The organism is Polaromonas sp., assembly GCF_039930745.1.
Taxonomy (GTDB): Bacteria; Pseudomonadota; Gammaproteobacteria; order Burkholderiales; family Burkholderiaceae_C; genus Polaromonas.
Window position 1 is genome coordinate 1 of the sequence record NZ_JBDTTH010000016.1, and the last position, 55,321, is coordinate 55,321.

At 63.4% G+C, this 55,321-nt stretch carries 54 protein-coding genes and 1 riboswitch (1 of these 55 cut by a window edge); of the genes, 23 read left to right on the plus strand and 31 right to left on the minus strand.

Translation table 11 applies throughout. From position 1 onward, the window contains the following. From ABI660_RS07740 to ABI660_RS07765, 6 genes are all read right to left on the minus strand, one after another. On the minus strand, nt 1-1,294 hold a 1,294-nt coding region (locus tag ABI660_RS07740), incomplete at its 3' end, for a sugar ABC transporter ATP-binding protein (protein ID WP_348066568.1). A 55-nt stretch (nt 1,295-1,349) separates the two neighbouring features. Continuing rightward, nucleotides 1,350-2,567 (minus strand): multiple monosaccharide ABC transporter permease, encoded by a 1,218-nt coding sequence (mmsB, locus tag ABI660_RS07745; protein ID WP_348066570.1) that lies wholly within the window; start codon nt 2,565-2,567, stop codon nt 1,350-1,352. A 4-nt stretch (nt 2,568-2,571) separates the two neighbouring features. Then, nucleotides 2,572-4,077, minus strand: a complete 1,506-nt coding sequence (gene mmsA, locus ABI660_RS07750; RefSeq protein WP_348066672.1) for a multiple monosaccharide ABC transporter ATP-binding protein — start codon at nt 4,075-4,077, stop codon at nt 2,572-2,574. A 207-nt stretch (nt 4,078-4,284) separates the two neighbouring features. Next, nucleotides 4,285-5,355, minus strand: a complete 1,071-nt coding sequence (chvE, locus tag ABI660_RS07755) for a multiple monosaccharide ABC transporter substrate-binding protein (RefSeq protein WP_348066572.1) — start codon at nt 5,353-5,355, stop codon at nt 4,285-4,287. Between the two features lie 65 nt (nt 5,356-5,420). Further along, nucleotides 5,421-6,386, minus strand: coding sequence for an ABC transporter substrate-binding protein (locus tag ABI660_RS07760; RefSeq protein WP_348066574.1), 966 nt, complete (start codon nt 6,384-6,386; stop codon nt 5,421-5,423). Nucleotides 6,387-6,439: 53 nt separating this feature from the next. Continuing rightward, complete coding sequence (locus ABI660_RS07765) at nt 6,440-7,891, minus strand: aldehyde dehydrogenase family protein (RefSeq protein WP_348066576.1); 1,452 nt, start codon at nt 7,889-7,891, stop codon at nt 6,440-6,442. Between the two features lie 106 nt (nt 7,892-7,997). On the opposite strand from ABI660_RS07765, the gene ABI660_RS07770 reads away from it, so the two are divergent. Further along, nucleotides 7,998-8,957 (plus strand): LysR family transcriptional regulator, encoded by a 960-nt coding sequence (locus ABI660_RS07770; protein ID WP_348066578.1) that lies wholly within the window; start codon nt 7,998-8,000, stop codon nt 8,955-8,957. Nucleotides 8,958-8,967: 10 nt separating this feature from the next. Here ABI660_RS07770 and ABI660_RS07775 read toward each other — a convergent pair whose 3' ends face one another. Then, nucleotides 8,968-9,780, minus strand: a complete 813-nt coding sequence (locus ABI660_RS07775; RefSeq protein WP_348066580.1) for an SDR family oxidoreductase — start codon at nt 9,778-9,780, stop codon at nt 8,968-8,970. Nucleotides 9,781-9,905: 125 nt separating this feature from the next. On the opposite strand from ABI660_RS07775, the gene ABI660_RS07780 reads away from it, so the two are divergent. Next, nucleotides 9,906-10,847: an SMP-30/gluconolactonase/LRE family protein gene (locus tag ABI660_RS07780; protein ID WP_348066582.1), complete on the plus strand. Its 942-nt coding sequence runs from the start codon at nt 9,906-9,908 to the stop codon at nt 10,845-10,847. A 51-nt stretch (nt 10,848-10,898) separates the two neighbouring features. Further along, nucleotides 10,899-11,825, plus strand: a complete 927-nt coding sequence (locus tag ABI660_RS07785; RefSeq protein WP_348066584.1) for an aldose 1-epimerase — start codon at nt 10,899-10,901, stop codon at nt 11,823-11,825. A gap of 35 nt (nt 11,826-11,860) precedes the next feature. Here the strand turns inward: ABI660_RS07785 and ABI660_RS07790 are convergent, their stop codons facing one another. After that, on the minus strand, nt 11,861-12,589 hold the full coding sequence (locus ABI660_RS07790; protein WP_348066586.1) for an IclR family transcriptional regulator: 729 nt from the start codon (nt 12,587-12,589) through the stop codon (nt 11,861-11,863). 91 nt (nt 12,590-12,680) lie between these two features. Here ABI660_RS07790 and ABI660_RS07795 point away from each other — a divergent pair, with 91 nt between their 5' ends. The 4 genes from ABI660_RS07795 to ABI660_RS07810 are packed head-to-tail and all read left to right on the plus strand — an operon-like array spanning nt 12,681 to nt 16,328. Beyond that, nucleotides 12,681-13,631, plus strand: coding sequence for a hydroxymethylglutaryl-CoA lyase (locus tag ABI660_RS07795; RefSeq protein ID WP_348066588.1), 951 nt, complete (start codon nt 12,681-12,683; stop codon nt 13,629-13,631). Then, nucleotides 13,624-14,835: a CaiB/BaiF CoA-transferase family protein gene (locus ABI660_RS07800; protein WP_348066590.1), complete on the plus strand. Its 1,212-nt coding sequence runs from the start codon at nt 13,624-13,626 to the stop codon at nt 14,833-14,835. The genes ABI660_RS07795 and ABI660_RS07800 overlap by 8 nt, the downstream gene beginning before the upstream one ends. A 49-nt stretch (nt 14,836-14,884) precedes the next feature. Further along, entirely contained in the window at nt 14,885-15,868 is a 984-nt protein-coding gene (locus ABI660_RS07805; protein ID WP_348066592.1) for a LysR family transcriptional regulator, read from the plus strand. A gap of 13 nt (nt 15,869-15,881) precedes the next feature. Then, complete coding sequence (locus ABI660_RS07810; RefSeq protein WP_348066594.1) at nt 15,882-16,328, plus strand: DUF2214 family protein; 447 nt, start codon at nt 15,882-15,884, stop codon at nt 16,326-16,328. A gap of 34 nt (nt 16,329-16,362) precedes the next feature. Here the strand turns inward: ABI660_RS07810 and ABI660_RS07815 are convergent, their stop codons facing one another. Next, nucleotides 16,363-17,670, minus strand: a complete 1,308-nt coding sequence (locus tag ABI660_RS07815; protein ID WP_348066596.1) for a D-amino acid dehydrogenase — start codon at nt 17,668-17,670, stop codon at nt 16,363-16,365. A gap of 216 nt (nt 17,671-17,886) precedes the next feature. After that, nucleotides 17,887-17,982: riboswitch (glycine riboswitch) on the minus strand. A 60-nt stretch (nt 17,983-18,042) separates the two neighbouring features. Between ABI660_RS07815 and argS the strand changes: the two genes are divergently transcribed. From argS to ABI660_RS07855, 8 genes are all read left to right on the plus strand, one after another. Then, on the plus strand, nt 18,043-19,719 hold the full coding sequence (gene argS, locus ABI660_RS07820; RefSeq protein ID WP_348066598.1) for an arginine--tRNA ligase: 1,677 nt from the start codon (nt 18,043-18,045) through the stop codon (nt 19,717-19,719). 14 nt (nt 19,720-19,733) lie between these two features. Next, a complete protein-coding gene (locus ABI660_RS07825; RefSeq protein WP_348066600.1) occupies nt 19,734-20,396 on the plus strand; it encodes an SPOR domain-containing protein in 663 nt (220 codons plus the stop codon). A gap of 63 nt (nt 20,397-20,459) precedes the next feature. Beyond that, nucleotides 20,460-21,113, plus strand: a complete 654-nt coding sequence (locus tag ABI660_RS07830) for a thiol:disulfide interchange protein DsbA/DsbL (protein WP_348066602.1) — start codon at nt 20,460-20,462, stop codon at nt 21,111-21,113. A 232-nt stretch (nt 21,114-21,345) separates the two neighbouring features. Continuing rightward, nucleotides 21,346-21,972, plus strand: coding sequence for a lipopolysaccharide transport periplasmic protein LptA (gene lptA / locus ABI660_RS07835; RefSeq protein ID WP_348066604.1), 627 nt, complete (start codon nt 21,346-21,348; stop codon nt 21,970-21,972). Nucleotides 21,973-21,982: 10 nt separating this feature from the next. Further along, the gene (gene lptB / locus ABI660_RS07840; protein ID WP_348066606.1) at nt 21,983-22,750 is read left to right on the plus strand and encodes an LPS export ABC transporter ATP-binding protein; all 768 of its coding nucleotides are present in this window, start codon (nt 21,983-21,985) and stop codon (nt 22,748-22,750) included. Between the two features lie 230 nt (nt 22,751-22,980). After that, entirely contained in the window at nt 22,981-24,516 is a 1,536-nt protein-coding gene (locus ABI660_RS07845; RefSeq protein WP_348066608.1) for an RNA polymerase factor sigma-54, read from the plus strand. 70 nt (nt 24,517-24,586) lie between these two features. After that, complete coding sequence (locus ABI660_RS07850; protein ID WP_348066610.1) at nt 24,587-25,963, plus strand: THUMP domain-containing protein; 1,377 nt, start codon at nt 24,587-24,589, stop codon at nt 25,961-25,963. Beyond that, a complete protein-coding gene (locus ABI660_RS07855) occupies nt 25,964-26,410 on the plus strand; it encodes a PIN domain-containing protein (RefSeq protein WP_348066612.1) in 447 nt (148 codons plus the stop codon). It begins immediately after the preceding gene. Between the two features lie 10 nt (nt 26,411-26,420). On the opposite strand, the gene ABI660_RS07860 is transcribed toward ABI660_RS07855, so the two are convergent. Beyond that, nucleotides 26,421-28,088: an FMN-binding glutamate synthase family protein gene (locus ABI660_RS07860; protein WP_348066614.1), complete on the minus strand. Its 1,668-nt coding sequence runs from the start codon at nt 28,086-28,088 to the stop codon at nt 26,421-26,423. A 107-nt stretch (nt 28,089-28,195) separates the two neighbouring features. Here ABI660_RS07860 and ABI660_RS07865 point away from each other — a divergent pair, with 107 nt between their 5' ends. Continuing rightward, nucleotides 28,196-29,023 carry a UPF0149 family protein gene (locus ABI660_RS07865; RefSeq protein WP_348066616.1) on the plus strand — a complete coding sequence of 276 codons (828 nt, stop codon included), beginning with the start codon at nt 28,196-28,198 and terminating at the stop codon, nt 29,021-29,023. Between the two features lie 41 nt (nt 29,024-29,064). Here ABI660_RS07865 and ABI660_RS07870 read toward each other — a convergent pair whose 3' ends face one another. The 7 genes from ABI660_RS07870 to ABI660_RS07900 form a co-directional block, all read right to left on the minus strand. Beyond that, nucleotides 29,065-29,586, minus strand: coding sequence for a hypothetical protein (locus tag ABI660_RS07870; protein WP_348066618.1), 522 nt, complete (start codon nt 29,584-29,586; stop codon nt 29,065-29,067). 1,056 nt (nt 29,587-30,642) lie between these two features. Beyond that, nucleotides 30,643-31,047 (minus strand): GFA family protein, encoded by a 405-nt coding sequence (locus ABI660_RS07875; protein ID WP_348066620.1) that lies wholly within the window; start codon nt 31,045-31,047, stop codon nt 30,643-30,645. A 192-nt stretch (nt 31,048-31,239) separates the two neighbouring features. After that, nucleotides 31,240-31,701, minus strand: a complete 462-nt coding sequence (locus ABI660_RS07880; protein ID WP_348066622.1) for a GNAT family N-acetyltransferase — start codon at nt 31,699-31,701, stop codon at nt 31,240-31,242. A 78-nt stretch (nt 31,702-31,779) separates the two neighbouring features. Further along, nucleotides 31,780-32,505, minus strand: a complete 726-nt coding sequence (locus ABI660_RS07885) for a penicillin-insensitive murein endopeptidase (protein ID WP_348066624.1) — start codon at nt 32,503-32,505, stop codon at nt 31,780-31,782. Next, entirely contained in the window at nt 32,502-32,978 is a 477-nt protein-coding gene (locus tag ABI660_RS07890; RefSeq protein ID WP_348066626.1) for an OsmC family protein, read from the minus strand. The genes ABI660_RS07885 and ABI660_RS07890 overlap by 4 nt, the downstream gene beginning before the upstream one ends. Further along, nucleotides 32,975-33,892: an alpha/beta hydrolase gene (locus ABI660_RS07895; RefSeq protein ID WP_348066628.1), complete on the minus strand. Its 918-nt coding sequence runs from the start codon at nt 33,890-33,892 to the stop codon at nt 32,975-32,977. Before ABI660_RS07895 ends, ABI660_RS07890 begins: the two co-directional genes overlap by 4 nt. A gap of 2 nt (nt 33,893-33,894) precedes the next feature. Then, nucleotides 33,895-34,395 carry a nuclear transport factor 2 family protein gene (locus ABI660_RS07900; RefSeq protein WP_348066630.1) on the minus strand — a complete coding sequence of 167 codons (501 nt, stop codon included), beginning with the start codon at nt 34,393-34,395 and terminating at the stop codon, nt 33,895-33,897. A gap of 197 nt (nt 34,396-34,592) precedes the next feature. Between ABI660_RS07900 and ABI660_RS07905 the strand changes: the two genes are divergently transcribed. Next, complete coding sequence (locus tag ABI660_RS07905; RefSeq protein ID WP_348066632.1) at nt 34,593-35,576, plus strand: LLM class flavin-dependent oxidoreductase; 984 nt, start codon at nt 34,593-34,595, stop codon at nt 35,574-35,576. 143 nt (nt 35,577-35,719) lie between these two features. On the opposite strand, the gene ABI660_RS07910 is transcribed toward ABI660_RS07905, so the two are convergent. From ABI660_RS07910 to ABI660_RS07925, 4 genes are all read right to left on the minus strand, one after another. Then, a complete protein-coding gene (locus ABI660_RS07910) occupies nt 35,720-36,145 on the minus strand; it encodes an FKBP-type peptidyl-prolyl cis-trans isomerase (protein WP_348066674.1) in 426 nt (141 codons plus the stop codon). A gap of 212 nt (nt 36,146-36,357) precedes the next feature. After that, nucleotides 36,358-37,176, minus strand: a complete 819-nt coding sequence (locus tag ABI660_RS07915; RefSeq protein WP_348066634.1) for a hypothetical protein — start codon at nt 37,174-37,176, stop codon at nt 36,358-36,360. Nucleotides 37,177-37,308: 132 nt separating this feature from the next. Further along, entirely contained in the window at nt 37,309-37,875 is a 567-nt protein-coding gene (locus ABI660_RS07920; RefSeq protein WP_348066636.1) for a hypothetical protein, read from the minus strand. Between the two features lie 96 nt (nt 37,876-37,971). Then, a complete protein-coding gene (locus ABI660_RS07925) occupies nt 37,972-38,856 on the minus strand; it encodes a LysR family transcriptional regulator (RefSeq protein WP_348066638.1) in 885 nt (294 codons plus the stop codon). Nucleotides 38,857-38,950: 94 nt separating this feature from the next. Between ABI660_RS07925 and ABI660_RS07930 the strand changes: the two genes are divergently transcribed. Continuing rightward, nucleotides 38,951-39,991, plus strand: coding sequence for an NAD-dependent epimerase/dehydratase family protein (locus tag ABI660_RS07930; RefSeq protein WP_348066640.1), 1,041 nt, complete (start codon nt 38,951-38,953; stop codon nt 39,989-39,991). Further along, nucleotides 39,988-41,154 carry a twin-arginine translocation pathway signal protein gene (locus ABI660_RS07935; RefSeq protein WP_348066642.1) on the plus strand — a complete coding sequence of 389 codons (1,167 nt, stop codon included), beginning with the start codon at nt 39,988-39,990 and terminating at the stop codon, nt 41,152-41,154. Before ABI660_RS07930 ends, ABI660_RS07935 begins: the two co-directional genes overlap by 4 nt. Before the next feature lie 140 nt (nt 41,155-41,294). On the opposite strand, the gene ABI660_RS07940 is transcribed toward ABI660_RS07935, so the two are convergent. The 3 genes from ABI660_RS07940 to ABI660_RS07950 all read right to left on the minus strand — a co-directional run bounded on the left by ABI660_RS07940 (nt 41,295) and on the right by ABI660_RS07950 (nt 43,482). After that, nucleotides 41,295-41,840: a CinA family protein gene (locus ABI660_RS07940; RefSeq protein WP_348066644.1), complete on the minus strand. Its 546-nt coding sequence runs from the start codon at nt 41,838-41,840 to the stop codon at nt 41,295-41,297. Next, nucleotides 41,837-42,382 (minus strand): phosphatidylglycerophosphatase A, encoded by a 546-nt coding sequence (locus tag ABI660_RS07945; protein WP_348066646.1) that lies wholly within the window; start codon nt 42,380-42,382, stop codon nt 41,837-41,839. Before ABI660_RS07945 ends, ABI660_RS07940 begins: the two co-directional genes overlap by 4 nt. Before the next feature lie 176 nt (nt 42,383-42,558). Continuing rightward, entirely contained in the window at nt 42,559-43,482 is a 924-nt protein-coding gene (locus ABI660_RS07950) for a LysR family transcriptional regulator (protein WP_348066648.1), read from the minus strand. A gap of 164 nt (nt 43,483-43,646) precedes the next feature. Between ABI660_RS07950 and ABI660_RS07955 the strand changes: the two genes are divergently transcribed. After that, nucleotides 43,647-43,826, plus strand: coding sequence for a hypothetical protein (locus ABI660_RS07955; protein ID WP_348066650.1), 180 nt, complete (start codon nt 43,647-43,649; stop codon nt 43,824-43,826). 1 nt (nt 43,827) lies between these two features. Continuing rightward, on the plus strand, nt 43,828-44,235 hold the full coding sequence (locus ABI660_RS07960) for a tautomerase family protein (protein WP_348066652.1): 408 nt from the start codon (nt 43,828-43,830) through the stop codon (nt 44,233-44,235). 40 nt (nt 44,236-44,275) lie between these two features. Here ABI660_RS07960 and ABI660_RS07965 read toward each other — a convergent pair whose 3' ends face one another. Next, nucleotides 44,276-45,952, minus strand: a complete 1,677-nt coding sequence (locus ABI660_RS07965; RefSeq protein ID WP_348066654.1) for an FAD-dependent oxidoreductase — start codon at nt 45,950-45,952, stop codon at nt 44,276-44,278. A 2-nt stretch (nt 45,953-45,954) separates the two neighbouring features. After that, a complete protein-coding gene (locus ABI660_RS07970; RefSeq protein ID WP_348066656.1) occupies nt 45,955-46,935 on the minus strand; it encodes a tripartite tricarboxylate transporter substrate binding protein in 981 nt (326 codons plus the stop codon). Nucleotides 46,936-47,058: 123 nt separating this feature from the next. On the opposite strand from ABI660_RS07970, the gene ABI660_RS07975 reads away from it, so the two are divergent. Then, on the plus strand, nt 47,059-47,988 hold the full coding sequence (locus ABI660_RS07975; protein WP_348066657.1) for a LysR family transcriptional regulator: 930 nt from the start codon (nt 47,059-47,061) through the stop codon (nt 47,986-47,988). Here the strand turns inward: ABI660_RS07975 and thiL are convergent. From thiL to apaG, 5 genes are all read right to left on the minus strand, one after another. Beyond that, nucleotides 47,976-48,962 carry a thiamine-phosphate kinase gene (thiL, locus tag ABI660_RS07980; RefSeq protein WP_348066659.1) on the minus strand — a complete coding sequence of 329 codons (987 nt, stop codon included), beginning with the start codon at nt 48,960-48,962 and terminating at the stop codon, nt 47,976-47,978. The two genes, ABI660_RS07975 and thiL, sit on opposite strands and share 13 nt — an antisense overlap. A gap of 649 nt (nt 48,963-49,611) precedes the next feature. Further along, a complete protein-coding gene (locus ABI660_RS07985) occupies nt 49,612-50,745 on the minus strand; it encodes a YbdK family carboxylate-amine ligase (protein ID WP_348066676.1) in 1,134 nt (377 codons plus the stop codon). A 16-nt stretch (nt 50,746-50,761) separates the two neighbouring features. Then, complete coding sequence (locus ABI660_RS07990) at nt 50,762-52,021, minus strand: cation:proton antiporter (protein ID WP_348066660.1); 1,260 nt, start codon at nt 52,019-52,021, stop codon at nt 50,762-50,764. Between the two features lie 207 nt (nt 52,022-52,228). Continuing rightward, on the minus strand, nt 52,229-54,229 hold the full coding sequence (locus ABI660_RS07995) for a recombinase (RefSeq protein WP_348066661.1): 2,001 nt from the start codon (nt 54,227-54,229) through the stop codon (nt 52,229-52,231). Nucleotides 54,230-54,241: 12 nt separating this feature from the next. Continuing rightward, complete coding sequence (gene apaG, locus ABI660_RS08000) at nt 54,242-54,652, minus strand: Co2+/Mg2+ efflux protein ApaG (protein ID WP_348066678.1); 411 nt, start codon at nt 54,650-54,652, stop codon at nt 54,242-54,244. A 98-nt stretch (nt 54,653-54,750) separates the two neighbouring features. Here apaG and rpe point away from each other — a divergent pair, with 98 nt between their 5' ends. Then, nucleotides 54,751-55,321, plus strand: the 5' portion of a protein-coding gene (rpe, locus tag ABI660_RS08005) for a ribulose-phosphate 3-epimerase (RefSeq protein ID WP_348066662.1). It continues 125 nt past the right edge of the window; only the first 571 of its 696 coding nucleotides appear in the window; it begins with the start codon at nt 54,751-54,753; its stop codon lies beyond the right edge, outside the window.

The following is a 55,321-nucleotide window of genomic DNA, read 5'->3' on the forward strand; positions in this document are numbered from 1 at the left end:
GGATCAGCAGGCGCGGTTCGGTCGCAAGCCAGCGCGCAATCATGGCTTTTTGCTGATTGCCGCCTGACAGCAAGCCGATCGGCGTGTCCACACTCGGGGTCTTGATGTCCAGTGCCTGAACAAAACGTTCGGCCAATGTGGTCTGTTCGGCTCGCGACAAAAAGCGGCGCACACCCATGCGGGCCTGTAGCGCGAGCGCGATATTTTCGCGCAGCGACAGCTCGGCCACGATGCCATCGGTCTTGCGCTCCTCCGGACACAGCGCCAGGCCGTGCCGGATGGCGTCGGCAGGGCTGGAAAACGTGACCGTCTGGCCATCGATCCTGAGTACGCCGCGATCAGGCGTTTCCAGGCCGAACAACAGCCGCGCCAGTTCGGTGCGACCCGCGCCCAGCAACCCGGCCAGGCCCACCACTTCGCCGGCACGTACACGCAGGTCCACGGGTTGCAGTTGGCCGGCCTGTCCCAGGCCTTCGGCCTGCAGGAGGGCTGTCGCGGTTTCATCAAAGGCCGGAGAAACCGCAACCCCGGCGGACTGCGCCGCCAGTTCCCGGCCTAGCATGGCCGCGATCAGGGCCTGAGGGCCCAATTCGCTGGCTGGCCATTCGCCCACCCAGGAGCCGTTGCGCAGCACGGTGATGCGATCCGACACCGCATAGACCTGGTTCAGGAAATGGGTCACAAAAACAATGGCGAGGCCGTCAGCACGCAGGCGGCGCAGCACCTCGAAGAGTTTTTGCACTTCCTCGTCGTCCAGGCTGGAGGTCGGCTCGTCGAGAATCAGCACTTTCGATTCGATGTTGATGGCGCGCGCTATGGCCACCAGCTGCTGTACGGCAACCGGGTAGCTGGACAGCAGGCGCGTGACATCAATGTCCAGGCCGATGCGCGCGACCAGCTCGTGCGCGCGGCGGTTCAGCGTGGCCCAGTCGATGCGGTAGCCTTGCGTCATGCCGCGGCGCGGATAACGGCCCGCAAAGATGTTTTCCGCCACCGAGAGGTTGGGGCAGAGGTTGACTTCCTGGTAGACCGTGCTGATGCCCAGCCGCTGCGCGGCCAGGGGCGAGCCGGGCCACACAGGCTGGCCGGCCAGCAACATGTGCCCGCCGCTGGCCTCCAGCACGCCGGTGAGCACCTTGATCAGCGTGGACTTGCCCGCGCCATTCTGGCCCATCAACGCATGAATTTCACCGGGGTACAGGCGCAAGCGCACATCGTGCAGTGCCGGGATGCCGGCGAACTGCTTGTGGATGCCCGTGAGTTCGAGAACGGGCTGGACACCGGCCTGGTTCATAGGGCAATCTCCGCGCCATGCGCTGCGGTATTTGCCTTCGGAGCGGCCGGGCAGCTCATGCCTTGTTCTTGTTGTAGACGTCGACAAACACCGCAGCCAGCAGCACCACACCCTTGATGACTTGCTGGTAATCGATGCCGACGCCCAGGATGGACATGCCGTTGTTCATCACACCCATCACAAAGGCGCCAATCACCGCCCCCATGACCTTGCCCACACCGCCCGAGGCCGAAGCCCCGCCGATGAAACACGCGGCGATCACGTCCAGCTCGAAGCCCAGGCCGGCTTTGGGCGTGGCCGTGTTCAGGCGTGCCGCGAACACCAGGCCCGCCAGCGCCGCCAGCATGCCCATGTTGATGAAGGTGTAGAAGGCCAGGCGCTCGGTCTTGATGCCCGAGAGTTTGGCAGCCTTTTCGTTGCCGCCCAGGGCATAGACCCGCCGGCCTATGGTCGTGCGGCTGGTGACGAAGTTGAACAGGAAAATCAGCAGTGCCATCACGATCAGCACGTTGGGCAGGCCTTTGTACGAAGCCAGCAGGTAACTGAAGTAAACCAGCAAGGCGGCAAACACGGCCGTCCTGGTGAAGAAGATGACTGCAGGCTCGGCCTGGATGCCGTGTTTGAGCTGATTGGCCCGCGTGCGCAGGCCAGCCACCGCCAGCAGGGCCGCCACCCCCACGCCCAGCAACAGGGACGTCATGCGCAGCCCCTCGACGTTCAGCAGGTCAGGCATGAAGCCGGAGCTAAGCATCTGGAAGGCGTCGGGGAAAGGGCCCACCGACTGTCCCTGCAGCAGCGCCAGCGCCAGCCCCTTGAACACCAGCATGCCTGCGAGCGTGACAATGAAGGAGGGAATGCGGAAGAAAGCGATGAACCAGCCCTGGGTCCCACCTATCAGCGCGCCGCAGGCCAGGCACAGCAGCGAGGCAGGCACAAAATGCCACTCGTACTGCACCATCAGCACGGCTGCCAGAGCGCCTATGAAGCCGCACACCGAGCCTACCGACAGGTCGATGTGCCCCGCCACGATGACCATCAGCATGCCCAGCGCCATGATGACGATGTAGCTGTTTTGCAGCACGAGATTGGTGAGGTTGAGGGGCTGCATCAGCGTGCCCTCGGTCATGTACTGGAAGAAGGCCATGATGGCCACCAGCGTGATCAGCATGCCGTATTCACGAAAATTGTGCTTCAGGTAGTCGAGCGCTGATTTGTCGCCGCTGGAGGCTGGCTCGGCAGCCTTGGGGGTGGTGTTGGGGTGTTCGTTTTGCATCTTCTCAGCTCGCTTTAACGATCGCTCGCATGATTTTTTCCTGGGAGGCTTCCGCGGTCGGCATCTCGGCGATGAACCGGCCTTCGTTCATCACGTAGATGCGATCCGACATGCCCAGCAATTCGGGCATTTCCGAGGAAATGAAGATCACGCATTTCCCCTCCGCCGCAAGCTGGGCGATGAGGGTGTAGATCTCGTACTTGGCGCCTACATCGATGCCGCGTGTGGGCTCATCCAGGATGAGGACTTCAGGGTTGGTGAAAAGCCATTTGCTGAGCACCACTTTCTGCTGGTTACCTCCGGAAAGGTTGACGGTTTTCTGGCCGATGCCCGAGCAGCGGATGCGAAGTTTTTCCCGGTAGCGCTGCGCGACCCCGTATTCACGGCCGCTGTCGATCACGGCTGCGGTTGACACACCGTCGAGATTGGCCAGCGACACATTGAACTGGATGTCTTCGTTCAGCACCAGGCCGTTGCCCTTGCGGTCTTCGGTGACATAGGCCAGACCATGGCGAACAGCTTTTCCAACCGTGCTCACGTCGATGGCTTGGCCATAGAGCAGCACCTGGCCGCTGATGCGGCGGCCCCACGAGCGGCCAAAAATACTCATCGCCAGTTCGGTGCGGCCGGCACCCATGAGCCCGGCGATGCCCACAATCTCGCCGCGGCGCACTTGGAGGTTGACGTCCTTGATGAATAGCCTGTTGGTATGCAGCGGGTGGTAGACGTTCCAGTCGCGCACTTCAAACACGGTCTCGCCAATTTGCGGCTGGCGGGGGGGGTAGCGGTCGGCCATTTCCCGGCCCACCATGCCGCGGATCACGCGGTCTTCGGTGACGGAGTCGGCGCGGCAATCGAGTGTTTCCACCGTGCTGCCGTCGCGCAGGATGGTGATGGCGTCGGCCACACGCGAGATTTCGTTGAGTTTGTGCGAGATCAGGATGCAGGTGATGCCCTGGCCTTTGAGCTCCAGCAACAGGTCGAGCAGCGCCTGGCTGTCGATTTCGTTGAGGCTGGCCGTCGGTTCGTCGAGGATGAGCAGCTTCACTTGCCGCGACAGCGCCTTGGCAATTTCCACCAGCTGCTGCTTGCCCACACCGATGTCGGTGATCAGCGTGGCGGGCGACTCCTTGAGCCCCACTTTTTTCAGCAAGGCCTGCGTCTTGCTGTGTGCAGCCATCCAGTCGATCACGCCGTGTTTTGCGGTTTCCTTGCCCAGGAAGATGTTCTCCGCAATTGACAGCAGGGGTACCAGTGCCAGTTCCTGATGGATGATGATGACGCCCAGCTGCTCGCTGTCATGGATACCCAGGAAACGGCGTTCCTGCCCTTCGTAGACGATCTCGCCGCTGTAGGAGCCATGCGGATAGACCCCCGAAAGCACTTTCATCAAGGTTGATTTGCCGGCCCCGTTTTCGCCGACGAGAGCGTGAATTTCACCGGCGCGCACGCGCAGGTTGACTTTGTCCAGCGCGACCACCCCCGGAAAGGTTTTGCGGATGTCGCGCATCTCGAGAATCGTTTCCAATGCCTGTCCTTTGGCGCAAAGTGATTCACCCCTTTGAGCGCAGACAGCCCCGTGCCTTGCGGCGCGAGACGTCTGCTTCAATGGGTTACTCCTTTTCTACATCATTCGTGAACGCGAAGGCGAAGCGACGACAGTACAGACGTACGGCTAGCGAAGCCGACAAAGTGCACGGATGATTTAGAACTGGAATTACTTGACCTGTGCCTCCTTGTAGTACCCGCTGCCTATCAACACCGCGTTCCAGTTGGAGGCATCCACTGCCACCGGCTTGAGCAGGTAGGAGGGCACCACCTTCACGCCGTTGTTGTAGGTCTTGGTGTCATTGATTTCGGGTTGTTTGCCGGAGAGTGTGGCGTCCACCATGTTGGCGGTCACCTTGGCCAGCTCGCGCGTGTCCTTGAACACGGTGGAGTACTGCTCGCCTTTCAAAATGGATTTGACGGAGGGGATTTCTGCGTCCTGGCCGCTGACCACCGGGCAAGGTTGCTGCGCGGTGCAGTAACCCACGCCTTTGAGGGACGACAGGATGCCGATGGACAGGCCATCGTAGGGCGACAGCACCGCGTGGATCTTGTCCTTGCCGTAATAGGCCGACAGCAGGTTGTCCATGCGCGCCTGCGCCACCGAGCCGTCCCAGCGCAGAGTGCCCACCTTGTTCATGCCCATCTGCTTGCTGCGCACCACCAGCTTTCCGCTGTCCAGGTAGGGTTTGAGAACGCTCATGGCGCCGTCATAGAAGAAAAAGGCGTTGTTGTCGTCTGGCGATCCGCCGAAGAGCTCGATGTTGAAGGGCCCCTTGCCCTGCTTCAGCCCCAGCTTGTCGACAATGGACGTGGCCTGCAGCACACCGACCTGGAAGTTGTCGAATGTGGCGTAGTAGTCCACGTTTTTCGAACCCTTGATCAGCCGGTCGTAGGCGATGACCTTGACACCCTTGTCGGCCGCGTTCTGCAATGCCTTGGACAGCGTGGTGCCGTCGATGGAGGCGATCACCAGAACTTTCACACCCTTGGTGATCATGTTCTCGATCTGGGCCAGCTGGTTCGGGATGTCGTCGTCAGCGTACTGCAGGTCCGTCTTGTAGCCGCGCTCCTTGAGCACCTTGACCATGTTGTCGCCATCGGCGATCCAGCGGGCCGAGGACTTGGTCGGCATCGAAATGCCGATGCTGCCCTTGTCTTGTGCCCAGGCCGATGGCGCGACGCCAAGAGTGCCCAGGACGAGCCCGGCTAGTACGGCCTGAAGAAATGTACGTTTCATGAAGTTGTCTCCTTGGAATATGAGGGGGTGCGCTCGAGTATCGGGCGCACCGCTGCGAATGCGGATCAGTACTTACGCTTGGGGAATTCCTTGGCGGCTACTTCCATAGGAAAAATACCTTCTTCGGTAACGATACGTTTCTGAAGCGGCTTGCCGGCCTTGATGTCTTTCACGGCCGACATCAGCTGCGGACCAAGCAGCGGGCTGCACTCCACCGAGACATTGAGCTTGCCGGCCATCATGGCCTCGAAGGCGCCTTTAACCGCATCGATCGAAATGATGACGATGTCCTTGGCCGGTTTCATACCCGCTTCCTCGATGGCCTGGATCGCGCCGATGGCCATGTCGTCGTTGTGCGCGTAGAGCACGTTGATTTTCTTGCCTTCGGCCTTGAGGAAGGCTTCCATCACTTCTTTGCCCTTGGCGCGGGTGAAGTCGCCGGTCTGCGAACGGATGATCTTGAACTTGGGGTCGGCCTTGATGATTTCCTCAAAACCCTTCTTGCGGTCGATGGCCGGCGCTGAGCCCACTGTGCCCTGCAATTCGACGATGTTCACGTCGCCTTTCTGGTCCTTCATTTTCTCGACCAGCCAGCGGCCTGCCTTGCGGCCTTCCTCCACGAAGTCAGAGCCCATGAAGGAGACGTACAGCGAGGTGTCCTTGGTGTTCACCGCACGGTCGGTCAGCACGACGGGGATCTTGGCTGCCTTGGCTTCACGTAGCACGGTTTCCCAGCCCGATTCGACCACGGGGGAAAACGCGATCACGTCCACTTTTTGCGCGATGAAGGAGCGGATCGCCTTGATCTGGTTTTCCTGCTTCTGCTGTGCATCCGAGAACTTGAGTTCGATACCGGCCTCCTTGGCGGCCGATTTGATTGACTCGGTGTTGGCGGTACGCCATTCGCTTTCGGCTCCGACCTGGCTGAAGCCCAGCACAATGGGTTTCTGGGCCAGGACCGAGGCCGGCAGCAGGCCGGCAAGGGGCGCACAGGCAAGTGCGGCAGCGAGGGTGCGACGATTCAGCTTCATATTGTCTCCTTGGTTGAAATAAAACTAACAGCTTTCTGGTGATCTTCAGTAGCTCAGGCTAGCACGTAGCCGGTCTTTACAGTGGTATAAAACTCCGCGGCGTAGCGGCCTTGCTCACGCGAGCCATAACTCGACCCTTTTCGGCCGCCAAATGGCACGTGGAAGTCGACGCCGGCGGTGGGCAGGTTGACCATGGTCATGCCGACCTCGGCGTGGCGCTTGAAATGAGTGGCGTGTTTGAGCGAGGTGGTGCAGATGCCCGCACACAGGCCGAAAGGCGTGTCGTTGGCCAGGGCCAGGGCCTGTTCATAGTCGTCGGCGCGCAGCACGCAGGCAATGGGTCCGAAAATTTCCTCGCGCGCGACGCGGTGTTCCGGCCGGGCCAGGAACAGTGCCGGGCTCATGTAGTGCCCCGGTGTCGGGCGCTCCAGCAACTCACCGCCCCAGACATGCTCGGCACCTTCGTTGCGCGCAATGTCCAGGTAAGACAGATTCTGTTCAAGCTGGCCGCGGTCAACCACAGGCCCCATGTCGATACCGCGTTCCAGCGCGTGGCCGACCTTGAGCCCTGCCAGGCGGTTCCGCAGCCGGGCCACAAAAGCATCATGCACCGGCGCTTCAACAATCAGGCGGCTCGATGCCGTGCAGCGCTGGCCGGTCGAGAAGTAAGAGCCTTGCACGGCGCATTCGACCGCCTGGTCGAGATCGGCGTCAGCCAGAACCACCAATGGATTTTTGCCGCCCATTTCCAGTTGCACCTTGGCACGGCGCGCCGCGGCGGACTGGAGAATGCGTTCACCGGTCGCCACTGAGCCGGTGAAGCTCAAGGCGTTGACCAGCGGATGGTCCACCAGCGTTTGCCCGACTTCGCGGCCGCTGCCCATGACCAGGTTGAAGACACCGGCCGGGAGCCCGCAGCGGCTGATGATTTCTGCCAGCGCCCAACCGCAGGTGGGTACCAGCTCGGCTGGCTTGAATACCACGGTATTGCCGTAGGCCAGTGCCGGCGCGATTTTCCAGGCCGGTATGGCAAAAGGAAAATTCCACGGTGCAATGATTCCCACCACGCCAACGGGTTCCCGGGTGACGTCCACCTGGATGCCCGGCCGGACCGAGGCCATGGTTTCACCGGGAATGCGCAGCGCCTCGCCCGCGAAGAATTTGAAGATCTGCCCGGCGCGCGCCACCTCGCCGATGCCTTCCGGCAGCGTTTTTCCCTCTTCCCGCGCCAGCAGCATGCCCAGCTCGTCCTTGCGCGCCAGGATTTCACTGCCTATCTGGTCGAGCACGTCGGCGCGGCGCTGCGGCGTGCTGTGGCTCCAGTGCGGCAGGGCCTCGGAAGCGGCCCGGATCGCCAGTTCGGTCTGGTTGCGGTCGGCCCGTGCGTACTCGGCCACCACCTCCCGGGTATTCGAAGGGTTCTCGCTGATCCCGGTAGTGGTGCCGGTTTCCCAGCGGCCATTGATGTAGTGCCGGGCATTTTGCTGCATCTCGCCAAACTTCATGAAAGCCTCTTTTTCATATCGGCCTGAAGTCTAGGATTGATTTTGATATCAATCCAATCATTTTTTTGACAAAATGCATATCAATCCATGCATTCTGGAAAACCCGATGAGCACTTACAACCACTGGTTCATACGCGCACGGCTCAAAACCCGGCAACTGTTGCTGCTGGTGGCTCTGGCCGAAGAGGGCAATATCCATCGTGCCGCGCAGGTGCTCAGCATGACGCAGCCGGCGGCTTCCAAGCTGCTCAAGGATCTGGAAGATGTTCTGGAAGTGCCGCTGTTCGAGCGCTTGCCCAGGGGCATGCGGCCGACGTGGTATGGCGAAACCATGATCCGGCACGCACGCATGGCGCTGGCCAGCCTGAACCAGGCGCATGACGAACTCACCGCGCTCAAAACCGGCCACTTCGGGCAGGTCGGCATAGGCGCAATCACCTCGCCCGGGCTGGCTTTGCTGCCGCCCGCGGTGGCCCTTGTCAAGCAGCAGCACCCGAGCCTGCGCATTTCACTGGACATCGAAACCAGCCCGGTGCTGCTGGAGCGGCTGGAGCAGGGCAAGCTCGACATCCTCGTGGCGCGCCTCTTTGCAGAGCACGACAAGACGAACCTGCGCTACGAGCCCTTGACCGAGGAGCCGGTGTGCGCCGTGGCGCGGCCGGGGCACCCCTTGCTGGGCATGACGGCCCTGACCCTGCGCGATGTGGTGGCGGCCGGCTGGATTGTGCCACCTGGGGGCAGTGTCCTGAGGCACCGCTTCGAACTGATGTTCCGGGAAGACGGGCTCGCGCCGCCGATCAACGTGATCGAGTCCTCGGCACTGCTGTTCATCACGCGCATGCTGCAGCAAAGCGACATAGTGGCCGTGCTGGCGGCCGATGTGGCGCGGTATTACGCGGCGCACGGCATTGTTTCCGTGTTGCCGCTGGCCATGCCTTGTCACATGGACGCCTTCGGCATCATCACCCGCACCGACCGGCTGCCTTCCCCCGCGGCCAAGGTCATGATGAAGGCACTGAAGGCGGCGAGCCTGACGCTTTACGGGCGCAAGCTGGAAGTGGATTAGGGCCTGAAGATCACACCCAGCCGGCGTCCACCTTGAACTCCTGCGCGGTACACATGGCGGCGTCGTCAGAGGCCAGGAACAGCACCATGCGCGCGATGTCATGGGGCAGCAGCTTGTCGGGCAGACACTGGTTGCGCTGGATTTCCTTTTCGCCCTCGGCATCCAGCCAGAGCTTGATCTGCCGCTCAGTCATGACCCAGCCCGGCGACACGGTGTTGACGCGGATGCGGTCCTGGCCCAGCGTTTTCGCGAGCCCGCGGGTCAGGCCGTTCACTGACGATTTGGCTACGGCATAACAGGGGTAGCCGGCGCCCTTGCCTTGCCAGCCGGTCGAGCCCAGATTGATGATGGAGCCGGCGCCCAGCCGCTGCATGCCCGGCACCACCGACTGGATGGCGAAAAAGGCGGGCCGTTCATTGATCGCCATGCGTTCGTCGTAATAAGCCGGCGTCACCGACTCCAGGCTGTGCCGGTCGTCGCTGGCAACGTTGTTCACCAGTACGGAGAAGTCGCCAAGCTCGCTCGCCGCGTCGCTGATGGCCGCCTGCAGCGCCGCCACATCCCGGACATCGCAGGCACGCCACCATGGCCGATCATGCCCCGCTTGCGCGAGCTGTTCTGCCAGCGCCTCGCTGGCCTCCTTCGCGACGTCGATAAAAGCCACGCGCGCGCCCTGCTGCGCAAATGCCGTCACGATGGCGGCGCCTATGCCGCTTCCGCCCCCAGTGACAAAAACAGACCGCTTGTTCAGGCTGGGAAAGTGGGACAAGGTGCCGCTTGCAGGGGCTGTGCGCACGCGGGAAGGGCTTGAATTGTTTGACATTGCAATTTGTGTATCAATAAATATAAAAAGAATAAGTTTCCAACATCACTATGCATTGATATGATGCATCGCGTCAAGAGGACCTCTTGAACGGCCCATCCCATACCAGCAACCTGGAGACATGAATGAGCCCGATTTCGGACACTTCCGCAGGCACAGATCGACAGCCCCTCACCGCGCCGGTGCTGGGGGCTGTCGAATGTGTCAACCCAGCCGGGGCGCGGTTGGGCGAAGGTGCCTTGTGGTCGCAGCGAGAGCAGGCCTTGTACTGGGTGGACATTCTTGCGCGCCGCCTGCATCGCTATCACCCGACCAGTGTCACACGCACCACCTGGTCTTTCTCCGAGGAAATTTCCGCGCTGGCCGAACGGGCCGGCGCGCCCGGACTGATCGTGACCATGCGGCGCGGCTTCGCGCTGTTTGACCCTGCGGCCGACAGTGAACCCCGTTATCTGCACCAGCCCGAGCCGGCATTGCCGGGCAACCGCTTCAACGATGGCAAGTGTGATGCGCAAGGCCGCTTCTGGGGCGGAACCATGGACTTCGACTGCCTGGCGCCCACCGGTGCGCTTTACCGGTATGACCCGGACGGCAGCTGCACTCGTCACGACGATGGCTTCGCGGTGACCAATGGCCCGACCTGGTCGGCCGATGGCCGCACCCTGTACTTCAACGACACGGTCAATGGCCGCGTTTATGCGTATGACTTCGAGGGCGCCACAGGAACGCTTTCAAACAGGCGGCTCTGGCTGGCCTTTGCGCCCGGCGACGGTGTGCCTGATGGCATGACCACGGACGCTGCCGGCCGGTTGTGGATTGCCCACTGGGGCGGCGCCTGCATCAGCTGCCATGATCCCGTGAGTGCGCAGGAACTCTGCCGCGTGCCGCTGCCCACAAGCCATGTGACCAACTGCGCCTTTGGCGGGCCGGATCTGCGCACCCTTTTTATTACCACCGCCCGAGTCGGGCTCACGCCTGAACAGCTTGCCGCCGAGCCTCTCGCCGGTGGCCTGTTTGCCGTTGCCGTCGACAGCCCGGGCTTGCCCGCCGGTATGTTTGGCGGGTGATGGCCGTGCAGCCTGTTTCAACCATCATTGTTTTACCGTGAAAGTTCTTCCATGACCGAGCCCGCACATCCCGTCATCTGGCTGCATCACGCCGGCCAGCACCTGGGCCTGGTGCCCTCGCTGGGCGGCAGCGTGGCTGCCTGGCAACTCGACCGCCCGCAAGGCCGCCTCGACCTCTGGCGGCCCTGGGACGGCAAGACGACCGATCTTTACCAGACAGCTTCGTTTGCCATGGTGCCCTGGTCCAACCGCATCAGCGGCGGCGGCTTCACGCACGCGGGGCAGTTCCACGCCATGCGGCCGAACCGTGCGGGCGAGCCGTATCCCATTCACGGCGACGGCTGGTTGCAGCCCTGGCAAATCTCGCAGCCGGCCGCCGACACGCTGGTGATGACGCTGGCATCGCACCGTTTCGACGGCAACCCCTATGACTACGAAGCTGTGCAGACCTTCCGGCTCGTGGATGGCGGGCTGGACCAGCGGGTGCAGGTGCGCCATCTGGGCAATGCGCCGCTGCCTTACGGCCTGGGCGTGCACCCCTGGTTTCCCCGCACGCCGGCAACGCGGATCAGCGCGCCGGTGGAGGGCGTCTGGCTGTGCGGTGACGATCCGCTACCGGTTGCGCACACGACAGACTTTCCGGCGAGCTGGGACCTGAACGAAGGTGCGCCGGCCAATGGCCCACTCATTGACAACGGCTACACCGGCTGGGGGGGCAAGGCCAGCATCGCCTGGCCCGAGCTGGGCTTGCAGCTCACGGCCAGCATGCCGGACTTTGAGCAGGACGGCGGCGCCGCACAGCACTTCTGTTTGATCTACCGGCCGCCGCAGGGCCCGGCTTTCTGTTTTGAGCCCATCACGCAACCCATTGATGCTTTTCACATTCAAGGCCAGCCCGGCCTGCGTGTGCTTGGCCAGAATGAGCAGCTTTCCCTCAACATCCAGTGGCGCGTCACGCCGCTCGCTGCGCCAGCCTGAACGCCGTTACGCCTGCAGGCCACCGCGGGTGATTTTCAGACCTGGCCTGCCAGGCGCCGTGTGGCTTCGAGCACGGGTTTGACATGGCCTTCGGTATAGCGATTGGCCGGCATAGTCAGTGTCAGCGCCCCGGCCAGCGTGCCGTCGGCCTTGAACACGGGTGCTGAAATGCCCGCCACTTCGGCCAGGCGGTCGCCGATGGCTGTGTAGTAGCCTTGCTCCCGGATCTTTACGTACAATTTATGGTCTTTTTGGCCTTCAGCCCTTATTCCACGGGGAGAGAATGCTATCAAAACACGAGCACCCGTGCCGCGGTCGGCCGGCAGCACATCGCCGGCCCGGATGTGGTCGCGGATAGGGTGCGGCGAGTCCACCCGGTACAGGCACAGCCGGGCTTCCCCCTGGCGCACATGGTAGGCCGCGCTTTCGCCGGTAGCGGCGACCAGGTCGCGCAGCACTGGCAGCACCACCTGCTCCAGCGAAAACGAGGCGGCATACACGCCATGCAGCCGGGCCACTTCGGCGCCCAGCGCATAACGGCCGTCGTCAAGTTTCTGTATCAGCCGCGCATGTTCCAGTGAAGCCAGCAGCCGCAGCGCCGTGCTTTTGTACAGCTGCGTGCGCTGCGCCAACTCGACCAGGCCTAGCGCACTGTCGCCCGACCTGAACGCCGACAGCAGCGTGAGTGCGCGGTCCACGGCGGCGGCACCGCCCGGGGCGGCGTGGGCATCGGCGATGGACTCGGTACGGGCTTTGCGCGGCATGGCAGCTCTCCTGTTCGGGGCTTTGCTTGACAGAGACAAGGCCTTGCGTCAATACTCTAATAGAAAGAATCAAGTTCTATCTTATAGAACAATGAACATCATGCAAGCCGCCCTTCCAAACCATGTGCTGATCAGCGAGGTCGGTCCGCGTGACGGCCTTCAAAGCGTCTCGCGCACCATGGCCACCGCCGACAAGCTGCGCTGGATCACGGCCCTGTACGATGCCGGCCTGCGCGAGATCGAGGTCGCCTCCTTTGTGCCGGCAAAACACCTTCCGCAGATGGCGGACGCCGCCGAGGTGGTGCAACATGCCTTGAGCCTGCCGGGCCTGACCGTGATGGCGCTGGTGCCGAACCGCCGCGGAGCGCAAAGCGCGCTGGAAGCCGGCGTGCACAAGCTGACGGTGCCGGTGTCGGCCAGCGCCGCTCACTCGCTGGCCAATGTGCGCAAGACGCGCGAGGAGATGATCGAGGAGGTAAGCGCCATTGCCGCGCTGCGCCGAGCGCTGGCGCCTCAGGCCAAGCTGGAGGCCGGCATTTCGACCGCTTTCGGCTGCACTATGCAGGGAGAAGTGCCCGAGGATGACGTGATCCGCCTGGCCGCGCAATGCGTGGCGGCGGGTGCGGACGAATGCGGCTTGTCGGACACGGTCGGTTATGCCAACCCCGCGCAGGTGCACCGGCTTTTCAGAAGGCTGCGCGCCGAGATTGGCGACAAAGCGGGCGCCGCACACATGCACAACACGCGTGGCCTGGGCCTGGCCAATTGCCTGGCTGCCTGGGACGAAGGTGTGCGCATTTTTGACGCATCCCTGGGCGGATTGGGTGGCTGCCCGTATGCGCCGGGCGCGTCGGGCAACGTGGTGACGGAAGACCTGGTGTTCATGTTCGAGGCCATGGGTGTCTCCACCGGCGTGAACCTGGCGAAGCTGATGGCCGCACGCGAGCCGTTGCAGGCCGGGCTGCCGGGCGAACCGGTCTATGGCATGACGCCCGAGGCCGGCCTGCCCAAAGGTTTTGTGCAGAGAGCGGCTTATGCCTGAAGCCACTGCTTTCGCTGAACAAAAAAACCTGCCCTATGCAGGCATCCGCGTCGTTGAATTCACCCACATGGTCATGGGGCCAACCTGCGGCATGGTGCTGGCCGACCTGGGGGCCGAGGTGATCAAGGTCGAGCCCCTGGCCGGCGACAACACGCGCCGGCTGCTGGGCTCGGGCGCCGGCTTTTTCCCGATGTTCAACCGCAACAAGAAAAGCATGGCGCTGGACCTGCAGCAGCCCGAGGGCCGCGAGGCAGCGCTGCGCCTGATTGCCACCGCCGACATCGTCAGCGAAAACTTCAAGCCCGGCACCATGAAAAAGCTGGGGCTGGACTACGCCAGCCTAGCGAAACTGAACGAGCGGCTGATCTACGTGAGCCACAAGGGTTTCCTGCCCGGCCCCTACGACCACCGCACGGCCCTCGATGAAGTGGTGCAGATGATGGGCGGCCTGGCCTACATGACGGGCCGGCCCAGCGACCCGCTGCGTGCCGGCGCCAGCGTCAACGACATCATGGGCGGCATGTTCGGCGCCATCGGCGCCATGGCCGCGCTGGCCGCACGCGAAAAAACCGGCAAGGGCCAGGAGGTGCAGGCCGCACTGTTTGAAAACAATGTGTTCCTTGTGGCCCAGCACATGATGCAGTTCGCCGTGACCGGCCAGCCGGCGGCGCCCATGCCGGGGCGCATTTCGGCCTGGGGCATTTACGACGTGTTCACCGTGCGGGACGGCGTGCAGGTCTTCCTGGCTGTGGTCAGCGACACCCAGTGGCAGCTGTTTTGCGATGCCTTCGGTTTCGCCGACCTGCGCGCCGACCGCCGGCTGGCCAGCAACAACGACCGGGTTCGTGCGCGCAACTGGCTGCTGCCGCTGCTGCGCGAACGGCTGGCGCCGCGAACAGCGGCGGAGCTCAGCGCGCTGTTCGAGCTGCATGGTCTGCCGTTTGCGCCCATCACCCGGCCCGAAGAGCTCTTTGACGACCCGCACCTGCAGCAGACGGGCGGGCTGGCGCCCCTGACACTGCCTGACGGCCGCACAACGCAGGTGCCGCTGCTGCCGCTGACCCTGGCCGGCGAGCGCCCCGGCGTTCGCCTGAACCCGCCAGCGCTGGGTGAGCACAGCCGCAGCCTCCTGGCCAGCCTGGGTTACAGCGAGGCGGAGGTGGCTGCACTGGTCGCAGGTGGCGTGGTGGCCGTGGGGCAATAAAAGACCTTCGCGCACCCATTGCCACCTTTCGTGCGCATAATCGCGGGCCATGGACAAGCTCAAGCAGATGGAATCCTTCGTCTCGGTGGCCACGCGCGGCAGCCTGACTGCCGCTGCCAACGCCGAGGGTGTGGCTCCGGCCATCATGGGCCGCCGGCTGGATGCGCTGGAGGAGCGGCTGGGTGTCAAGCTGCTGGTGCGCACCACGCGCCGCATCACGCTGACGCACGAAGGCAGTGCTTTTCTTGAAGACTGCCAGCGCCTGCTGATTGACGTTGCCAATGCGGAGGCCAGTGTTTCGGCCGGTGGCGTCAAGGCCAGCGGGCACCTGCGCATCACGGCGCCCGCCGGTTTCGGACGCCGCCATGTGGCACCGCTGGTGCCGCGCTTTCGCGAGTTGCACGCCGATGTCACGATCTCGCTCAACCTCAGCGACCGCGTGGTTGACTTGGCGGGCGAGGGGTTTGACTGCGCAGTGCGTGTGGGCGACCTGCCCGACTCCTCACTCGTCAGTGTGCGCATGGCTGACAACCGCCGCCTGTGCGTGGCCACCCCCGGCTATCTCAAACGCCACGGCACGCCGCAGCATCCGACCGACCTGGCGAAGTTTGACTGCCTGACTTTGTCCAGCGACGCTTCACAAACCCGCGGATGGGCGTTTCGCGTACCGCGCAACACTCCAGGGCGACAACAGGACGGCGTCTTGGAGGATGCATTGGCTGACGGCGACTACGAAGTGGTGCACCTCAAACCCGGTGGGCCACTCGACTGCTCGGACGGCCAGGTCCTGCATGACTGGTGCATGGCGGGGTATGGCATTGCCTGGCGCAGCACCTGGGAGGTTGAGGCTGAAATTGCAGAAGGCAAACTGGTGGCGCTGCTGCAGGATTTCGATGCGCCACCGAACGGCATTTACGCTGTGTTTCCCCAGCGCAAGCACCTGCCGCTGCGGGTGCGTTTATGGATAGATTTCCTCAAGCACAACTATGGCCAGGCCGAGTTCTGGGCCAGCTTGCGCGCTTCGCGCCGCTGAAAAAGGACATCGCATGACACTGGAAGCCCTGCTCGCCTACGCCCATATCCTGGCCATCCTCACCATGGTGGTGTTTCTTGCCAGCGAAGCGGCCCTGTGCCGTTCTGAATGGCTCAACGCGGCAGTGGTCGAGCGCCTGCGCAAGATCGACCTGATCTACGCCATGGCAGCCGTTGCCGTTTTTCTGACCGGTTTGCTGCGCGTCTTCCTGGGCGCCAAGGGCATGGGCTGGTATGCCACCAATCCGCTGCTTTACGTCAAGCTGGCGCTGTTCGTCGCCATCGGGCTGCTGTCCATCAAGCCCACGCTGATGTTCGCCCGCTGGCAGCGTGAGCTGCGTGCGAGCGGTGCCTTGCCCGATGCGGCGGCGGTCCAGAAAGCACGCAAGCTGGTCATAGTGCAGGCGCACATCCTGCCTTTTATCCCCTTGGCCGCGGTGTTCCTGGCCCGCGGTTTTTGATAAACGGTAGAGTACGGTCCGCAAACCGCCTGGCTCAGGACTGAGCCGCTGCCGGTTTGCCCAGCGAGACTTGCCTGTATTCCTGCTTCATACCAGTGAAGGCAAAGTCAACTTCGGGCGCCCGCCCGCTCACGATGTCGGCAATCGCCGCGCCAGAGCCGCAGGCATGTGTCCAGCCCAGCGTGCCGTGCCCGGTGTTGAGGAACAGCTTGCGGGTTGCTGAAGTACCGATGTAAGGCACATTGGATGGCGTGGCAGGCCGGAGCCCGGTCCAGTATTGCGCGTTTTGCCCGTTCGTCATCTCCGGGAACAGCTGGCGTACGCGCCGCACAATGGCCTCGCAGCGCACCAGGTTCAACTCGGTGTTGTAGCCGCCGAGCTCGGCTGTGCCCGCAATCCGCAGCCGGTTGCCCAGTCGGGAAAACACCAGTTTGTACTCATCGTCGGTCAGCGAGACATTGAACGACGCCGCTTCATTGATCACCGGCAGGGTCACCGAATAACCCTTGGCCGGATAGATGCGCAGCGTCTGGCCCAGCAAGCGCGCCCACTGCGGACTGTAGGCACCCAGGCACATCACATAGGCGTCAGACTGGACCTCGCTGACGATGCCGTCGGCGTTGGCGATCTGTACGCCGAGCAGGGAGTCACCTTCCTTGCGCGCGCCGACGATGCGGGTGTTGTACAGAAACTCAACGCCGGCGGAGGCGCACAGGGCCGCCAGCTTCGCGGTGAACTGGTGCGCATCGCCAGACTCGTCGCTGGCCGTCATGCTGCCGCCCACCAGCTTGTCGCGGGTGGCGGCCAGTGCCGGTTCAATGGCGATGCATTCGTCCGGCGTTTTCATGTCGAGTTCGCAGCCGTACTCGCGCATCAATGCAGCTGGAGCTTGCGCATCGGCATACTCTTTTTCACTGGTATAGAAGTGCAGGATGCCTTCGGTTTTCTGCTGGTAGTCGATGCCGGTGGCGGCGCGCAGCTGCTGCAGCGTGGCGCGGCTGTACAGGCCCAGGTTCACCATCTGCTTGATGTTGTGGCGCGTGCGGCCCGGCGTGCAGTTGCGCAGAAAGTCCAGGCCCCAGAGCCACTGGTTCAGATCGGGGCGCAGGCGAAACAGCAGTGGGGCGTCTTCGCGCATCAACCATTTCAGTACTTTCAGCGGCGCACCCGGGTTGGCCCAGGGTTCGGCGTGGCTGACGGAGACCTGCCCGCCGTTGGCAAAGCTGGTTTCCAGCCCCGCGCCGGGCTGGCGGTCGATGACGGTGACTTCGTGGCCGGCCTGGTGCAGAAACCAGGCAGAGGTGATGCCGGTGACACCGGCACCCAAAACAGTGACTTTCATGAAAATTCCAAGGAAAAAAGGTCGCAAGCCCCTGCTGGGTAAGCGCAAGCAGCTATGAAATGAGTAGCATTTCAAGGCGGCAGCGGACACCCGTCAAGGTGCCGCTCCCACTGTCCTTGGTACCTGAGAGATTCAACCCGCAGCGCATTCGGCGCTGGGCAGGCTTTGCTCCTTCGGTGGTTGCCGCATGGCGCGACAACTCTCTCCAGATTCGGCGTGGTTCATTCAATACGGGAGCCTGAGCGATCATGGGAGATTGCGCCTTCGGCGGTTTGCGCCCTGGCGGCGCAAACACTCTCTTGAATGAAGCCGTATTTTGCCATGGCCGGCTGGTCCAGGTGCAGCCAGGGCGCCCGCCCTTAAAATCAGCGCATGCTCCTAGTCAAACAAGAATTGCTCGCAGTCCTGGCCGCAGAGCTGGAAAAGCTTTCACCCGGCGCCGGTGCCAAGGCTGCCTTTGAGTCGCCCAAGGTGGCGGCCCACGGTGACTTTGCGTCTACCGCCGCCATGCAGCTGGCCAAACCACTCAAGCTCAACCCGCGCCAGGTGGCCGAGAGCCTGAGTGCCACGCTGCGTCTGGCACCTGCTTACCTAAGTTGGGTTGATGAAATCGAGGTTGCCGGGCCGGGCTTCATCAATTTCCGGCTCAAACCCGCCGCCAAACAAGCCACCGTGCGCGAGATTCTTACGGCCGGCGGCCAGTACGGTGTCAAGCCCGCGGAAGAGGCGCGCCGCATGATTGTCGAGTTCGTCTCCGCCAACCCGACCGGCCCGCTGCATGTGGGTCACGGCCGGCAGGCCGCGCTGGGCGATGCGATCTGCAACCTGTTTGCCACCCAGGGCTGGAATGTCTACCGCGAGTTTTATTACAACGATGCCGGCGTGCAGATCCACACGCTGGCCACCAGCACGCAGGCCCGCGCCAAAGGGTTGAAGCCTGGCGATGCGCTGTGGCCCGAGCCTGCTTACAACGGTGACTACATTGACGACATTGCGCGCGATTTCATCGCCAAAAAGACCGTCAAGTCCGACGACCGTGAGTTCACCGCCTCGGGCGACATTGAGGATATCGACGCGATCCGCCAGTTTGCCGTGGCCTACCTGCGCCATGAGCAGGACCTGGACCTGAAGGCTTTTTCCGTCGGCTTCAACAATTACTACCTCGAGTCCAGCCTGTACAGCTCGGGCCGGGTTGAATCGACAGTTGCAAAGCTGAAAGCTGCCGGCAAAACCTATGAGCAGGACGGCGCACTCTGGCTGAAGTCCACCGATTACGGCGACGACAAAGACCGCGTGATGAAAAAAAGCGACGGCAGCTACACCTACTTTGTGCCCGACGTCGCCTACCACCTTGCCAAATGGGAGCGGGGTTTTACCAAGGCCATCAACATCCAGGGCATGGACCACCACGGCACGATTGCCCGTGTGCGTGCCGGTTTACAGGCGGCTGGCGCCGGCATCCCCGAGGGCTACCCCGACTATGTGTTGCACACCATGGTGCGTGTGATGCGCCACGGCGAGGAAGTGAAAATCTCCAAGCGCGCCGGCAGTTATGTCACGCTGCGCGACCTGATCGAGTGGACCAGCAAGGATGCGGTGCGCTTTTTTCTGCTCAGCCGCAAGCCCGATACCGAGTATGTGTTTGACATTGACCTGGCTCTGGCGAAGAACAATGAAAACCCGGTGTATTACGTGCAGTATGCCCACGCCCGCATCTGTTCCGTGCTGGCCGCCTGGGGCGGCGACGCGGCCACACTCAAGGGCGCGGACCTGTCAGCCCTGAGCAGCCCGCAGGCACAGGCGCTGATGCTGCTGATGGCCAAATACCCCGACATGCTGGCCAATGCCGCCACCGGTTTTGCGCCGCACGACGTGGCTTTTTACCTGCGCGAACTGGCCGCCTGCTACCACAGCTATTACGATGCCGAGCGCATTCTGGTCGAGGACGAGGTGGTCAAGCTGGCGCGTCTGGCGCTCGTCGCTGCCACGGCGCAGGTGTTGCACAATGGTCTGGCTGTGCTGGGCGTTGACGCCCCGCACAAGATGTAAGGAACGACGAAACCATGGCGCGCAATTTCCCTATCACCCGGCAAGGCATGAACACACAACGCGGCGGAACCCTGCTGGGCCTCATCATTGGTGCGCTGATCGGCCTGGGTGCGGCCCTGGCAGTGGCCGTGTATGTCACCAAGGTGCCGATTCCCTTCATGAACAAGGGCCAGTCCCGCACCCCCGACCATGACGCGGCAGAGGCCAAGAAAAACCGCGACTGGAACCCGAATGCCCTTTTGCAGGGGAAAAATCCAGCCAAGCCCACCACCGGCGGGCCGGTGTCTGATGGCACGCCCCAGAAGCCAGCGCCCGATCCGGCCAGCCCGGTCGCCAAACCCGCGCCGGCCTCGGCGGACCCGATTGGCGACCTGGCGAAAGCCCGGCTCGCTGCCCCGGCAGCGCCCCCGGTGGTGGCCGTGGCCCCGTCCGGCAGCGAGCCGTTCAATTATTTTGTGCAGGTCGGCGCCTTCCGCACGCCGGAAGACGCTGAACAGCAGCGAGCCAAAATTTCCCTGATGGGCATGGAAGCCAAAGTGACCGAGCGCGAGCAATCAGGCCGCACCGTGTACCGCGTGCGTCTGGGGCCGTTCGACAAGAAGGACGAGGCCGAGAAGGCCAAGGAACGACTCGACGGCAGCGGTGTGGAAACTGCCCTGGTTCGGGTCCAGCGCTGAACTTTCTGGCGCCTGGGTATCAAACCTTGCGTACCAGCGTACCAATAAACGGAGAAATGATTGATGCAACGACGTGAATTTTCGATGTCAGCCGCTTCGGTGGCCGCCGCCGCTTCCTTAAGTATTTTTGCCGCTTCAGCGCAGGCCCAGGGCCAGGCGCCCAAAGCGGGCAGCGACTACCTGGTACTTGACAAGCGGGCGCCGGTCGAGGCGCCGGCCGGCAAGGTGGAGGTGGTGGAATTTTTCTGGTACAGCTGCCCCCACTGCAACCGTTTTGAGCCGGCCCTGGAAGAGTGGATCAAAAAAGCACCGAAAGACGTGGTGATTCGCCGCGTGCCGATTGCCTTCCGCCCGGATTTCGAGCCCCAACAGCGTCTTTTTTATGTGCTCGAAACCATGAACAAGGTGGAAGAGCTGCACAAAAAGGTGTTTTACGCCATCCATGTGGAAAAACAACTGCTCAACACCCCCGAATTGATCGCTGCCTGGGCTGAGAAGCAGGGCATCGACAAAACGAAATTCCTTGAGATTTACAACTCGTTTTCAGTGGCAACCAAAGCCCGCAAGGCCACGCAGTTGCAGGACGCCTACAAGATCGACGGCGTTCCGGCACTCGGCGTCGCCGGGCGCTATTTCACCTCTGGCTCTCTGACGCAGACCATGGAACGTGCCCTGCTGGTCACCGACTACCTGATTGCCCAGGCAAGAAAAGGTTAGCCCCCACGCTTGTCGCTCCGCGTACTGCGCTGCCCCCCGAGGGGGCCGCTGCGCCTGCGGGCCGGCGGAGCCGGACCCGCGGCCCCTGCTTGAAAAGAGAAGCGCTCCCCACGGTCGCCGTGTTAACCGAACCCGCCCCGAATGGGCGGGTTTTTTGTGGACGGGGTCCATTCGCCGGGGATGCGTCGCTACAATGAAGCAACACAACAAAAGCAGCAAGATTCGTGCCTTTATGAAACCCCCTGTTTGTTTATTGACGTTGGTCCTGGCTCTGGCGGTTTTTCCGGCCTCGGCTGAAAAGGCCGACCGCGACAAACCCATGAATGCCGAGGCCGACGCGCTGCGGTATGACGACCTGAACCAGACCAGCGTTTTCACTGGCAACGTCGTCATTACCAAAGGCACCATCATCATTCGCGGGGCCCGGGTCGACGTGAAGCAGGACGCCGAGGGTTACCAGACCGCTATCGTGATTGCGGCGCCAGACAAGCTGGCTTTTTACCGCAAGAAACGCGACCTCGTGGACGAATACATCGAAGGGGAAGGCGAAAGAATCGAATACGACAGCCGCGCCGACACCGTCAAATTCATTCGGCGCGCGGTGTTGCGCCGTTATGTCGGTGCCGCGCTGGCCGATGAAACCACCGGCGACCTGATTGTTTACGACAACCCGACCGACGTGTTTACCGTTGACAGCGGCCCGCAAAGCAAGACAGCCGCCAACCCGACCGGGCGCATTCGCGCCTTGCTGGCGCCGCGCAACAAGGCGTCGGCGCCGGGTGTACCTGCAGCAGCGCCGCCTGCCGGCCCCTCTCCCAATTTACGGCCCAGCACCACGCTGGGCGATGACAAGAAGTAAGCAAGCCCCCATGGAAGTGTCCCCGGAAACCGCTCCCGTCAGCCGCCTGGTCGCTACCGGCCTGCAAAAATCATACGGAAGCCGCCAGGTCGTCAGGGACGTGTCCCTCACTGTGCAAAAAGGCGAAGTGGTTGGTTTACTCGGCCCGAATGGCGCCGGTAAAACGACTTCGTTTTACATGATCGTCGGGTTGGTACGCGCCGATGCCGGCGAGATCACCATCGACGGCCTGTCCATCGAGCACATGCCGATTCACAAGCGCTCGCGCCTGGGCTTGAGTTACCTGCCGCAGGAAGCCTCGATTTTCCGCAAGCTGAGCGTTGAAGAAAACGTGCGCGCCGTGCTGGAACTGCAGACCGACGAGGCCGGCAAGCCACTGAGCGCGGCCGTGATCAAGGAGCGCCTGGACACCCTGCTGCAGGATCTGCGTGTGGACCATCTACGCGATTCCCCGGCGCCGGCGTTGTCTGGCGGCGAGCGCCGCCGCGTCGAGATTGCCCGCGCGCTGGCCACGCAGCCGCGCTTCATCCTGCTGGATGAGCCTTTTGCCGGCATTGACCCGATTGCGGTGATCGAGATCCAGCGCATCATTGGCTTCCTCAAGTCCCGCGGCATCGGCGTGCTCATCACCGACCACAACGTGCGCGAAACCCTGGGCATCTGCGACCACGCCTGCATCATCAGCGACGGCCATGTGCTGGCGACAGGCACGCCTTCTGAAATCGTGAACAACGCTGACGTGCGCCGGGTCTATCTCGGTGAGCACTTCAAAATGTGACTATGTGGCCCCCACGTTCGCTCTCTGCGTGTAGCTCTCTGCCCCCCGAGGGGGTCTATTTTTTCTTGGGGCGGCCCGGCGAAAAAATGCCTCTCCCCCGTTGTCGCTCACTGCGTGTAGCTCCCTCCCCCCTGCAGGGGGCGGCGCCTGCGCCCCGGCTAAGCCGGTTGCGCGGCCCCCGCTTGGTTAATACATCCCAATCCGCGTTCTCGCGAGCTTAAGGGGGTGTCATGAAGCAAGGGCTCTCCCTTCGCGTTTCGCAGCATCTGGCGCTCACGCCCCAGCTGCAGCAGTCGATCCGCCTGCTGCAGCTGTCCACGCTGGAGCTGAGCCAGGAGGTCGAGCAGATGCTCGACGAAAATCCTTTTCTCGAGCTGGCTGAAGAAGCGGCGCCGCGTGAAGACTTTGGTCTGGGTCAGGTTGATACACCGGTCAGCCTGGAAACGCGGGAGTTTGAATCCACTACAGATTCCATAGCAAGTAGCCCAGAAGACACGGGGGCTGCAAGTCAAAATGATGCTGAGCCGAGCAGCGAAGCCAAGCTCGAGGAAAGCTGGGAGGGCGACGGCAGTGTGGACACCGCGCCGGACGACAACGAGTGGGGTGGCGACGCCACGCCGCGCAAGAACAACAACGACGAGAGCGACGTTGATGCCACCGAGCTGGCACGCCAGCAGGAGTCGCTGCAAGACTATCTGCACCGTCAGGCGCTGTCATTGCGTCTGAGTGAGGAGGGTCGTGCCGCGCTGCATTTCCTGATCGAATCGCTCAACGACGACGGTTACCTGGAAGACGGCCTGCCCTTGCTGGCTGCCGGCCTGGCGGGGGATGATCTCGAACAGCTGGAGCAGCTCGAGCATGAGTTCGCCGTGGCGCTCAAGCTGCTGCACCACATGGAGCCCGCAGGCGTTGGCGCGCGCAACCTCGCCGAATGTCTGGGCCTGCAACTGCTGGACTGCAAGGACTGCGACGAAACCCGCGCCGCCATGGCCATGTGCAAACAGCCCATGGAACTGCTTGCCAAGCGTGACTTCAAACGGCTGGCCCAGCTCTGCGGGTTTGCCGAAAATGTGATCAAGGGTGCGATTGCCCTGATCGGCCGGCTCGACCCCAAGCCGGGCCGGCGGTTTGTCAATGTCGAGCGCAACCTGGTGGTGCCTGATGTGCTGGTGGTGAAATCCGGCCGCGGCTTCAAGGTCTCGCTCAACAGCGACGTGATGCCGCGTCTGCGTGTGCACGACATCTACGCCAACGCCCTCAAGCAGAACAAGGGCCAGGGCGGGGCGGCGCTGCAGCAGCGCCTGCAGGAGGCACGCTGGTTCATCAAGAACATCCAGCAGCGCTTTGACACCATCCTGCGCGTGAGCAGCGCGATTGTCGAGCGGCAGAAAAACTTCTTCACGCACGGCGAACTCGCCATGCGGCCGCTGGTACTGCGCGAGATCGCCGACGAGCTGGGCCTGCACGAGTCCACCATCTCGCGTGTGACAACGGCCAAATACATGAGCACGCCCTTCGGCACTTTCGAGCTCAAATATTTCTTCGGCTCGGCGCTGGGTACAGAAACCGGCGGCAATGCGTCGAGCACCGCGGTGCGTGCGTTGATCAAGCAGTTTGTGGCATCCGAAAGCCTGAAAAAGCCGCTCAGCGACAACCAGATCTCCGAGATGCTCAAGGAGCAAGGCATTGAATGCGCGCGCCGTACGGTCGCCAAATACCGCGAAGCCCTGCGTATTGCGCCGGCCAACCTGCGCAAGTCTCTGTAAACCCATCGGAAAATTCCGTTCGCGTTGAGCCTGTCGAAACGTCTTCGGAATCCACGGGAAAGAATGACCCATGAACCAACTCCAACTTTTTCTTCCCTGCGCCGCCGGTGTTGAAGAGCTGCTGGCCGCCGAGGTCAAGCGCATCACCGGCAGCACTGGCAAAGCCTGGCGCGCAGGCGTGCAGGTTACGGGCTCCTGGCGCGATGCATTGCAGCTCAACCTGCACAGCCGCTTGAGCCAGCGCGTGCTCATCGAGCTGCAGCACAACAGCTACCGCAGCGAGCAGGACCTGTACAACGCGGCTGCTGCCGTGGCCTGGGAGATCTGGTTCACGCCCAAACAGACTTTCAAGGTCGAGATCACCGCGCAGCACAGCCCGCTGACCAGCCTGAACTTCGCCGCGCTCAAGATCAAGGACGCGATTGCCGACCGCTTCCGTGACAAGTACGATGTGCGTCCTGACGTGGACACTCGCTGGCCCGATGTGCGCATCTACGCCCACCTGACGACGGACACGGTGACGCTGTACATCGACACCTCGGGCGAGCCCCTGTTCAAGCGCGGCTGGCGCGAGGACAAGGGCGACGCGCCGCTCAAGGAAACCCTGGCCGCCGCCATGCTGGCCGCCAGCGGCTGGAGCGGTGAGGCAGGCCTGTGCAAACAGGGTGTGCCGCTGTACGACCCCTGTTGCGGGTCCGGCACCATCGTCATCGAGGCGGCGCAGGTCGCCCGCAACATTGCGGCCGGCATGGGCCGGCGTTTTGCCTTTGAAAAATTCGTGCCTTTCCAGCCGCATGTGTGGGAAGGCCTGCTGGACCAGGCCGAGGCCGCCATCACCGAACCGATGGCGCCAGTCTTCGGCAGCGATGTGTCTTTCCGCATGGTCGACTTTGCCCAGCGCAATGCCGAACGCGCAGGCGTGGCCGGCGCCGTGCAACTGCGCGGCGGCGACGCGCTGCAGCGCATGCCGCCCGCGCCTTCTGGGGTGATGCTGGTCAACCCGCCGTATGGCGAACGTATCGACGTGGCCGGTGTGGCCGGCATCCCGGCCGTGCAAGGCCGGGACCAGCGCCGCACCACGCAATTCCAGGGCGAGGCTATTGATGAGTTCGGCCAGCCCCTGGCTCAAGGCCAAGGCGATGACCGCGATGAGTCAGGCGCTGCACCGCGCCGCGACCGGGGTGCCAACCCGGGCCGCGAACAGGCGCTGACGGACAGCGGCGAGCAGGCCGCCGACTTCTTCCCCCAGCTGGCCAGCCACTGGAAGAAAAACTACGCCGGCTGGACAGCCCATGTGCTGACACCCGACATGAAGCTGCCGCAAAAGATGCGGCTCAAGGAGTCACGCCGCGTGCCGATGTGGAACGGCCCCATCGAATGCCGCCTGTTCCGCTTCGACATGGTGGCCGGCTCGGCGCGCGAGAAAAAGCCCGCGGCCGCTTCCTGAATGGACACGCCCGCACGCACCGGCGACTGCGCGGTGCTCGACACCAACATCGTCCTGGACGTGTTTGTTTTTCGTGACCCCGCCGCACTGCCCGTGTGTCAGGCGCTGGAAGCCGGTGCGCTGGACTGGATCGCCACGCTGCCCATGCGCGACGAGCTGGAGCGTGTGCTGGCTTACCCGCAAATCATTCCGCGGCTGGCTTTCTACAAGCTCGATGCCGCCGGCGTGCTGGCCGGGTTTGACCGGCATGCGCGCCTGGCGCCGGTGGCCGCCAAAGCCGCCGTGACCTGCAGCGACGCAGACGACCAGAAATTCATCGACCTCGCGGTGGCGCACAAGGCCTGGTTGCTCAGCAAGGACCAAGCCGTTCTTTCCATGCAAAAAAGGCTGTTGGCTCTTGATGTGCGGGCGCAGTCAGCTATTACTAAGATAGCAAGCCCGGTTTGAAACCTGGAGCTCAAGTGGCGACTGGCAAGGGGCGGGAAGGGCTGGAAGCTTTCTCTGGTGGTGTAGTCACCGCAAAGCTGTGTGCGCTGGCCAGTGGCCAGTAAAGCTTGAACACCTGGTGCTGGCTGTCCAGATCGGTCAGCAGCGAACCTTCTTTCACATGCAGCACCAGGTTCGACAGCAGGCGCACCTCGGTGTCGTTGATGCGTCGCACGATGTGGTGTGCGGTCAGGTCGCCGGTGTGGCGCAGGCCTGCCGCTTCCAGGATTTCTTTCAGCGCCTTGAGCGTGCTCTGGTGAAAGCGCCAGACACGTTCGGCCTTGTCTGGCACGATCAGCGCCTTTTGCCTCAGCGGGTCCTGCGTGGTCACGCCGGTCGGGCAGTTGCCGGTGTGGCAAGTCTGCGCCTGGATGCAGCCCAGCGCGAACATGAAGGCCCGCCCGGAGTTGCACCAGTCGGCGCCCAGCGCCATCATGCGTGCAATGTCAAAGGCGCTGATGATCTTGCCCGCGCTGCCCAGACTGATCTTGCTGCGCAGACCCACGCCCAGCAAGGTGTTGTGCACCAGCAGCAGCCCTTCCTGTACCGGCGCGCCCACGTGGTCGGTGAACTCCAGAGGCGCGGCGCCTGTGCCTCCCTCGGCCCCGTCGACGACGATGAAGTCCGGCGTGATGCCGGTCTCCAGCATGGCCTTGACCATGGCAAACCATTCCCACGGGTGGCCGATGCAGAACTTGAAACCGGTGGGCTTGCCGCCCGAGAGCTCGCGCAGCCGGGCGATGAAATGCATCATTTCGGCCGGTGTTGAAAACGCGCTGTGCGACGAGGGTGACACGCAGTCCTTGCCGGCCGGCACACCCCGCGCCGCCGCAATTTCCGGGGTCACCTTGGCGCCCGGCAAAATGCCGCCGTGCCCGGGCTTGGCGCCCTGGCTCAGCTTGAGTTCAATCATCTTGACCTGAGGCTGGCTCGCGCTGGTTGTGAAACGCTCCGCACTGAAGCTGCCGTCGTCATTGCGGCAGCCGAAATAACCCGAGCCGATTTCCCAGATCAGGTCACCACCATGCACGCGATGGTGCTGCGAGATGGAGCCCTCGCCCGTGTCATGCGCAAAGCCGCCGCGTTTGGCGCCGCTGTTGAGCGCCAAAATGGCCGGCGCCGAAAGCGCGCCAAAACTCATGGCCGAGATATTGAAGATACTCGCGCTGTAAGGCTGAGCCGTTGTCGGCCCGATGGTGATGCGAAAGTCGTGCGAGGCAATGTGGGTGGGCTGCACCGAATGGTTGATCCATTCGTAGCCATGCCTGCTCACGTCCAGCTGCGTGCCAAAAGGCCGGTTGTCCAGCTCACCTTTGGCGCGCTGGTACACCAGCGAACGTTGCGAGCGCGAAAACGGCGCCGCCTCTGCGTCGCTTTCGATGAAGTATTGGCGCATCTCCGGGCGGATGAACTCCAGCATGAAACGCAGGTGGCCCATCACCGGGTAATTGCGCAGGATGGAGCTTTTGGTCTGCCGGATATCGTGCAGACCCACGCCGGCAAGCACGCCAGACAGCAGCAGGGCTGGCCAGCCTTGGCCCGTCACCAAGAGCATGACCAGGCTTGCCGCAAAACCGGCTACGCACAACGCGAGGACGGTGTAACGGATCGGGTACACCGCATTGAAACGATCAAGCATGCAAACCTCTGCAGTCGGGATGGGTCGGTCAGCCTGGCGTCGGCCCCCCGCTCGGGGGCCTGCGGCTACACTGCCGATCATACGAGTTAAAACACTGCGGACACCCCATGACAGACGCCCTTTCCCCACCCGACACCCCTTTCCCGGGCGCCCTGGCTCCCGAAGATTTCGAGACGCTGGACAACATTCTTGACGACCTGCGCAGCCGCGAGGAAGAAACCCCGCAGTGGGAGTTCTGCGAGGGCTTCATGGCCGCGCTGGCCTGCACGCGGCGGGAGATCCCGTCCGACGAATACATGGCCGTGCTGCTGGACTTTGAAGGCGCCGAAGATGAAGCTGCCGCGAAGCAACTGTTTGCCAGCGACGAACAGCGTGCGCAATTCATGGACTTGTGGGAACGCCGCTACCAGGACATCTGCCGCGCGCTGGATGAAGACGTGAAGAGCCTGCAGGATGAACGCGCCTTCTACCCACAGGTCGGCGACATGCGCGGCATGCTGGCCCAGCTCCCCGAAGAAGAGCGCAAAGACATCGACATGGCCAGCGTGCCCTCTTTTGCACAGGTGTGGGCGCTGGGCTTCATGTACGCCGTCGAATCCTGGCCCGACGAATGGGCCCTCTCGCGCCAGGAAGCCAAAGACAAGCAGGCCGTGGAGGCGCTCGATACAGCGCTGGGCGCCCTCATCGAGCTGACCGACGACGACCCGGGACCGATGGAAATGCCCATGCTGGGCGAAGACGCTGCGCCCAGCGCCAGCGAAGCGCGGCTGGAACAATTCGGCGAAGCGCTGTGGGCGGTGTACGACCTGCGCGGTTTCTGGCGCAGCTTTGGCGCCAAGGTGGCGACGGTGCACAAAGAGGCTGCGCCCGGCCGCAATGACTTGTGTCCCTGCGGCAGCGGGAAGAAATACAAGAAGTGTCATGGGGCGGGGTGAGGGCGTTGGCACCGTCGAAAGTTGGATGTTCTTCGTGCGCTCTACGGATGACCGCTCGATGGAGGGGTTAGCCGCCTCTCTCGCTCGGCATTCTCGTCGTAAATGCGTGTAAAGTTCTCGAACTCCGTGCCTCGTAGGTCTTCTGCAACTACACGTTGCGCAAGTTCGAAATCGGCAACGAAACAGCAGACCTCCATGGTTCCGCTTCCGATGCTTCCACCATCGCACGCTCCGAGGCCTGTCCAACCAAGGGTCTCATTCATGCGATCTTCGAGCCGGTGCCTCTTCTCGACGTCTGCCTTTGAACCCATTCCTTCGATGGTGTACTCGATCATGAGCGTGGTGTGCTCCTCCGGTTCGAACGGCGCAAACCCCTCGGACACGCGATCATCAATCTCTCTTTGAATGACGCTGGTCGCGGGCATCGTGCGAGTTGACGTCACGGTCCTCGAGGTCCCCCGTGTACCCAGCTCGCCCCAATGAACTGTGTGGGCATCGCTACTGTCTTCCCAAGTTTCCCAATACTCCTTCTTGGAGGCAGAAAAACGATAGAGCTTCAGCATGCAGGTTCCTTGAGAGGGCTAACGAGGTTGTAAAAAAACTGCGCGCTCAAGCAAAACCGCCATTTTCGGGGATCCCTTTACCCTTGCCGATGCCGTGATCGTTCGATAGAGAGCGATCTGAGAGGTCGATTTTTCCATGCGCATGCGGTCAATCCCTTGGTCAGAGTTTTTTCACAACCTCAACGTTGGAGGCCACCAGCACGCAGCAACTGCCGCGCAGCGGCAACCTGCTGCTGTGTGTCTGTGTGGGCCGACGTGTTAGGCGGCACTGCGGAGCTTTCGTATGAGTCTTCGTGCATGTTTCTCCACTATTGGCCAGTTCCAATCATCTGGCGACCCGAGGCGATCCCTCATTGTGACCGCCCAAGCTGCAGCACGTTTCTGCGAGTTTGCAGAGACGCTGCACTTTGCCCAACCATCTTCTTGGCAAGTGAGTTGGACGGATACCAAGCCCCAGCCCTCAGTCTTCTCCCGCCACTTTGCACCGTTGCACTTTTCTGGAACCAGATCAAATCGTCGGGTGCGTGCTGATCCGCCCGTGCCGTCGTAGTGAGCCACAAGTGTGTAGTAGTTCTTTCCGTTCCCACGGCCTGCAACTATGAAAGCAGTCAGCTCTTCTTCCGAGTGAAATATCCGAGTCGGAGTTTCAAACTCTGAATATTCCTCATAAATCGCCGAAGCACCGGTGCAAACAGCGTTTACAAAGTCCGGCATTCTTGCGTAGGGAAGGAAATCTTCGCGCTGCATGGTGGTCTTTGTGCTGCCTAACGAAATTTATACCGCAAACCCTGCGGTATAACTTGGCGGCTGCGGTTTAACCTGGGCATCAAAAACTCCTGCAAATGGCGTGGTTGTTGGGTTTTACCGTATCAGGCTGCAAACTCATACAGGCATAAAAACTTTGCGAAACACCGCAAATTCTCAATTGCAGTCTCTGATGCGGTAATTGGGCAGATCAATGAATGTTTTGGCCTTTTGCCCAATAAATACGGGCGCAAGCAGCTATCTATTTTGTAGCGGATCGCCGCAACCCACGGGACTCACTCTGGGTACGGCCTACAGGTGCCTCGTCTCCGCTGGCTCTGTCCACCAGCTGTTGTCCCGCCCATTGGCGAACTTGACAGGCGCTTGCAGAAGTTCCTCGGGTGGTGCATCGTCCAGCGTGCCCACCTGGATGGAGACATAGTCTCCGCCGATTTGCTCGATGTATCCGCGGCCAAACGGGCGAACACCGCAATGTTTGCAGAACAGGTGATGCGCACTGTGTGTCCCAAACTGGTAATCGCTCAGATCGGACTCGCCAGAAAGCAGGCGGAAATCAGCGGGCTTGATAGTGATGCCCCAGTTCCTCGTCTTTGTACAGATGGAGCAATTGCACTTTCCCGTGCCGGTGCTCAAGTCGATGTCTGCTTCGTAGCGTACTGCGCCGCAGTGGCAGCTGCCGTGGTAAGTTTTCTTCATGCCTTTGCTCCGTAGTGAGATGGACAAATTCTGGATGACACCCGCGTAATTTAAACCGTAATCCTCACTTTTTTTTGCGTTTTCAACGTGCAGGTTGAGCAAGTTGATAAGGGGGTTTTGCCGTTGACCCAATGAATACGGGCGCAATCAGCTATCTAATTCATAGCGAGCTGATGCAGGTTGCGGCGTTTGTCAAACCTCCTGCGAATAAACAATGAACCCCAGGTGCTGGGCAACCTTGTCATAAAGCAGCCGGCCGGCTGAATTGGTGGTGTGGGTCTGCCAGTACACCCGCTTGATGTTCGCAGCCTTTGCCTGCTCGTACACACCCTGGATCAACGCGCGACCGACGCCATGACCACGGACGGCTGGATCGGTGAACAGGTCCTGCAGGTAGCAGGTTAGCTCGATGCGGGTGGTGCTGCGGTGAAACAGGTAATGCGTCAGCCCGAGCAACTGGCCGTCACGTTCAGCCACTAGGGCAAAGACAGGCTCGCCCGGATCGAAGAAGCGTTGCCAGGTGGCCTGCGTGATTGCGGGTGCCAGCGCGGTCTCCTCCTTACGGCCATAAAAGGCGTTGTAGCCGTCCCAGAGCGGTGTCCAGGCCGGGAAGTCGGTTTGTTCAATCGGACGTATGCGAAGAGGAGAGGTCATTTTGGAAGGCAGTGAGGTTGAAGATAAATGCGGTTGCTGAAATCGTCATTTTGCGCGAATAGCCTGCTGAACGGCGCATCAAAGCGGCTTGCAAGGAATGGCAAAGTCGACATGGATGTGGTTGTCGTGGCGTGCGCCAGGGTCGTCCCAGAAGTTGACCTTCCACCGGAGATACGAACCATGCCGGGTGCCGAAAAGTTTGAGCTGCAGCTCGCGCACGAGAATGACCCGGTCGATGCCGTAGCCATTTTTCCTGGCGGTCTCGCTCAACTGGTAGATGAGTTCAGCGAGCGCTTCAAAGTCGATGATGACGGAATGGTCGGCAGACTTTCCGTCGGCGCCAAAGCGGGACTTGTAGCCAAAGCCGTTGTCGAGCCGGCTGGGGATCAGCACACGCTTGCCGTCCGCATCTTTTGCGGGCACGAACAGATCCACCGACGTGCCGCGTTGGTGGGTGTGGTGATTCGTGATTGGGCCTCCGTCCGCCAGCCCTGTCTCGCCGATCAGGAAAACCGAATCCGGAATCACTTCAGCGGTGGCCGCATAGGCCTGCTCCAGAATTTTCTTCACGGCCGAATGCGCAAAGGTGCGGCGGGCTGCGCCGCTCCAGCCGATGACCTGGAAGTTCGGCCCCTTGGGTGAAACCTGCACCGAGCCTTCGATGCGCCCCCTGTTGATTTCGCCGTAGCACTGGCTCTCCTGTGCCGTTGCTGATGGCGGAAAGGCGCAGGTCAGAATGGCGGCGGCTGCGCAAGACGCCATCCAAGTGCCGGTGCCTTGCAGGCCACCGGACAGACCACTCATGCCGGCGCGCCGTACACCGGCTCGCAGCGCACCTCGGTTTTGACCGAGTTGGCAATGAAGCAGGCGTCGTGCGCCTCATGGTGCAGGCGGTCCAGCTCTTCGCGGGTCGGCAGGTGCTCGCCGGAAAACTCCACATTGGGCCGCAGCGTGACAACAGTCATGGCCACCTTCCCTTCGGCATTTTTCTCCATGACCCCTTCTGCGGCGTCGAAATAGCGGTCCACGCAGAACTTGCGTTTGGCCGCAATCGACAGAAACCAAAGCATGTGGCAGCTGGACAGTGAGGCCACGAAAGCCTCTTCGGGGTCCAGCGCGGAGGCATCGGACATGGGCAGCGGTACCACATGCGGCGAGGACGAGCCCGGCACTTCCAGGCCGCCGTCAAAACGCAGCAGGTGTCGGCGGCTGTAGCGGTTGCCCGCAAAGTCGCCCTCGTTGCGCAGCCATAAAACTTCAGCGGTGTAGTGCGTCATGGTTCCTCGAAATATTGAGCCAGGGCGTGTGCCGTTTCCAGCGGCAGCTCTTCAGGAATGAAATGTCCGGCAGGCAGGGGCTGGCCGCTGACAATGCCGGCGCATTGGGCCTGCCACAGCGCGAGCGGCTCGAACATCTGGTGCACCACACCGCGTTCGCCCCAGAGCACGTGGGTGTCGCAGGCGATCTTGTCGCCGCGCGCCCGGCTCTCGCGGTCGTGCACCAGGTCGATGCCGGCGCTGGCGCGGTAGTCTTCGCAGGCAGCGTGAATCGCTTCGGGGGTGCAGAAGCATCGCTCGTACTCGATCAGCGCCTCGGGTTCGATGTAGCTCAGGCCACGGCTGCCCCATCCGCCCAGCTTGGCATGCAGGTAGGCCACGGCGTTGCCGCCAATCATGGTTTCGGGCAGCGGGTTGGGCTGGATCAGGTGGAACCAGTGGTAGTAGGCCGTGGCGAAACGCATGTCGGTGGCGTTGTACATGTCCAGCGTGGGCGCGATGTCGATCAGGCAGAGCTTGTCCACGCGGCCGGGGTGGTCCACGGCCAGGCGGTGCGCCACCCGCCCGCCGCGGTCGTGGCCGCACAGGAAGAAATTGCCGCGGCCCAGTGCGTCCATCACGGCCAGGGCGTCCTGCGCCATGTTGCGTTTGCTGTAGTTGCTGTGGTCGGGCAGGCCCGCCACTTTGGACGAGTCACCATAACCGCGCAGGTCAGGCAGCACCAGGAAGAAGCGAGCCTGCAGGGCCTGCGCCACGCGGTGCCACATCACGTGGCATTGCGGAAAGCCGTGCAGCAGGAGCAGGGTCGGGCCCGCGATATTGCCGCCATAACGGGCAAAAATGGAAGTGCCGTTGACTTCGAAGTCGCGTGCTTCAAAGCCTTCAAACCAGGTGTCAGGCAATGTAGAGGCCATGCTCAGCGCCCTTTCTGTTGTCGGCCAGCCAAGGATTTCTGCAGGTTGGCGGCGGCAGTTGCACGCACCTTGCTGCGCAGGAACGGCGTCCAGCCCAGCAGCAGGCCGGGCGTGCCCAGCGCCTGGCGCGACCAGGCCCAGAAGTTGAAACGGTCGCGGTGCGTGGCTATCAGCCCCTGCGGGGTGAAGCTGAAACGCCCGTCGATGACGTTGTGCACCATGCGGCCGGTGGCGCTGAAGCGGTAGTCTGCCTCCCAGTGCGCCTGGCCGCTGTCCGCGTCGGCGCGGATGCCGCTGTATTGCAGCTTCCACACATCGCGGCCTTTGGCCTGGGTGGCATCGCACAGCATGTGCCACATACCCGTGACCTGTTCATGTCCACGCAGCGAAAACACCTCGTCGTCGAAAGACGCATCGGCCGCATAACACTGGGCCATGCTGTCCGAGTCCAGGCGCGCAAAGGCGCTGTAGAACTTTTCCAGGGTTTGTTCGTTGGGGTGCATAAACACTTTCGAGAAGGAAGGGCTGGGCCGGGAAATCGTACACCGTCTGCCTACACACGGAAACCTCCCTGTGTCACGCGGGTTGCGATGCCCCGGCCGGCGTCGGGGCCAAAGTGGAAAGGCCCTGCGCCTGGGCGGCCCATTGCCTAGACTGCACTGGCATTGACAATGCGCCAACCTGACCCATCTACCCAAGCATGATCCCCTTTTCCGTTCTGGACCTCTCCCCCATCGTGGAGGGCGGCGACGCCGCGCAATCCCTGCGCAATACCCTCGACCTGGCGCAACACGCCGAACGCTGGGGCTACCAGCGCTACTGGCTGGCCGAGCACCATGGCATGGCCGGCATTGCCAGTGCCGCCACGGCCGTCGTCATGGCGCATGTGGCCGGTGGCACCTCGCGCATCCGGGTCGGTGCCGGCGGCATCATGCTGCCCAACCATTCGCCACTGGTGATTGCCGAGCAATTCGGCACGCTCGAATCGTTGTTTCCCGGCCGCATCGACCTGGGGCTGGGACGGGCGCCAGGCTCGGACCAGGCGACCGCGCGGGCGTTGCGGCGCGACCTGAACGCCAACCCCGACGAGTTTCCGCAGGATGTGGTGGAGCTGATGAATTACTTCGAGCCGGTGTCCGAGGGCCAGCGTGTGCGCGCCGTGCCTGGCGCCGGGCTGAAGGTGCCGGTGTGGATTCTCGGTTCCAGCCTGTTCGGCGCGCAGCTGGCGGCCCAGCTCGGCTTGCCATTTGCTTTTGCCTCGCATTTCGCGCCCGCGCAGATGATGCAGGCCATGGAGGTGTATCGCAGCCGCTTCCGGCCGTCGGCACAGTTGGCACGTCCTTACGTGATGCTGGGTTTCAACGTGTTTGCGGCCGACAGCGACGAGCAGGCGCAGCTGCTGTCGTCTTCCATGCAGCAGGCTTTTGTCAATCTGCGCAGCGGCCGGCCCTCGCGTTTGCAGCCGCCGATAGCTGGATATGAAGAGCGATTGACGCCCCCTGAGCGCGCGATTCTGGAGCAGACCCTGTCGTGCTCGGCCATAGGCGCTCCGGCCACGGTGCGCCGCGCGCTGGAGGCTTTTGTTGCCCGCACCGGCGCCGACGAGCTGATGATCACTTCACAGATCTTCGACCACAAGGCGCGCCTGCGGTCTTATGAGATCACCGCCGGCCTGCAAGGCTGATGTTGCTCGGGAACAGCGAGCGAGCGGAAGCCTCTAATTCAAGCAGGGGCCGCGGATCTGGCTCTGCCAGTCCGCAGGCGCAGCGGCCCCCTCGGGGGGCAGTGCATTACACGCAGCCGAAGGCGAAGTGAAAAGCGTGGGGGCTACTTCACCGAAAGCAGTTCAATCTCGAACTGCAGCGTGGCATTCGGCGGAATCACGCTGCCCGCGCCGCGCGAGCCGTAGGCAATCGCCGCCGGGCAGGTCAGCTTGGCTTTGCCGCCAACCTTCATTTTCTGCACGCCTTCGGTCCAGCAGGCGATCACGCGGTTCAGCGGAAACTCCGTCGGCTCGTTGCGGGAATAAGAGCTGTCGAACTCGCGGCCGTCGGGAAAGCTGCCGCGGTAGTGCACCTTGACGGTATCCGTGGCCGCCGGGCTGGCGCCGCTGCCGTCTTTCAGCGAGCGGTAAACCAGCCCGCTGGCCGTGACGGACGCACCAGTCTCCTTCGCGGCCGCAGCTGCAGCCGCATCAGTTTGCGCCCAGGCAGCGGGTAAAACACAGAGAGACAAAACGCCGGCAAAGAAAATGGATCGCACAAAAACTCCTTGAATAATGTTGACCGCGAAGCAGGCCGTGCCCCCATGTTAGCGCGGCGCAGACCCGCCAAGGAGCGAGCAGCCCTGAGTGCTCTTTTCTTTTTCAGCAGGGGCCGCGGGTCCGGCTTTGCCGGCCCGCAGGCGCAGCGGCCCCCTCGGGGGGCAGGGCGCTACACGCAGTGAGCAACCGTGGGGGCGCGTGTTCACCGCGGCGCATTGCGCAGAACATCCTTGTTGTCATTCCACCAGGGGTCATCCACGCCCGCCAGCAGTTTGTCGAAAGCAAAGGCTTTCTGGCTGATGACCAGCCGGGCGGCGCAGCGGCGCAGCACATGGTAAGACTCGTCGCTGGCGCCCAGGGCCGGGCACTGGGCCTGAAGCTTCTGGTAATAGTAGGGCGGCCAGATGCCGGTGGCATTGACCTCCTGCCCCGACAGCCAGTAAACAGGGCCGCTGCGTTCCGCCATCCAGCGCTGGTAAACCGCCGAAGGCAAGCCCTGTTTCAGCAGGTACAGGCGCAACTGGTCCGTTTCCATGTCATAGGGCGGAGGCGCGTCCCTGGGCCCGGTGTTGGCGACCGGCTTGGGGACGGGCTTCTGCAGGCCGATGCGCCCGCCGGGTAGCAGGCGCCAGGCGCCCGACAGCCAGACGGTGGCGCAGGCGCCGGCGCAGTCAGCCGTGGCCACCATATGCGGGTACAGAGGGGCCAGTGTGTCGGCCAGCAGCAGGGCTTCCGTGCTGTCGCCGCCTGTGATGGCCAGCTCCACCCGGCCAAGCGCGTGCCAGGCGTCAGCGGGCTTTTTCTGCATCAGTGCGACCAGCCGGGCCGTGTCACCGGTCACCAATTCGCCGCTGATCGTCAGGCTGCGAGCCACGCCGGCCAGCGGGCCGTCCGGGAAGGGGTTGCTGTAGCTGAACTCCAGCGCCTGTGCGCAAGGCGCGCACAGCAGGAGGAGTGTCCACACGTAGCCGGCTGCAGGGCTGCGGCGGCAAATCGTCTGGAACCAGCGTCGTATCAGCATTCAATCCTTGTCAAACCCGCTGGCTGTGCTGCGAGTGCTTCTGGCCGGAAAACAGAACAACACTCTACACACCTCGCCGGGCCGACGCCGCAGGGGCACTACCTACTTTGCACAGGAGAAGTAGAAAAGGAATTACTCCATCAGTATGCTGGGGCGTGACAGTGGCAGCGCGCCCACTTCCTTGACGATGCCCTGTGCGTCAAAAACCACCTGGAACTCCTCGGACTGGTTCAGCCAGTAGCGCCAGATGGGCGTGTCCAGATTGGGCGTTTCGTCGCTGATGGGGTAACCGACAGACATCAGCACCTGCTCGCGGGTCATGCCGTTGAACAGCCGTGCGGTCTTGATGGCCTCGCGGGTGCGGGGATCGAAGGTGCTGATCCGGATTTGCGGGTTCACGGCCACCACGTAACGCTGCGCGAATGCAACCAGCGGGAGGTTGCGGCTGTAGTCGTTGCCCAGCACCTGGGCGGTGCCCTCGATTTCCGCCATGACGCGATGGCGGCCATAGCCCGTGACCTTGGCTGGCGTGCCGGGCGGCAGCATGCGCTTGCCCTTCTCGGCGTGATTGATGTCGGTGATCCATTTGCCGTCGGTGCGCAGGTTGCAGCAAAGAAAGCCTTCGGGCATCGCTTGCGCGAACAGCGCTCCCGGTGCGGCAGCCAGCAAAAGGGTGGACAGGACAAGGCGAACAGACATGGTTTTCTCCCGGTTTTGTTGTGGATGTTGCCATCAGGCTCAAAGGCTGGCGGCGCCTGATTATGAATCCAAGGCGGTGCGCGTCAATGCGTGAACTCAAAGTGCCTTCGGCACCGCATGGCTCAGGAAGTCGTACACCGCGCGTATGCGCCGGCTGGTGCGGATTTCGCGGTGCACCGTCAGCCAGATCGGAATGGGCGGTACCTTGATCATGGGCAGCACGGCCATCACGTCCTTGTCGGTGGCCGCGAGGTAGTCGGCGACAAAACCAATGCCCAGGCCAGCGCGTACCGCCTCCCAGTAGGCAATCAGGTCGTCGCAGCGAAACGCAAAGGACTCGCGCGTCACCGGCAGGCCGAAACCGGCCATGCCCTGGACGATGGCTTCGTCGCGGTCGCTGCCCACCAGGTCATGGTTCAGCAGGTCCTGTGGCTGTTTCGGCGTGCCGCGCCGGCGCAGGTAGTCGCGGTGCGCGTAGGTACTGAGGCTGACCTTGGCGATGCGCTTGACCACCAGGCTGGCCTGGTCGGGCTGCACCATGCGCAGGGCAATGTCGGCCTCGCGCCGCAGCAGGTTGCTGACCGCATTGCTGGCGACCAGCTCCACCTGGATGTCGGGCAGGGCCAGTCGCATTTGCGCCAGGATGGGCGGCAGCACAAAGCAGGCGACCGGCTGGCTTGCCGTGATGCGCACCGTGCCCGAGATGCCGGTCTCGGCTCCCGACACCTGGCGCGCCAGCTGGCTGGCGGCACTGTCCATGGCGCGGGCCGCGTCCGCCAGCTGTAGCGCGGTGGGTGTGGGCAGCAGGCCGCGACCGGTGCGCTCGAAGAGAAGCACGCCGAGTTGCGACTCGAGTTCGGCGATATGCCGGCCGATGGTGGGCTGGCTGGCGCTCAGCACCCGCGCGGCGCCGAGCAGGCTGCCCTGGTCCAGCGCCGCCAGGAAGGAGCGCACCAGGCGCCAGTCGAAGTTGTTATTCATTTGTGAATATCTGATGTGAAGCGTTAGAGGATTGTCGAACAGCCTGGAAATTTTCACAATCATCCCATCGATCACTTTTTTCCAGGAGTTTTTCATGACACAGCCTTCCACCGTCCTTATCCTCGGCGCCCGCGGGCGTTTTGGCATGGCCGCTACCCGCGCCTTTGCGCAGGCGGGCTGGCAGGTTGTCGCCCAGCTGCGTCCAGGCGCCACCGGCCCGGCAATCGCCGGTGTGCAGTGGCTGGCCGCCCAGTCAGACGACACAGCCCGTCTTGCCGTTGCTGCGCACGGCGCCACGGTGGTGGTGCAGGGCCTGAGCCCGCTCTACACGCACAAGGCCTGGCGCCGCGACCTGCCAGGCCTGACTCAGGCCGCCATCGACGTGACGCGCGAATTGGGTGCGTTGCTGATGCTGCCGGCCAGCGTGTACAACTTTGGCGAGACCATGCCGGCGCTGCTGCGCGAGGACACGGCGCAGGCTGCCAGCACCTTCAAAGGCCGCATGCGCATTGCCAGCGAAGCTCAGGTGCGCGCGGCCACGCAGGATGGGTGCATGAAAGCCGTGGTGATACGCGGCGGCGACTTTTTCGGCAGCGGCACAGGCTCCTGGCTGGACGAAGTGATGGTCAAGGACATTCAGAGCGGCATGCTCACTTACCCCGGCCCGATGAACGTGCCGACCGCCTGGGCCTACCTGCCGGACATGGCGCGCAGCTTTGTTGCGGTGGCCGAGCGTCGGCACAGCCTGCCGGCCTTCGAGATGCTGCACTTTGCCGGCTACCAGCTGACTGGGCAGGACTGGGCTGATGCGTTGGCTGACATCGCTTGGGAGCAGGGCTGGCTGCCCACTGACGGCAAGCTGCGCACCAAATCGCTGTCCTGGCTGCTGATGCGCACGCTTGGCCTGGTCATGCCGCAGATGGCGGCGCTGTGCGAGATGCGTTACCAGTGGCGCACGCCGCACGCCCTGGTCAACACCCGCATGGCTACGCTGGCGGGCGCCGAGCCGCACACCCCGTTTCCTCAAGCGCTGCGCACGGCGCTGGCAGAGCTGGGCTTGTTGACGCCGCGCAAGGAGCACGCCGTGAAAGAGCGTACGGTGACGATGCAAGCTTTCGAAAGGAGCGCCTCATGAACCTGAACCGCAGAAATTTTGTACGCCTGGCCGGTGGTGGCGTGGTGCTGGGCGCCAGCGCCGGCCTGGCCGGCTGCTCAGCCGAACTGCCATTGGAAGCCGTTGCTGCCTGGCGCGGCCCCGCCGCCGACGTGGTCGATGTGCGGCGCTGGATTCTCAGCTACGCCATCCTGGCGCCGCATTCGCACAACCTGCAGTCCTGGCTGGTGGACCTGCGCCAGCCGGACGAAATCACGCTGTACTGCGACCTCACGCGCCTGCTGCCGGAGACCGACCCGTTGTCGCGCCAGATCATGATGAGCCAGGGCACCTTCCTGGAGCTGCTGGACCTGGCTGCGCGGCAGAAGGGCCTGCGTGCCGATATTGCGCTGTTCCCGCAGGGCGAATTCGGCCCGGCCGCGCTGGACACGCGGCCTGTGGCGCGCATCCGCCTGAGCCCGGATGCCGCCGTGAAACCGGACCCGCTGTTCGCCCACATTCTCATGCGGCGTACCAACCGCGAAGCCTATGAGCCGCGCGAGCCTGCCCCGGCCGCCGTGCAGGCCATCGCCACGAGCGTTGCGCCGCATCCGGTACGCACCGGTTTTGTCGGCCCGGCGCAGCCCGATGCCCTGCAGAAACACCGCGCCATCGCCAGCGAAGCCTGGCGCATCGAGCTGGTCACGCCGAGGACCATCCTGGAATCGTTCAAGGTGCTGCGCGTCGGCCCGCGCGAAATTGCCGAACACCGCGACGGCCTGAGCAACAACACACCGATGGTGCGTGCGCTGACGGCACTCGGCCTGTTCGACCGCAGCAAGGCGCCGGGGCCAGATGACACGGCCACCACCGGGCAGATCAAGGACTTCAACACGAAGATTGCGACAACGCCGGCGTTTTTCTGGATGGTGACCGAAGGCAATGACCGCAAGACCCAGGTCAACGCCGGCCGGGCCTATGCCCGCGCGCAGCTGGCCGCCACAGCGCAGGGCCTGTCCATGCAGCCGCTCTCGCAGGCGCTGCAGGAATACCCCGAACAGGCGCGGCCCTATGCCGACATCCACGCCCTGCTGCAGGCGCCGCCGCCGCGCTACACGGTGCAGATGTGGGCGCGGCTGGGTTATGCGCCGGTCGTGGGGCCCGCGCCGCGGCGCGGCGTGGAAGCCCACCTCATCAAGGCCTAGTACTGCAACCCGAAAATATCGAAACATGAAAGCGCGTCTTCGCGCCCATGGCGGCGTTGCAATCCTTGCGAAGGCGCAAAGCCTTCGCTGCGGCTTGCGCCTTGCCCTGGGCTCGAAGCCATCACTTTCATCTTGTTTCGCTACTTCCGGGTTGCAGTACTAGTGCCTGTCGGTGGGTCGTTTGTCAGAAGTTGCACCAAGCGCTGCAGCGCATGCCGCACCGTGGCGGCGCGCACGGCAGCGCGGTCACCGCCGAAGCGCTGCAGCTCGCTGCTGGGCTGGCCGTCCACCGTGAAGGCGAACCACACGGTGCCGACCGGCTTGGCCCGGCTGCCGCCAGTGGGGCCGGCGACGCCCGTCACCGCCACGGCGACACAGGCCCTGGAACGGATGATGGCGCCGGCCGCCATGGCGCGCGCAACTTCCTCGCTGACGGCGCCGTGGGCGGCAATCAGCGCGGCGTCCACGCCCAGCATGTCGGTCTTGGCTTCGTTGGAATAGGTGACAAAGCCGCGTTCGAACCAGGTGCTGGAGCCGGCCAGGTCGGTGCAGGCGGCGGAGATCATGCCGCCGGTGCAGCTTTCGGCGGTGACCAGCAGCCAGCCTTTTTTGAGTAACAAATCGGCCACCAGCCCAGCAAGGGCGGGGGCAAGCGGCTCACTATTCGATAGCGTTTTTGCTTTCACCAGAACCTCCAGACCGCGATCACCAGCAGCGTGCAGAAGGCGGCTGCCAGGTCGTCCAGCAGGATGCCGAAGCCGCCGCGCCAGCCAAAACCCTTGAAGGTCCTGTCGGCCCAGGCCGTGGGGCCGAACTTCACCGCGTCAAAAAATCGGAATAGCACAAAGGCGGCCAACTGGCCCCACCAGCCCACCGGCATGACCAGCCAGAGAATCAGCCAGAACGCCACCACCTCGTCCCAGACGATGCTGCCCGGGTCGGCAATACCCATGTTTTTTGCCGTGACGGTGCAGGCCCACACGCCAAGCAGCAGGGACGCGGCAATCAGCAGCCCCATCTGCAGCGCCGTCAGCCAGGGCGCCATGACCACAAAGGCCAGCCAGGCCCAGAGCGTGCCTGCCGTTCCCGGCGCCACCGGGCTCAGGCCCGAGCCGAAACCCAGCGCAACCAGGTGGGCCGGGTGGGCCAGCATGAAGCGGGCCGTGGGGCGGCGCGGCGGTGTGGCCGGCGTGTTCTGGAAAGCAGGCGATTCGTTCAAAGGAGTCATGGGGTTTTGCAAAAGGGGTGGCGCAGCCCGGGCGGATGAGGGGCAGGCTTAGCCGTCGCTGCGGCAATCGTGATGACGCTTTGCCGCGATTGTTGATAAAAAAGGCCTCCAGCCCAAGCAGGACGGGCACAGGCAGCTATGTTTTTCATAGTAATCATGGCTGGACGTGTGCAAGCTTATGCAGGTCGGCCATGCTGAACACCTTCGGCCTGGGCGAGCCAGCTGGTCCAGTGGTCGATGCAGGCCTTGATCTTGGGCAGGCGGTGCCGGTTGGTCAGCGTCACGGCGTAGATGGGGCTGGGTTGTTCGTCCACAAAATCGGGCAGCACCGGCACCAGCAGGCCTTGCCGCACCAGCGGCTCGGCCACCACGGTGGCAAAACGCGAGATGCCCAGGCCCTGCAGTGCCAGCCGCGCGGTGATGCCGGTGCTGCCGGAGCGCCACTGGCCCTCGGCCACCACCACGGCGGGTTGGCCGTCGATCACAAACGGCCAGCGGTTGAGCATGGTGACCACGCTGTTGGTGATCAACCGGTGCTGGTGCAATTCATCGGGATGCTTGGGCGTGCCATGGGCCTGCAGGTAGCCGGGTGTGGCGTACAAGCCGCGCCCCAGTGTGCCGAGCTGGCGCGCCACCACGGTGTCGGTCGGCGGCGTGCCGGTGCGGATGGCGATGTCGATGCCGTCATGGGCCATGTCCACCAGCCGGTCTTCGACCTGGAGCTCGACACACAGCTTGGGATAGCGCTGCTGCAGGCTTTCAAAGCTGGGAATCAGCAGGTATTCCGCCACCACCGTGCTGGCGGCTACCCGCACCCAGCCACTGGCCTGACCCGACTGGCTTGCAAACTCGCCCTCGAGCTCGTCCAGCGTGCCAGTCAGGCGGCGGCAGTACTGCAAGAAGGTCTGGCCTTCGACGGTCGGCGTCAGCCCGTGGGTGGAGCGGTGAATCAGGCGGGCACCGCAGGTTTTCTCGATGCGCGCCAGCGTGCGCGAGATCTGGCTGACCGGCACGTCGCGCTCGCGCGCCACCGCCGAGAGTGTGCCGAGTTCGGCCACACGGGCGAAAAGGTGCATGTCGTCAAAGCTGAGGTCGCGCATCACGCAATGGTAACCAGCCGCGTCCGCTTTTCTCTTTCCTCTTTCCTCTTTCCCAGCCCTGCCTTTGCAGCTTTTGCAAAACCCAATTGCACCATGCACGGTTTCCCGCGGGCGGTGCTTTGCCTAAAGTTGCCAGCACCAACACCGCTACGAAAGGACATGCCATGTACAGCGAACTTCACCACGAAAACTACCAGCGCCTGCACGACGCCGCGAAGCTTCAGGCCCAGGTTTTGCGTCAAGGGGCGATCAACGCCTTCTGGCACCACGCGCACCGGATGGCCTCGCGCGCCTTCCACGCCCTGCGCCATCCCGCAGCCCTGCAGTTGCCCCGGGAGGCCTGAGATGCCGACCCTGAACCTGAAAGTGGCACCGCTGCAAAACCCCGGGCGTTACCAGCGGCTCGCGCAGGAGTTGACTTCGCTCACCGAGCGCCTGCTGGGCAAACGGCGCGAGGTGACGACAGTCATGATCGAAGACCTGCCTGCGGCGCGGTGGTACGTGGGTGGCAAAGATGTGCAGATGCCCACCGCGCTGCTGGAGATCGGCATCACCGCGAGCACCAACACGACGGAAGAGAAAGCGGCGTTTATCGAAGCCGCATTTGCCGAACTGCGGCACCAGCTGGGTTGCGGCGGCCCGCTGGAAGAAGCCAGCTATGTGGTGGTGCGCGAGCTGCCGGCCTCGGATTGGGGATATGGCGGGCAAACCCAGAAAGCGCGGCAGACGGTGCGACTGGCCGCGCCGGCATGAGCGCACAACCCGCACGCGGCGGCGCGGGACTGCCGCGGGATCAGGCGGCCAGGCGCATGGCCTCGCGACCGGCCCCGCGCAACAGGTCCACCAGCGCGGCCGGATCGACGGGCAGCTGATGACCTCGCCAGACGACATGCTGGTCGGCGCGGCACAGTACCAGGCTGTGCCGGTAGGCTTCGGGAACACCTTGGGTGTCAATATCGAGCAGCGTCAGCGGCAGCCTGCGTGCCTGGGCCGCCAGCAGCAGTGCCGAGACATCGACGGCGCGGTCAAAGCGCAGCAGGGTGTAGCCCGGTCCGAAGGCGTCGTACAGCGAACGTCTGTCCGGCAGCCAGAAGTGCGGTGCCCGGCAACCCGGCACGGTGGACGGCGTGAAGCCGCCCATGGTGTAGGCCGGCGGCGTTTCGCCGTCGTCGGCCATGATGGGTGAGCCGCTGTAGAAGTAGCCAAAATTGAGACCGGCGCAGCAGAACTGCTGCACGTTCAGCGCATAGGCTTCCTGGCCGATCTCGGCGCGCAGGGCGTCGCCTTCGGCACCGGCCTGCTCGATGTTGGCAGGAACCGCGCGGCGCGCCTTGATCATTTTCTGCGCATGGTCCATCGCGAACTGGGACACCTGCGCAGTGATCGGCTGGCGTTCGGCCTCATAGGCATCGAGCATGGTTTCCTCGCCCCAGCCCTGCAGGCGCGCGGCGAGCAGCCAGGAGAGGTTGATGGCATCGGCGATGCCGGCATTCATGCCGTAGCCGGCATATGGCACCCACAGATGCGCGGCATCGCCAGCGATGAACACATGGCGGTCGCGAAAGCGGTTGGCCACGAGGCGGCGGCCGACCCAGTCCTCCTTGCTGAGGATCTCATAACGGAAATCCGGACCGACGCCGAGGATGTCGCGTAGGGACTGGTCTCGGTCCACGGAGTCGAACTCGGGTTCTTCGGCGTTCAGGTGGTTGTGCACCAGCCAGGTTTCCTGGCCATCGATGGCAAACATAGTGCCGCAACGCCGCGGGTTCATCGAATAGTAGGACCAGGCCGGTTTGCCCGGGATCATGGCCGCCAGGCCGGGCGCGCGGATGTAGGTGGACTGCACGCGCTGGATCACGGCCGTGCCTTCGAGTTTGAAACCCATCTGCTTGCGCACGGAGGAGCTGCCGCCGTCGCAGCCCACCATGTAGCGGCAGCGGATACTGCGCGAAGTGCCGCTGTCGAGGTCGGTCGCCACGGCGGTGACGCCGGCCGCATCCTGGGTGAAGCTGCCGACCTGCGTGCGGTTGAGCAGGGTGACCTGCGGCAGTGCGGCGGTATGCTCCAGCAGGATGGGTTCGAGGTAGATCTGGTTGATGCGGTGTGGCGGCTCGGGCGTGGGCCACCAGCCGTCGGGCCCTGCCGTGTCGATATAACGGTCCTGCCGGCATGGAATCGGGATGCGCGTCAGTTCGATGCCGGTGACGCTGGTGCGGAACACCACGTCGTTGGGATAGTCCGGCGGCAAGCCGGCGTCGCGCAGCTTGTGCGCCACGCCAAGCCGGCGGAACTGCTCCATGGTGCGTGCAGCCACATGGTTGCACTTGACGTTGGGTGGTTCGGCATAACGGCGGATCTCGGCGATCACCACGGAAATGCCGCGCGAAGCCAGGTCCATGGCAAGCGTCAAGCCTACCGGGCCGGCGCCGACAATCAATACATCGGTGTTCAGGTTTTCAGGCGGCGGCATAGTCAGTCCAGTTTGGTGCCCGAGGCCTTGATGACTTTGGCCCATTTCAGGGTCTCGGACTTGATGTAGGCGTCGAACTCGGCCACCGTGCCCGGTGCCGGCTCCACGCCGAGGTTGCGCATGTTGGCCTTGAGCTCCGGGTCGCTGAGGGCCGCCGTGAACTCGGCATTGAGGCGGGCAATGACCGGGGCCGGTGTGCCGGCGGGTGCGACCAGGCCGAACCAGCCGGTAGAGTCATAACCGGTGAGCCCCGCTTCGGACACCGTCGGTACGTCGGGCAGCATGGGCAGGCGCTGGAGGCTGGTCACCGCATAGGCGATGAGCTTGCCGGTCTTGATGTGCTGCAAGGCTGAGGGAAGGTCCACCACGGCCAGCGCGATCTGCCCGGCCAGCACGTCGAGGGCCGCCGGGCCGGAGCCGCGGTAGGGCACTTCCACAAACTGGGCGCCTGACATCTGGCCAAAGAGCTGGGCCGACAGGTGCATGGCCGTGCCGTTGCCGCCGTGGCCGATGGACAGCTTGCCGGGAGTAGCCTTCGCCAGCGCAATCAGCTCGCGCTGGTTTTTGGCGGCCACGGAAGGATGGCCAATGAGTACAAAGGGAATGGCGGCCAGCATGGTGACCGGCCGGAAATCCTTGACCGGGTCGAAGGGCATCTGGGCATACAGGCTGACATTGGCCGACAGGCCGCCCGCCGCCCCAACACCCAGGGTGTAGCCATCGGCCGGCGCCCTCGCCACCGCGGTCAGGCCGATGTTGCCGCCGGCGCCCGGCCGGTTGTCCACCACCACCTGCTGGCCGAATTTTTCGTTCAGCCTGGGCACCAGCATGCGCACCACGACATCGGTGCTGCCACCGGGCGGGAAGGTCACGATGATGCGGATGGGTTTGGTCGGGTAGTCGGCGGTTTGCGTCTGGCCGGCTCCGGCCAGGACAGTCACACCGGCGGTCAGCGCCAGCAGGGTGCGCACTATGCGGTTCATGGATGTCTCCTTGTTTTGTATGGGTGTTTGCCCCTCGGGGCAGACCTTGTCTCCGCCCTCATTGGAGCCCAGATCGATTCATTCGTATAACGATAAATTACGAATGATTTATGATTTTGATTCATGAATAACTCCTTCACACCCACGGTGCGCCAGTTGCGCGCATTCGTGGCGATCTACCAGCTGGGCAAAATCAGCGCTGCCGCCGAACAGCTGTTCGTGACGCAGTCGGCCATCAGCGTGCTGCTCCGGCAGATGGAGCAGGGCCTGGGCGCGCGCCTGTTCGACCGCACTACCCGCTCGCTGCAACCGACGCAGGCCGCCAAGGAAGCCCTGGTGATTGCCGAGCGCATCCTGCGCGACGTCGAATCACTGGGCAGCAGCTTCCGCGATCTGGGCGGACTGCGGCGCGGCCGCGTCTGCGTGGCGGTCACGCCCACGCTGGCGGCCTTTGTGATGCCGCCGGTGATCCGCCGTTTCGCCGCGCTGTATCCGGACATCCGTGTGGTGGTCGATGACTGCGCGCCCGACCAGTTCATGTCGCGCGTGATCGGGGAACATGTGGATTTCGGCATCGGCACGCCCGAGAAGATGCTGGCCGACGCCGACTTGCAGACGCTGGTGCCTGACCACCTGAGCCTGGTCTGCCGGCCCGATCACGTGCTGGCACGGCAGAAGGTTGTGCGCTGGGCCGACCTGGCGGGCCACCCGGTGATCACGGTGCGGCCAGGTTACGGCATCCGTCCGATGATCGACGCAACCGCGGCCGGTGCCGGGGTGTTGCTGAACGTGGTCAACGAGGTGTCCTTTCTGTCCACGGCCCTGTGGATGACGGCCAGCGGGCTGGGAGCCGCCATCATGCCCTCGGCTTTTGCCACGCACGGCGCCCAGCCGGGCCTGGTCATCAGGACACTCACCGTGCCGCGCGTGTCGCGCGATATCTCGGTGGTCATCAAGCGTGGCCGTTCACTGTCGGCGGCCAGCCAGGCTTTTGTCGATGTGATGCATGCGGTGCTACGCAGGCCCGGGCGCGCAGGCGCTCAGGCAAAGTGATCGAAGGATGCATACCGGCCCGGCACGGCGTGGCCCGAGGCGTCGACCAGGCGCAGGCCGAGCGGTTGTTCGATGACGCCGATCCGCGTCACCGCGGTCTGGGCCTGTAGCGCCGCGGCCTGGATCGCCGCCCGCGCCGGCACCGGGGCAGTGAATGCCAACTCGTAGTCGTCGCCGCCAGCCAGCACGTAGCTCAGCATTTTTCCATAGGAAAAAAGCCTCTCAGCTCTTGCTATTTGTGCGCTGGTAGCTATTAAATTAATAGCAACAGAGGTGTCGATACGAGCCCCCACACCCGACGCCTTCAGGATGTGACCGAGGTCGCCCAGCAGGCCGTCGCTCACGTCGATCGCCGAGGTGGCGATACCGCGCAGCGCCTGACCCAGCGCGACGCGCGGCGTAGGCATCTCAAGGCGTGCGCGGGCCAGCGCCAGCAGCTCATCCGGCAGCGGGGCGTGTTCGCGCAAGGCATCCAGCGCCAGCCGAGCTTCGCCCAGCGTGCCACTTACATAGACGTCGTCGCCGACACACGCGCCAGAGCGCAGCAGCGCCTGGCCGCGCGGAATTTCGCCAAACACCGTGATGCAGATGTTCAGTGGCCCCTGTGTGGTGTCGCCGCCGACCAGTTCGCAGCCGTGGGCGTCAGCCAGCGCAAACATTCCGCGTGAAAACGCTTCGAGCCAGGCTTCGTCGATCCGCGGCAGGGCCAGCGCCAGCGTGAAGGCCAGGGGTTGCGCGCCGCATGCAGCGAGGTCGCTGAGGTTCACCGCCAGGGCCTTGTGACCCAGAGTGAAGGGGTCCACGTCGGAAAAAAAATGGCGGCCCTCGACCAGCATGTCGCTTGATACAGCGAGCTGCATGCCCTCCGCCGGCTGCAGCAAGGCGCAGTCGTCACCCACACCGAGCACGGCGCGCTTTGCGGGACGCTTGAAATAACGCGCGATCAGGTCGAATTCACCCATGGGGGTGAGCATAACGGGTTGCTCGGGGAGCTCCGTGCTTGATTCAGGTGTCAGTGGTGTGCCAGCAAGCCGGGGGTAGCCCGGCGGCTACTCACTTTCTTTTGCGTCGCCAAAAGAAAGTAAGCAAAGAAAAGGCGACCCCGCTGCCTGCGTCCCTTCGCTTCGCTACGGGCAACCTGCGGTGCTCGGTCCAGCCGGGGCCGGGCTCGAACTCGCTTCGCTCAGACAATCGCCCGTCCTGATCCGTCTGGACCTCCGCTCCTCGGCGCATGCAGAAGGGGTGAAGAAACAATACGGGCACCGAAGTCGGGCTCCGACAGGACGCGCTTTGCGCGTCCTGTCTCCCCGTATCCGCATCCGTTCCCCCACCCGTCGGGCTGGGCCGAGGAGCGCAGCCGAAAGTGGATCAGGGCGAGCGATTGTCTGAGCGAAGCGAGTTCGAGCTCGACCCCACTTTCGGCGAGCACCGCAGGTTGCCCCGGAGCGCAGCGCAGGGGACCCAGACCATCGGGTCGCCTTTCTTTTCCTTAGGTTTCTTTGGCGACGCAAAGAAAAGTAAGTCGCCCGCCGGGGCGAGTCCCGGCTTGCTGGCAAACCACACACAGCAGAAGTAAAGAAGACTTCAACAAGCTCACCCTGAGCCGCATGAAGACGCTGCAGCCTAAACCGGCAATCCCCGAAACTTCAGCGCCGCTTGCCGAATCACTTCGGCCAGCAAATTTTCCTTGCTCTGCAACTCGCGCAGCCAGCGCGCGTCATTGTTCGACAGCTCGACGCTGCTGCGTAGCAGGTGGATGCCGCTGCTGGCGCCCAGTGGGCCGGCGTGCGGGCCGAGTTTGTCCATGGTCATCAGGATGTGGTCGCGCAGAGCCATGTGTTCGCCGGTGGCCGGGTCCACGTAGACCGCCTCCAGCCCGAAGCGGCAGGCCTGGAAACGGTTGTAGGTGTAGACCAGGTAATCGTCTTCGGTCGGCATGAAGGGCTGGTCGTTCATGAACCACGAGGCCAGCGACTGCACATAGCCGGACAGCGCCGCCGCCCGCCCCACCGTCAGCGGTGTGTCGAAGACGCGGATCTCGATGGTGCCGAACTCGGGCTTGGGCCGGATGTCCCAATAGAAGTCCTTCATGCTGCGGACCACGCCGGTGCGCGTCATTTTTTCGAAGTAAACCGTGAAGTCGTCCCAGGTCAGTGCCAGCGGCGCACGGCCCGACAGCGGAAATGCAAACACCGAGTTGAGCCGCGCCGAATCAAAGGCCGTGTCCTGCGCCTGCACATAAGGCGAGGACGCCGACAGCGCAATGAAGTGCGGAATGTAGCGCGACATGCGGTGCAGCGTCAGCAGCGCGGTGTCGGCATCGGGGCAGCCCACGTGCACGTGTTGTCCGAAAATCGTGAACTGCTTGGACAGGTAGCCGTACAGCTCAGACAGCTCGCGAAAGCGCGGTTTGTCATAGATGCGGCGCTCGTGCCATTGCTGGAAGGGGTGCGTGCCGCCGCCCACCACTGCGATGTTGAGCTTGTCGGCACTTTTGACCAGCGCGTCGCGGATCTGCGTGAGCTGGCCCAGCACCTCTGAGGAGGACTGGCAGACGCCGGTGGAGATTTCGATCATGCTCGAGGTCATCTCGGGCACCACGCTGCCGGGCAGCGGGATCTTGCCCATCAGGCGCAGCATGTCTTCGGCATAGGGCGCCAGGTCATAGTCATGCGTGTTGACGAGCTGCAGCTCCAACTCGACGCCCAGCGACAGCGCAGCTGACTTCTGGAAAGGCTCGAGCCCGCCGGGCGCCAGGGGGGGGTCTGTGTGCTTACTCACGAAGGTCTCCTGCGGATGAATTGCTGAAGGGCCTGGGCGCCCAGGGCCGGGAGCTCTCTCCGGCGCGGTGGATGGCAAAGGTCGACAGGATGGCGCCCAGCACTTCCATCAGCAAAATGGCCGGCAGCGCGATGCTGGCGATCCGCGGACCGAGCGTGGCTGAAGCGGCAACAAACTGGGACACCAGCAGCAGCGCGACCGAGGACATCGGCGACATGGCACAGCCGACCCACAAGGCCTGCTTCCAGCTGGCACCGCTGCCCACGTTGCCGAGTGCGACACCGCTGATCTTGGCCAGGGCCCGGGCTGCCACCAGCGTCAGCACCAGGCCGGCCACCGGGCCGCTCCAGTCGGCCTGCGCCGCGACCACGGAGACCAGCACAAACATCAGCATGGTCAGCATGGCTGAAGCCGTGCCCATTTGCCGCGGCCAGGACCAGGGCCGCGGATTGAGCTGCTTGAGCGTCATGCCGCCCACCAGTGCAGCCAGCGGCGCCGAACCGCCGAAGTGGGCGGCCAGCGCAGCACCGGCGGCAATCAGGGCCAGCAGCAGGATGGCCGTGTTTTCGCTGGTAGGGCTCATTACACGCAGGGCCGAGCGCAGGGCCAGCGCCAGGCCGGCACCCACCACCACCGACAGACCCAGCACCACGGCCACCGGGTAGAAGGCGTCCGTCAGGCTTTGTTCACCACGGCCCATCATGCCGGCGCGGGCGCTGCAAAGCGTCAGCGCATACAGGGTGCTCAGGGTGGACAGCACCATGGCCCGCTCGGTCACCGGACCCGAACCACGGGTATCCATGATGACGCGCGACAGCACCGCCGGCGAGGCGGCCATCGCCAGCAGGGCCAGCGGTTCTGCAACGATCGCTCGCACCCCGAAAAATGTCAGTGCCCAGTACACGAAAAAGAAGGTCAACGTGGATTCGGCGAGGCTTTGCACCAGCACCATCGGGTTGTGGCGGAACCAGCGCAGTGGAATGCGGCCTCCGGCCTCAAAAAGAACCACGGCCACGCCGAGTTCCAGCAGAAACAGGCCCGTGCCCTGCAGGGGCCATACGGCGCCGGTGAACCCGGCAAAACCGGCGAAGGCGCCGACTGCTGAATAGCCAACCACCTTGGGGATGCCGGCGTAACGCAGCACCAGGTGCCCAGTCAGGGCGGCCACGGCCAGCAGCATCGACCACTGCACGGTGGGCAGACCGGCCGAGGGCTTGATCCATTCGGCCCAGATGGCCATGACTTCATTCATGGATGAGTGTCTCCGCTGTTAATTGAAATTCCTGCAGCTCCGCGGCAAGGCGTGTGCGAAGTGCGCGTGTGAGGCAGACGGGCAGTGTGGCTGAGAGATAGCCAGCCCATCCTGGGCGTGAAGCTGGCTAATTTACATCAGTTCACAGCTCGGGCCTGTAGGACAAGTGCTGAGCCCCTGGTATGCCCCAGGCTTGACAGCTGCGCTTTATTCTGGAGCGAAAAAACTCCTGGGCTTGCTGCGCCAGCGAGCCCAGATCGCAGCTCGAATGCGTGCGCGGTCCACTCCGCTGACGTTGTGCGCCTGCAGGGCCAGCCTGAAGGCGAAATAAAAGCTCACGCCGAGATTGAGTGCGCCAATCAGCGGTATGGCCGCAACGCACCACCAGAAGGCTGGCTGCCGCAACACCTCCCAGCCCAGCGCAGCGGCGGCAGCGGCGAGCTGGCCGGAGGACAGCGTGACATGGCGCATCTGGAGTTCAATGCCGAAAAAACCGCTCATGGGCGGAATCAGGCCGAGCATGAAACCCAGTGCGATATTGGAGGCGAAGCCTGAAATATTCTTGCGCATGAAGTGGGACCAACGTCGCGCGCGCGCGATGCCCAGCGCTGCCGTGATGCGCGGGTTGTAACGCATGGCCGAGGCCAGGTGGTACAGCACAAACCAGTTCTCGACCCAGCCGCCAATGATGCTGGCGGCAAACAGCACCACGCCGGTAAAGGCCGCCCATAGCAGCGTGGACCCGAGCAGGCTCAGGTCGTGCAGCACATGTTCGGCCGTCTTCGCGTCAATCATCGGGTGGCCCAGCGAGAACTGGATGGAAACACTGATCACCACCACCACTGGCACCACCACCAGCACGTTGCCGAGCACAGCTGCCACCTGCGAGCGTACGAGATGGGTGACCTCCGTGACAAAGTCATTGACAGCTTCGCCGGTACGCAGGTCTTTGAGTTTGGCCGCCATGGCCGGCGCTGTCATGGCTGGCTGTTTGGTAGCCAGCGTGAAATGCAGCAACTGGATCAGTACAAAACTGGCGGCAAAAACGATGCTTGCCAGAAAGCCGCTCCAGAAGGCCGACAGCGCCAGCCCCACCACCATGAACTTGAGCAGCGTGGTGGCCGCAGTCAGGGCGCCGCCTCCGGCCGCCTTGCCCAGCATGTTCACATAGGCGTCCCGGTCCCGGGTAATGTAGCTCTCGCCGGTTTCCGCGTCGCGCTCGGCCACCTTGGCCGCGAGCAGACTGGAGTTGCTGGCAATCAATGCGCGTATGCTGCGCCGCTCTTGGGCCAGCAGCACCAGCCGGGCCAGCAGCTGCGTGGCGCTGGTGCCGGGTTTTTCCGCGAGCAGACAGTCGAGCAGCTCGCGAATGCGCAGGATGCGTTCGCGCAGCTGGCGCAGGCGAAACACCAGGCCGACCGAAATGCCATGTTCATCCAGGTGGGTGTACGCGGAAGATGCCGCGCTGCGGCAGGCTTCCAGCCGGGCCTTGAACCGGTCCAGCGCCAGGTGCAGCGCGCCGCTGTCCGGCCCATGCGCCAGCATCGCGTCGCGTACCGCGTCGAGGTCCGATGCCAGGCCATGAAAGGGACGGGACTGCAGGGTCTGTGGGCTCATGCGCAGACGCAGCTCCGGGGAAAATCCCGTGGCTCGAACCTGGCTGGTGCAATAAGTCAGTGCCTCCAGCAGGACTGCCTGCCAGTCGTGCAGCATTGTGTTGCCTGGGCTGTCCTGATCCTTGTCCCCGGCTGCATCGACCGGTGACGTCGGGGGACTCAGCAAGGCGCCCAGCCGCGCCAGCGTGGGTTCGTCGAGCAGTTTGAGCCAGCGGGCGTCAAACGGCGTGGGAAACAGCAGCATGAACAATTCGGTGGCGTGGGTGGTTTCGGGCGTGCCGGGCAGCAGTTTGTAGCGCAGCCGCTCGCCAAATTCGCTCAAAAAAGCCGCACGCGGCGCAAAGCCAAAGTCGGCAAACAGCGGCGTGGCGTCCACGGTAGTCACCAGAGTGCTCCACCAGCGCTGCAGCTTGTCCGCGAAGCCCGGCCGGCCTTGTGCTGCCTCCAGAAAAAGCTGCACGCGGGACACGGCGGCCTGCGGATTGTCGGCATCGCCGCGTATCCAGTCGAGCAGGGCGATCAGCCAGAGATGGCGGCGGGCAAGCTCGGCCTGGGGTTCCAGCTGGTCCAGCAGGTCGGTCAGTCGTTGCATGGCCTCACCAGCTCAATGCAGCACCCGGCCGCCGCCGGTGCCGCTACCGGGCGTGGCGGTATCGCCGGCGTCAAGGACAAACATCGGAATGGCGGCTTCGAAACGTTCTCCGTCCTCGGCGACAAAAAAGTAGCTGCCGTGCATGGTGCCGGTCGGGGTGCGCAGGCGTGATCCGCTGCTGTACTGGAAGGACTCGCCGGGTTTGAGCAGCGGCTGGTGACCGACCACGCCCAGGCCCTTGACTTCTTCGGTGTGCCCGCGCGCGTCGCTGATGACCCAGTGGCGCGAAATCAGCTGCGCCGCCACCTCGCCGGTGTTGGTGATCGTGACGGTGTAGGCGAAACCGAACACTTCGTCTTCGGGCGAGGATTGTTCGGGCAGGTAATGCGGCAGGACGTCGCAGGAAAATTGGTATTTCGGCATGGTTCCAACAAGAGTGGCGAACATGTTAACCGCCAGCCATGGGCCGGGAAAACCAGGGGGACATGGGCAAGGCGCGCGCTTGCTGCGACAATCCCGGCATGAGCCCAACCAAGCCACCGGTGTACCGGATTGCCCCCTCTCTTTTGTCAGCCGATTTTGCACGCCTGGGTGAGGAACTCCAGGCAGTGATTGCCGCCGGCGCCGACTGGATCCACTTTGACGTGATGGACAACCATTACGTGCCCAACCTGACTTTCGGGCCCATGATTTGCAGCGCCCTGAAGCCGCATTCCAAAAAAGCTGACGGCACGGCAATCCCCATTGACGTACACCTCATGGTGCAGCCGGTCGATGCGCTGGCGGCGGCCTTTGCCGATGCCGGCGCCGACCTGATCAGCTTCCACCCCGACGCCTCCGCCCACGTGCACCGCAGTGTGCAGGCCATCAAGGCCAAGGGCTGCAAGGCCGGGCTGGTGTTCAACCCGGCTGCGCCGCTGGATGTGCTGGACTGGGTCATTGAAGACATCGACCTGATCCTGATCATGAGTGTCAACCCCGGCTTTGGCGGCCAGGGCTTTATTGATTCGGCGCTGCGCAAGATAGAGCTGGCCCGAAAGCGCATTGACGCTTCGGGCAAGGACATCCGCCTGGAAGTGGACGGCGGGATCA

What these genes read in the sequence shown, in the direction of transcription:
- ABI660_RS07870 (WP_348066618.1), bottom strand. Translation starts at nt 29,586, where the DNA reads ATGCTGAAGCTCTATCGTTTTTCTGCCTCCAAGAAGGAGTATTGGGAA.
- ABI660_RS07815 (WP_348066596.1), bottom strand. Translation starts at nt 17,670, where the DNA reads ATGAAAGTCACTGTTTTGGGTGCCGGTGTCACCGGCATCACCTCTGCC.
- ABI660_RS07920 (WP_348066636.1), bottom strand. Translation starts at nt 37,875, where the DNA reads ATGTCTGTTCGCCTTGTCCTGTCCACCCTTTTGCTGGCTGCCGCACCG.
- ABI660_RS07760 (WP_348066574.1), bottom strand. Translation starts at nt 6,386, where the DNA reads ATGAAGCTGAATCGTCGCACCCTCGCTGCCGCACTTGCCTGTGCGCCC.
- ABI660_RS07770 (WP_348066578.1), top strand. Translation starts at nt 7,998, where the DNA reads ATGAGCACTTACAACCACTGGTTCATACGCGCACGGCTCAAAACCCGG.
- ABI660_RS07925 (WP_348066638.1), bottom strand. Translation starts at nt 38,856, where the DNA reads ATGAATAACAACTTCGACTGGCGCCTGGTGCGCTCCTTCCTGGCGGCG.
- ABI660_RS07965 (WP_348066654.1), bottom strand. Translation starts at nt 45,952, where the DNA reads ATGCCGCCGCCTGAAAACCTGAACACCGATGTATTGATTGTCGGCGCC.
- ABI660_RS07855 (WP_348066612.1), top strand. Translation starts at nt 25,964, where the DNA reads ATGGACACGCCCGCACGCACCGGCGACTGCGCGGTGCTCGACACCAAC.
- mmsA (WP_348066672.1), bottom strand. Translation starts at nt 4,077, where the DNA reads ATGCGCGACATCCGCAAAACCTTTCCGGGGGTGGTCGCGCTGGACAAA.
- ABI660_RS07950 (WP_348066648.1), bottom strand. Translation starts at nt 43,482, where the DNA reads ATGCGCGACCTCAGCTTTGACGACATGCACCTTTTCGCCCGTGTGGCC.
- ABI660_RS07800 (WP_348066590.1), top strand. Translation starts at nt 13,624, where the DNA reads ATGCCTGAAGCCACTGCTTTCGCTGAACAAAAAAACCTGCCCTATGCA.
- ABI660_RS07805 (WP_348066592.1), top strand. Translation starts at nt 14,885, where the DNA reads ATGGACAAGCTCAAGCAGATGGAATCCTTCGTCTCGGTGGCCACGCGC.
- ABI660_RS07850 (WP_348066610.1), top strand. Translation starts at nt 24,587, where the DNA reads ATGAACCAACTCCAACTTTTTCTTCCCTGCGCCGCCGGTGTTGAAGAG.
- ABI660_RS07765 (WP_348066576.1), bottom strand. Translation starts at nt 7,891, where the DNA reads ATGAAGTTTGGCGAGATGCAGCAAAATGCCCGGCACTACATCAATGGC.
- ABI660_RS07995 (WP_348066661.1), bottom strand. Translation starts at nt 54,229, where the DNA reads ATGCAACGACTGACCGACCTGCTGGACCAGCTGGAACCCCAGGCCGAG.
- ABI660_RS07810 (WP_348066594.1), top strand. Translation starts at nt 15,882, where the DNA reads ATGACACTGGAAGCCCTGCTCGCCTACGCCCATATCCTGGCCATCCTC.
- ABI660_RS07830 (WP_348066602.1), top strand. Translation starts at nt 20,460, where the DNA reads ATGCAACGACGTGAATTTTCGATGTCAGCCGCTTCGGTGGCCGCCGCC.
- ABI660_RS07825 (WP_348066600.1), top strand. Translation starts at nt 19,734, where the DNA reads ATGGCGCGCAATTTCCCTATCACCCGGCAAGGCATGAACACACAACGC.
- lptB (WP_348066606.1), top strand. Translation starts at nt 21,983, where the DNA reads ATGGAAGTGTCCCCGGAAACCGCTCCCGTCAGCCGCCTGGTCGCTACC.
- ABI660_RS07780 (WP_348066582.1), top strand. Translation starts at nt 9,906, where the DNA reads ATGAGCCCGATTTCGGACACTTCCGCAGGCACAGATCGACAGCCCCTC.
- ABI660_RS07895 (WP_348066628.1), bottom strand. Translation starts at nt 33,892, where the DNA reads ATGGCCTCTACATTGCCTGACACCTGGTTTGAAGGCTTTGAAGCACGC.
- argS (WP_348066598.1), top strand. Translation starts at nt 18,043, where the DNA reads ATGCTCCTAGTCAAACAAGAATTGCTCGCAGTCCTGGCCGCAGAGCTG.
- ABI660_RS07960 (WP_348066652.1), top strand. Translation starts at nt 43,828, where the DNA reads ATGCCGACCCTGAACCTGAAAGTGGCACCGCTGCAAAACCCCGGGCGT.
- ABI660_RS07875 (WP_348066620.1), bottom strand. Translation starts at nt 31,047, where the DNA reads ATGAAGAAAACTTACCACGGCAGCTGCCACTGCGGCGCAGTACGCTAC.
- ABI660_RS07785 (WP_348066584.1), top strand. Translation starts at nt 10,899, where the DNA reads ATGACCGAGCCCGCACATCCCGTCATCTGGCTGCATCACGCCGGCCAG.
- ABI660_RS07990 (WP_348066660.1), bottom strand. Translation starts at nt 52,021, where the DNA reads ATGAATGAAGTCATGGCCATCTGGGCCGAATGGATCAAGCCCTCGGCC.
- apaG (WP_348066678.1), bottom strand. Translation starts at nt 54,652, where the DNA reads ATGCCGAAATACCAATTTTCCTGCGACGTCCTGCCGCATTACCTGCCC.
- ABI660_RS07975 (WP_348066657.1), top strand. Translation starts at nt 47,059, where the DNA reads ATGAATAACTCCTTCACACCCACGGTGCGCCAGTTGCGCGCATTCGTG.
- thiL (WP_348066659.1), bottom strand. Translation starts at nt 48,962, where the DNA reads ATGCTCACCCCCATGGGTGAATTCGACCTGATCGCGCGTTATTTCAAG.
- ABI660_RS07845 (WP_348066608.1), top strand. Translation starts at nt 22,981, where the DNA reads ATGAAGCAAGGGCTCTCCCTTCGCGTTTCGCAGCATCTGGCGCTCACG.
- ABI660_RS07860 (WP_348066614.1), bottom strand. Translation starts at nt 28,088, where the DNA reads ATGCTTGATCGTTTCAATGCGGTGTACCCGATCCGTTACACCGTCCTC.
- ABI660_RS07890 (WP_348066626.1), bottom strand. Translation starts at nt 32,978, where the DNA reads ATGACGCACTACACCGCTGAAGTTTTATGGCTGCGCAACGAGGGCGAC.
- ABI660_RS07885 (WP_348066624.1), bottom strand. Translation starts at nt 32,505, where the DNA reads ATGAGTGGTCTGTCCGGTGGCCTGCAAGGCACCGGCACTTGGATGGCG.
- mmsB (WP_348066570.1), bottom strand. Translation starts at nt 2,567, where the DNA reads ATGCAAAACGAACACCCCAACACCACCCCCAAGGCTGCCGAGCCAGCC.
- ABI660_RS07915 (WP_348066634.1), bottom strand. Translation starts at nt 37,176, where the DNA reads ATGCTGATACGACGCTGGTTCCAGACGATTTGCCGCCGCAGCCCTGCA.
- ABI660_RS07795 (WP_348066588.1), top strand. Translation starts at nt 12,681, where the DNA reads ATGAACATCATGCAAGCCGCCCTTCCAAACCATGTGCTGATCAGCGAG.
- ABI660_RS07945 (WP_348066646.1), bottom strand. Translation starts at nt 42,382, where the DNA reads ATGACTCCTTTGAACGAATCGCCTGCTTTCCAGAACACGCCGGCCACA.
- ABI660_RS07775 (WP_348066580.1), bottom strand. Translation starts at nt 9,780, where the DNA reads ATGTCAAACAATTCAAGCCCTTCCCGCGTGCGCACAGCCCCTGCAAGC.
- ABI660_RS07905 (WP_348066632.1), top strand. Translation starts at nt 34,593, where the DNA reads ATGATCCCCTTTTCCGTTCTGGACCTCTCCCCCATCGTGGAGGGCGGC.
- ABI660_RS07930 (WP_348066640.1), top strand. Translation starts at nt 38,951, where the DNA reads ATGACACAGCCTTCCACCGTCCTTATCCTCGGCGCCCGCGGGCGTTTT.
- chvE (WP_348066572.1), bottom strand. Translation starts at nt 5,355, where the DNA reads ATGAAACGTACATTTCTTCAGGCCGTACTAGCCGGGCTCGTCCTGGGC.
- ABI660_RS07865 (WP_348066616.1), top strand. Translation starts at nt 28,196, where the DNA reads ATGACAGACGCCCTTTCCCCACCCGACACCCCTTTCCCGGGCGCCCTG.
- lptA (WP_348066604.1), top strand. Translation starts at nt 21,346, where the DNA reads ATGAAACCCCCTGTTTGTTTATTGACGTTGGTCCTGGCTCTGGCGGTT.
- ABI660_RS07880 (WP_348066622.1), bottom strand. Translation starts at nt 31,701, where the DNA reads ATGACCTCTCCTCTTCGCATACGTCCGATTGAACAAACCGACTTCCCG.
- ABI660_RS07790 (WP_348066586.1), bottom strand. Translation starts at nt 12,589, where the DNA reads ATGCCGCGCAAAGCCCGTACCGAGTCCATCGCCGATGCCCACGCCGCC.
- ABI660_RS07900 (WP_348066630.1), bottom strand. Translation starts at nt 34,395, where the DNA reads ATGCACCCCAACGAACAAACCCTGGAAAAGTTCTACAGCGCCTTTGCG.
- ABI660_RS07935 (WP_348066642.1), top strand. Translation starts at nt 39,988, where the DNA reads ATGAACCTGAACCGCAGAAATTTTGTACGCCTGGCCGGTGGTGGCGTG.
- ABI660_RS07970 (WP_348066656.1), bottom strand. Translation starts at nt 46,935, where the DNA reads ATGAACCGCATAGTGCGCACCCTGCTGGCGCTGACCGCCGGTGTGACT.
- ABI660_RS07955 (WP_348066650.1), top strand. Translation starts at nt 43,647, where the DNA reads ATGTACAGCGAACTTCACCACGAAAACTACCAGCGCCTGCACGACGCC.